Origin of the sequence: Streptomyces sp. NPDC047017 (assembly GCF_040644175.1) — a bacterium.
Taxonomy (GTDB): domain Bacteria; phylum Actinomycetota; class Actinomycetes; order Streptomycetales; family Streptomycetaceae; genus Streptomyces.
This window is the reverse complement of sequence record NZ_JBEYVW010000013.1, coordinates 210,935-264,320: the sequence shown is the minus strand read 5'-3', so window position 1 is coordinate 264,320 and position 53,386 is coordinate 210,935. Positions and strand designations below refer to the sequence as shown.

At 68.9% G+C, this 53,386-nt stretch carries 65 protein-coding genes and 3 tRNA genes (2 of these 68 cut by a window edge); 62 read left to right on the top strand and 6 right to left on the bottom strand.

Annotation, left to right across the window (positions count from 1 at the left end; all coding sequences use genetic code 11):
- On the bottom strand, nt 1-829 hold the 5' portion of the coding sequence (locus ABZ858_RS22920; RefSeq protein WP_361381482.1) for an amidohydrolase family protein. The gene continues 446 nt to the left of window position 1, outside the view; the window shows 829 of its 1,275 coding nt (coding positions 1-829); the start codon lies at nt 827-829; its stop codon lies beyond the left edge, outside the window.
- A gap of 256 nt (nt 830-1,085) precedes the next feature.
- On the opposite strand from ABZ858_RS22920, the gene ABZ858_RS22915 reads away from it, so the two are divergent.
- The 7 genes from ABZ858_RS22915 (at nt 1,086) to ABZ858_RS22885 (ending at nt 4,600) form a co-directional block, all read left to right on the top strand.
- Nucleotides 1,086-1,158 (top strand) — tRNA-Thr (locus tag ABZ858_RS22915).
- Nucleotides 1,159-1,204: 46 nt separating this feature from the next.
- Nucleotides 1,205-1,277 (top strand) — tRNA-Met (locus ABZ858_RS22910).
- 90 nt (nt 1,278-1,367) lie between these two features.
- Nucleotides 1,368-1,532, top strand: a complete 165-nt coding sequence (gene rpmG, locus ABZ858_RS22905) for a 50S ribosomal protein L33 (RefSeq protein ID WP_003948671.1) — start codon at nt 1,368-1,370, stop codon at nt 1,530-1,532.
- A 98-nt stretch (nt 1,533-1,630) separates the two neighbouring features.
- Nucleotides 1,631-2,095, top strand: coding sequence for a MaoC family dehydratase N-terminal domain-containing protein (locus tag ABZ858_RS22900; RefSeq protein WP_361381479.1), 465 nt, complete (start codon nt 1,631-1,633; stop codon nt 2,093-2,095).
- Nucleotides 2,092-2,520, top strand: a complete 429-nt coding sequence (locus tag ABZ858_RS22895; RefSeq protein WP_361381476.1) for a MaoC family dehydratase — start codon at nt 2,092-2,094, stop codon at nt 2,518-2,520. Before ABZ858_RS22900 ends, ABZ858_RS22895 begins: the two co-directional genes overlap by 4 nt.
- A gap of 93 nt (nt 2,521-2,613) precedes the next feature.
- A complete protein-coding gene (locus ABZ858_RS22890; protein WP_361381473.1) occupies nt 2,614-3,669 on the top strand; it encodes a UDP-N-acetylmuramate dehydrogenase in 1,056 nt (351 codons plus the stop codon).
- Between the two features lie 124 nt (nt 3,670-3,793).
- Nucleotides 3,794-4,600 (top strand): thioredoxin domain-containing protein, encoded by an 807-nt coding sequence (locus ABZ858_RS22885; RefSeq protein WP_361381470.1) that lies wholly within the window; start codon nt 3,794-3,796, stop codon nt 4,598-4,600.
- 76 nt (nt 4,601-4,676) lie between these two features.
- Here the strand turns inward: ABZ858_RS22885 and ABZ858_RS22880 are convergent, their stop codons facing one another.
- Nucleotides 4,677-5,708 (bottom strand): adenosine deaminase, encoded by a 1,032-nt coding sequence (locus tag ABZ858_RS22880; RefSeq protein WP_361381467.1) that lies wholly within the window; start codon nt 5,706-5,708, stop codon nt 4,677-4,679.
- 131 nt (nt 5,709-5,839) lie between these two features.
- Nucleotides 5,840-7,066 carry a pyridoxal phosphate-dependent aminotransferase gene (locus tag ABZ858_RS22875; RefSeq protein ID WP_361381464.1) on the bottom strand — a complete coding sequence of 409 codons (1,227 nt, stop codon included), beginning with the start codon at nt 7,064-7,066 and terminating at the stop codon, nt 5,840-5,842.
- A gap of 269 nt (nt 7,067-7,335) precedes the next feature.
- Between ABZ858_RS22875 and ABZ858_RS22870 the strand changes: the two genes are divergently transcribed.
- The 10 genes from ABZ858_RS22870 (at nt 7,336) to ABZ858_RS22825 (ending at nt 20,686) form a co-directional block, all read left to right on the top strand.
- Nucleotides 7,336-7,408 (top strand) — tRNA-Trp (locus ABZ858_RS22870).
- Nucleotides 7,409-7,515: 107 nt separating this feature from the next.
- Nucleotides 7,516-7,803, top strand: a complete 288-nt coding sequence (secE, locus tag ABZ858_RS22865; RefSeq protein ID WP_361381461.1) for a preprotein translocase subunit SecE — start codon at nt 7,516-7,518, stop codon at nt 7,801-7,803.
- A gap of 80 nt (nt 7,804-7,883) precedes the next feature.
- Entirely contained in the window at nt 7,884-8,771 is an 888-nt protein-coding gene (nusG, locus tag ABZ858_RS22860) for a transcription termination/antitermination protein NusG (protein ID WP_361381459.1), read from the top strand.
- A gap of 169 nt (nt 8,772-8,940) precedes the next feature.
- A complete protein-coding gene (gene rplK, locus ABZ858_RS22855) occupies nt 8,941-9,375 on the top strand; it encodes a 50S ribosomal protein L11 (protein WP_164581833.1) in 435 nt (144 codons plus the stop codon).
- An 88-nt stretch (nt 9,376-9,463) separates the two neighbouring features.
- Nucleotides 9,464-10,189, top strand: coding sequence for a 50S ribosomal protein L1 (gene rplA / locus ABZ858_RS22850; protein WP_361381455.1), 726 nt, complete (start codon nt 9,464-9,466; stop codon nt 10,187-10,189).
- 176 nt (nt 10,190-10,365) lie between these two features.
- Nucleotides 10,366-11,247 (top strand): DUF1396 domain-containing protein, encoded by an 882-nt coding sequence (locus tag ABZ858_RS22845; protein WP_361381452.1) that lies wholly within the window; start codon nt 10,366-10,368, stop codon nt 11,245-11,247.
- Between the two features lie 304 nt (nt 11,248-11,551).
- Entirely contained in the window at nt 11,552-12,082 is a 531-nt protein-coding gene (gene rplJ, locus ABZ858_RS22840) for a 50S ribosomal protein L10 (protein WP_361381449.1), read from the top strand.
- Nucleotides 12,083-12,198: 116 nt separating this feature from the next.
- Nucleotides 12,199-12,582, top strand: coding sequence for a 50S ribosomal protein L7/L12 (gene rplL / locus ABZ858_RS22835; protein ID WP_361381446.1), 384 nt, complete (start codon nt 12,199-12,201; stop codon nt 12,580-12,582).
- A gap of 616 nt (nt 12,583-13,198) precedes the next feature.
- Entirely contained in the window at nt 13,199-16,684 is a 3,486-nt protein-coding gene (gene rpoB, locus ABZ858_RS22830; RefSeq protein ID WP_361381442.1) for a DNA-directed RNA polymerase subunit beta, read from the top strand.
- 102 nt (nt 16,685-16,786) lie between these two features.
- Nucleotides 16,787-20,686, top strand: a complete 3,900-nt coding sequence (locus ABZ858_RS22825; protein WP_361381439.1) for a DNA-directed RNA polymerase subunit beta' — start codon at nt 16,787-16,789, stop codon at nt 20,684-20,686.
- 92 nt (nt 20,687-20,778) lie between these two features.
- Here ABZ858_RS22825 and ABZ858_RS22820 read toward each other — a convergent pair whose 3' ends face one another.
- Nucleotides 20,779-22,077 (bottom strand): glycosyltransferase family 39 protein, encoded by a 1,299-nt coding sequence (locus ABZ858_RS22820; RefSeq protein WP_361381436.1) that lies wholly within the window; start codon nt 22,075-22,077, stop codon nt 20,779-20,781.
- 91 nt (nt 22,078-22,168) lie between these two features.
- Between ABZ858_RS22820 and ABZ858_RS22815 the strand changes: the two genes are divergently transcribed.
- From ABZ858_RS22815 to tuf, 5 genes are all read left to right on the top strand, one after another.
- Nucleotides 22,169-23,188 carry a glycosyltransferase family 2 protein gene (locus tag ABZ858_RS22815; RefSeq protein WP_361381433.1) on the top strand — a complete coding sequence of 340 codons (1,020 nt, stop codon included), beginning with the start codon at nt 22,169-22,171 and terminating at the stop codon, nt 23,186-23,188.
- A gap of 724 nt (nt 23,189-23,912) precedes the next feature.
- Nucleotides 23,913-24,284, top strand: coding sequence for a 30S ribosomal protein S12 (gene rpsL, locus ABZ858_RS22810; RefSeq protein ID WP_003948652.1), 372 nt, complete (start codon nt 23,913-23,915; stop codon nt 24,282-24,284).
- A 2-nt stretch (nt 24,285-24,286) separates the two neighbouring features.
- Nucleotides 24,287-24,757: a 30S ribosomal protein S7 gene (gene rpsG, locus ABZ858_RS22805; protein ID WP_005481264.1), complete on the top strand. Its 471-nt coding sequence runs from the start codon at nt 24,287-24,289 to the stop codon at nt 24,755-24,757.
- Nucleotides 24,758-24,796: 39 nt separating this feature from the next.
- Nucleotides 24,797-26,926 carry an elongation factor G gene (gene fusA, locus ABZ858_RS22800; protein WP_361381430.1) on the top strand — a complete coding sequence of 710 codons (2,130 nt, stop codon included), beginning with the start codon at nt 24,797-24,799 and terminating at the stop codon, nt 26,924-26,926.
- 165 nt (nt 26,927-27,091) lie between these two features.
- A complete protein-coding gene (gene tuf / locus ABZ858_RS22795; protein ID WP_361381427.1) occupies nt 27,092-28,285 on the top strand; it encodes an elongation factor Tu in 1,194 nt (397 codons plus the stop codon).
- 84 nt (nt 28,286-28,369) lie between these two features.
- On the opposite strand, the gene ABZ858_RS22790 is transcribed toward tuf, so the two are convergent.
- On the bottom strand, nt 28,370-28,834 hold the full coding sequence (locus ABZ858_RS22790; protein WP_361381424.1) for an ATP-binding protein: 465 nt from the start codon (nt 28,832-28,834) through the stop codon (nt 28,370-28,372).
- A gap of 155 nt (nt 28,835-28,989) precedes the next feature.
- Between ABZ858_RS22790 and ABZ858_RS22785 the strand changes: the two genes are divergently transcribed.
- The 7 genes from ABZ858_RS22785 (at nt 28,990) to gdhA (ending at nt 32,364) form a co-directional block, all read left to right on the top strand.
- Complete coding sequence (locus ABZ858_RS22785) at nt 28,990-29,865, top strand: helix-turn-helix transcriptional regulator (protein ID WP_361381421.1); 876 nt, start codon at nt 28,990-28,992, stop codon at nt 29,863-29,865.
- Nucleotides 29,862-30,074 carry a DUF397 domain-containing protein gene (locus ABZ858_RS22780; RefSeq protein WP_361381418.1) on the top strand — a complete coding sequence of 71 codons (213 nt, stop codon included), beginning with the start codon at nt 29,862-29,864 and terminating at the stop codon, nt 30,072-30,074. The genes ABZ858_RS22785 and ABZ858_RS22780 overlap by 4 nt, the downstream gene beginning before the upstream one ends.
- Complete coding sequence (locus ABZ858_RS22775) at nt 30,071-30,271, top strand: DUF397 domain-containing protein (protein WP_361381415.1); 201 nt, start codon at nt 30,071-30,073, stop codon at nt 30,269-30,271. Before ABZ858_RS22780 ends, ABZ858_RS22775 begins: the two co-directional genes overlap by 4 nt.
- Nucleotides 30,268-30,468: a DUF397 domain-containing protein gene (locus ABZ858_RS22770; RefSeq protein WP_361381412.1), complete on the top strand. Its 201-nt coding sequence runs from the start codon at nt 30,268-30,270 to the stop codon at nt 30,466-30,468. The genes ABZ858_RS22775 and ABZ858_RS22770 overlap by 4 nt, the downstream gene beginning before the upstream one ends.
- Complete coding sequence (locus ABZ858_RS22765) at nt 30,465-30,665, top strand: DUF397 domain-containing protein (protein ID WP_361381409.1); 201 nt, start codon at nt 30,465-30,467, stop codon at nt 30,663-30,665. The genes ABZ858_RS22770 and ABZ858_RS22765 overlap by 4 nt, the downstream gene beginning before the upstream one ends.
- The gene (locus tag ABZ858_RS22760; RefSeq protein ID WP_361381406.1) at nt 30,662-30,859 is read left to right on the top strand and encodes a DUF397 domain-containing protein; all 198 of its coding nucleotides are present in this window, start codon (nt 30,662-30,664) and stop codon (nt 30,857-30,859) included. The genes ABZ858_RS22765 and ABZ858_RS22760 overlap by 4 nt, the downstream gene beginning before the upstream one ends.
- A gap of 146 nt (nt 30,860-31,005) precedes the next feature.
- Nucleotides 31,006-32,364 (top strand): NADP-specific glutamate dehydrogenase, encoded by a 1,359-nt coding sequence (gene gdhA, locus ABZ858_RS22755; RefSeq protein WP_361381403.1) that lies wholly within the window; start codon nt 31,006-31,008, stop codon nt 32,362-32,364.
- Between the two features lie 79 nt (nt 32,365-32,443).
- Here the strand turns inward: gdhA and ABZ858_RS22750 are convergent, their stop codons facing one another.
- Complete coding sequence (locus tag ABZ858_RS22750) at nt 32,444-33,973, bottom strand: MFS transporter (RefSeq protein WP_361381400.1); 1,530 nt, start codon at nt 33,971-33,973, stop codon at nt 32,444-32,446.
- 167 nt (nt 33,974-34,140) lie between these two features.
- Here ABZ858_RS22750 and ABZ858_RS22745 point away from each other — a divergent pair, with 167 nt between their 5' ends.
- From ABZ858_RS22745 to ABZ858_RS22585, 33 genes are all read left to right on the top strand, one after another.
- Nucleotides 34,141-34,665 (top strand): MarR family winged helix-turn-helix transcriptional regulator, encoded by a 525-nt coding sequence (locus ABZ858_RS22745; RefSeq protein WP_361381397.1) that lies wholly within the window; start codon nt 34,141-34,143, stop codon nt 34,663-34,665.
- 442 nt (nt 34,666-35,107) lie between these two features.
- A complete protein-coding gene (gene rpsJ / locus ABZ858_RS22740) occupies nt 35,108-35,416 on the top strand; it encodes a 30S ribosomal protein S10 (RefSeq protein ID WP_003948644.1) in 309 nt (102 codons plus the stop codon).
- A gap of 18 nt (nt 35,417-35,434) precedes the next feature.
- Nucleotides 35,435-36,079, top strand: a complete 645-nt coding sequence (gene rplC / locus ABZ858_RS22735; RefSeq protein WP_030571197.1) for a 50S ribosomal protein L3 — start codon at nt 35,435-35,437, stop codon at nt 36,077-36,079.
- 8 nt (nt 36,080-36,087) lie between these two features.
- Nucleotides 36,088-36,747: a 50S ribosomal protein L4 gene (rplD, locus tag ABZ858_RS22730; protein ID WP_361381394.1), complete on the top strand. Its 660-nt coding sequence runs from the start codon at nt 36,088-36,090 to the stop codon at nt 36,745-36,747.
- On the top strand, nt 36,747-37,166 hold the full coding sequence (gene rplW, locus ABZ858_RS22725) for a 50S ribosomal protein L23 (protein ID WP_361381391.1): 420 nt from the start codon (nt 36,747-36,749) through the stop codon (nt 37,164-37,166). The genes rplD and rplW overlap by 1 nt, the downstream gene beginning before the upstream one ends.
- A gap of 40 nt (nt 37,167-37,206) precedes the next feature.
- A complete protein-coding gene (gene rplB / locus ABZ858_RS22720; RefSeq protein WP_361381388.1) occupies nt 37,207-38,043 on the top strand; it encodes a 50S ribosomal protein L2 in 837 nt (278 codons plus the stop codon).
- A gap of 12 nt (nt 38,044-38,055) precedes the next feature.
- Nucleotides 38,056-38,337, top strand: coding sequence for a 30S ribosomal protein S19 (gene rpsS, locus ABZ858_RS22715; RefSeq protein ID WP_030619138.1), 282 nt, complete (start codon nt 38,056-38,058; stop codon nt 38,335-38,337).
- 44 nt (nt 38,338-38,381) lie between these two features.
- Nucleotides 38,382-38,729, top strand: a complete 348-nt coding sequence (gene rplV / locus ABZ858_RS22710; protein ID WP_361381385.1) for a 50S ribosomal protein L22 — start codon at nt 38,382-38,384, stop codon at nt 38,727-38,729.
- Nucleotides 38,729-39,559, top strand: a complete 831-nt coding sequence (gene rpsC, locus ABZ858_RS22705) for a 30S ribosomal protein S3 (protein ID WP_009190135.1) — start codon at nt 38,729-38,731, stop codon at nt 39,557-39,559. The genes rplV and rpsC overlap by 1 nt, the downstream gene beginning before the upstream one ends.
- A gap of 5 nt (nt 39,560-39,564) precedes the next feature.
- Nucleotides 39,565-39,984, top strand: coding sequence for a 50S ribosomal protein L16 (gene rplP, locus ABZ858_RS22700; protein WP_009190136.1), 420 nt, complete (start codon nt 39,565-39,567; stop codon nt 39,982-39,984).
- Complete coding sequence (gene rpmC, locus ABZ858_RS22695; protein ID WP_018564811.1) at nt 39,984-40,208, top strand: 50S ribosomal protein L29; 225 nt, start codon at nt 39,984-39,986, stop codon at nt 40,206-40,208. The genes rplP and rpmC overlap by 1 nt, the downstream gene beginning before the upstream one ends.
- The gene (rpsQ, locus tag ABZ858_RS22690) at nt 40,205-40,489 is read left to right on the top strand and encodes a 30S ribosomal protein S17 (protein ID WP_018543912.1); all 285 of its coding nucleotides are present in this window, start codon (nt 40,205-40,207) and stop codon (nt 40,487-40,489) included. Before rpmC ends, rpsQ begins: the two co-directional genes overlap by 4 nt.
- Nucleotides 40,490-40,586: 97 nt before the next feature.
- Complete coding sequence (rplN, locus tag ABZ858_RS22685; RefSeq protein WP_003998823.1) at nt 40,587-40,955, top strand: 50S ribosomal protein L14; 369 nt, start codon at nt 40,587-40,589, stop codon at nt 40,953-40,955.
- Nucleotides 40,956-40,957: 2 nt separating this feature from the next.
- Entirely contained in the window at nt 40,958-41,281 is a 324-nt protein-coding gene (gene rplX / locus ABZ858_RS22680; protein WP_310764877.1) for a 50S ribosomal protein L24, read from the top strand.
- Entirely contained in the window at nt 41,281-41,838 is a 558-nt protein-coding gene (gene rplE, locus ABZ858_RS22675; protein ID WP_361381380.1) for a 50S ribosomal protein L5, read from the top strand. The genes rplX and rplE overlap by 1 nt, the downstream gene beginning before the upstream one ends.
- Before the next feature lie 5 nt (nt 41,839-41,843).
- Nucleotides 41,844-42,029: a type Z 30S ribosomal protein S14 gene (locus ABZ858_RS22670; protein ID WP_003948630.1), complete on the top strand. Its 186-nt coding sequence runs from the start codon at nt 41,844-41,846 to the stop codon at nt 42,027-42,029.
- A 213-nt stretch (nt 42,030-42,242) separates the two neighbouring features.
- Nucleotides 42,243-42,641: a 30S ribosomal protein S8 gene (gene rpsH, locus ABZ858_RS22665; RefSeq protein ID WP_026252022.1), complete on the top strand. Its 399-nt coding sequence runs from the start codon at nt 42,243-42,245 to the stop codon at nt 42,639-42,641.
- A 24-nt stretch (nt 42,642-42,665) separates the two neighbouring features.
- A complete protein-coding gene (rplF, locus tag ABZ858_RS22660) occupies nt 42,666-43,205 on the top strand; it encodes a 50S ribosomal protein L6 (RefSeq protein WP_361381377.1) in 540 nt (179 codons plus the stop codon).
- Between the two features lie 3 nt (nt 43,206-43,208).
- Nucleotides 43,209-43,592 carry a 50S ribosomal protein L18 gene (gene rplR, locus ABZ858_RS22655; RefSeq protein ID WP_361381374.1) on the top strand — a complete coding sequence of 128 codons (384 nt, stop codon included), beginning with the start codon at nt 43,209-43,211 and terminating at the stop codon, nt 43,590-43,592.
- Between the two features lie 40 nt (nt 43,593-43,632).
- The gene (gene rpsE / locus ABZ858_RS22650; protein WP_007494753.1) at nt 43,633-44,238 is read left to right on the top strand and encodes a 30S ribosomal protein S5; all 606 of its coding nucleotides are present in this window, start codon (nt 43,633-43,635) and stop codon (nt 44,236-44,238) included.
- A gap of 2 nt (nt 44,239-44,240) precedes the next feature.
- Complete coding sequence (rpmD, locus tag ABZ858_RS22645) at nt 44,241-44,423, top strand: 50S ribosomal protein L30 (protein ID WP_361381371.1); 183 nt, start codon at nt 44,241-44,243, stop codon at nt 44,421-44,423.
- Between the two features lie 2 nt (nt 44,424-44,425).
- On the top strand, nt 44,426-44,881 hold the full coding sequence (gene rplO / locus ABZ858_RS22640; RefSeq protein ID WP_361381368.1) for a 50S ribosomal protein L15: 456 nt from the start codon (nt 44,426-44,428) through the stop codon (nt 44,879-44,881).
- A gap of 243 nt (nt 44,882-45,124) precedes the next feature.
- Complete coding sequence (gene secY / locus ABZ858_RS22635; protein ID WP_361381365.1) at nt 45,125-46,438, top strand: preprotein translocase subunit SecY; 1,314 nt, start codon at nt 45,125-45,127, stop codon at nt 46,436-46,438.
- On the top strand, nt 46,438-47,100 hold the full coding sequence (locus ABZ858_RS22630; protein WP_361381361.1) for an adenylate kinase: 663 nt from the start codon (nt 46,438-46,440) through the stop codon (nt 47,098-47,100). The genes secY and ABZ858_RS22630 overlap by 1 nt, the downstream gene beginning before the upstream one ends.
- Before the next feature lie 121 nt (nt 47,101-47,221).
- Nucleotides 47,222-48,058 carry a type I methionyl aminopeptidase gene (map, locus tag ABZ858_RS22625; RefSeq protein WP_361381358.1) on the top strand — a complete coding sequence of 279 codons (837 nt, stop codon included), beginning with the start codon at nt 47,222-47,224 and terminating at the stop codon, nt 48,056-48,058.
- A 152-nt stretch (nt 48,059-48,210) separates the two neighbouring features.
- Nucleotides 48,211-48,432: a translation initiation factor IF-1 gene (gene infA / locus ABZ858_RS22620; protein ID WP_003948620.1), complete on the top strand. Its 222-nt coding sequence runs from the start codon at nt 48,211-48,213 to the stop codon at nt 48,430-48,432.
- A 70-nt stretch (nt 48,433-48,502) separates the two neighbouring features.
- The gene (rpmJ, locus tag ABZ858_RS22615; protein WP_003974245.1) at nt 48,503-48,616 is read left to right on the top strand and encodes a 50S ribosomal protein L36; all 114 of its coding nucleotides are present in this window, start codon (nt 48,503-48,505) and stop codon (nt 48,614-48,616) included.
- Nucleotides 48,617-48,818: 202 nt separating this feature from the next.
- Nucleotides 48,819-49,199, top strand: coding sequence for a 30S ribosomal protein S13 (gene rpsM, locus ABZ858_RS22610; RefSeq protein WP_361381355.1), 381 nt, complete (start codon nt 48,819-48,821; stop codon nt 49,197-49,199).
- A gap of 66 nt (nt 49,200-49,265) precedes the next feature.
- Nucleotides 49,266-49,670 carry a 30S ribosomal protein S11 gene (rpsK, locus tag ABZ858_RS22605; RefSeq protein ID WP_003956432.1) on the top strand — a complete coding sequence of 135 codons (405 nt, stop codon included), beginning with the start codon at nt 49,266-49,268 and terminating at the stop codon, nt 49,668-49,670.
- Nucleotides 49,671-49,870: 200 nt separating this feature from the next.
- The gene (locus ABZ858_RS22600) at nt 49,871-50,893 is read left to right on the top strand and encodes a DNA-directed RNA polymerase subunit alpha (RefSeq protein WP_361381352.1); all 1,023 of its coding nucleotides are present in this window, start codon (nt 49,871-49,873) and stop codon (nt 50,891-50,893) included.
- Between the two features lie 182 nt (nt 50,894-51,075).
- Complete coding sequence (gene rplQ / locus ABZ858_RS22595) at nt 51,076-51,561, top strand: 50S ribosomal protein L17 (protein ID WP_361381349.1); 486 nt, start codon at nt 51,076-51,078, stop codon at nt 51,559-51,561.
- Between the two features lie 82 nt (nt 51,562-51,643).
- Nucleotides 51,644-52,498, top strand: coding sequence for a tRNA pseudouridine(38-40) synthase TruA (truA, locus tag ABZ858_RS22590; RefSeq protein ID WP_361381346.1), 855 nt, complete (start codon nt 51,644-51,646; stop codon nt 52,496-52,498).
- Between the two features lie 112 nt (nt 52,499-52,610).
- A protein-coding gene (locus tag ABZ858_RS22585) for a UDP-glucose/GDP-mannose dehydrogenase family protein (RefSeq protein WP_361381343.1) crosses the window boundary here: on the top strand, nt 52,611-53,386 show its 5' portion. Its footprint extends 517 nt past the window's final position; the window shows 776 of its 1,293 coding nt (coding positions 1-776); it begins with the start codon at nt 52,611-52,613; its stop codon lies off the right edge, out of view.

Genomic DNA, 53,386 nt, shown 5'->3' with positions numbered 1-53,386 from the left:
ACACCACCGTCACCCCGGCCGCGGCGAGCTGGTCGGCGGTGCGGGCGGCGGCCTCGGCGGGCAGCCGGGCGAGACCACCGCAGGGGCTCAGCGTCACCCCGGGGCGCAGCCCGCCCGCCATCGCCGCGATCCGCGCCAGCCGGGCGGGGTCGGTGGCGTCGGTGTGCAGGTCCACGGGGCAGCCGTGCTCGGAGGCGACTTCCAGGACGGCCTCCACGTAGCCGGTCGGGTCGGGGTCCACGTCCGGGCAGCCGCCCACCACGCAGGCGCCCATCTTCACCGCGTCCCGCAGCACCGCGAGGCCGTCCGCGCCGGCCGCCCCGGTCAGCACACGCGGCACCGCCACCGTCGTCAGCTCGGCCAGTCCGCGCAGCGCCCGCCGGGCCCGCAGCACGGCCGTCAGCGCGCCCAGCCCCTGCACGTCGCCCACGCGCACATGCGCGCGCAGCGCGGTCGCGCCGTGGCCGAGCTGGAGCAGCGCGGCCTCGGTCGCCCGGCGCTGGACGTCCTCCGGTTCGTACGACACCGGGCCGTCGGTGTCGCCGGTCAGCGCGGTGTCGGCGTGGGCGTGCGGCTCGGCCGGGGCCGGCAGGAGCAGATAGCCGCCGAGGTCCACGCTCACCGCACCGCCGCACGCGCCGGCCGCGCCGAGGCTCCCGGCCGTGCCGACCGCCTCGATGCGCCCGCCGGCCAGCCGTACGTCCACGGTCCGCCCGTCGGTCAGCCGGGCCCCGCACAGCAGCAGGGTGTCCGGGTCCGGCGGCCCGGACGGTCCGGACGGGCCGGGGGAGGAGGGCGGGTGGGGCGGCGGGGACTGACCGGGGGGCATCGCACTCCAGGTACGACAGGGGGCAGACAGGGGCAGGCAGGGGGCGGGGACACACACGCCGGGCGCGCGGACCGGACGGCGAAGCATGATCACGCAGAGTGCGTCGAGCCTAGGGTGGCCGCCCGCCGGGAGGCGGGAGGAGCGCAATAGTCGTACCGGTGTGGCCGCCCGGCCGGCGGCCGTGGGGGCCGGGCGCGAGGGGCCGCGGAACGGATTTGGGCGAACGGCTGCGGACCGTGTAATGTCTTCCTCGCTCGCCCCAATAGCTCAGTCGGCAGAGCGTCTCCATGGTAAGGAGAAGGTCTACGGTTCGATTCCGTATTGGGGCTCTGGTGTGAGAGGTTCCCGTCGCGAGGCGGGAGCTGATCTCATCAAAGCGGTGTAGCTCAGTCGGTAGAGCAAGCGGCTCATAATCGCTGTGTCACCGGTTCAAGTCCGGTCACCGCTACTGACAGTAGCCGATTGCGGGGTCGGTCCTTCGATCGGCTACTCTTTCTTGCGTTGAATTAGTCCATCCGTTCGTCTTAGGAGCACTCACGTGGCTGCCACCGACGTCCGCCCGAAGATCACGCTGGCCTGCGTGGAGTGCAAGGAGCGGAACTACATCACCAAGAAGAACCGGCGTAACAACCCGGATCGTCTGGAGATGAAGAAGCACTGCCCGCGTTGCAACGCGCACACCGCGCACCGCGAAACGCGATAAATCAGGCTCATTCATGAGGCCGCCCCTGTACCTGGGGGCGGCCTCATGGTGTTTCCGAATCGGTTCCGAACGAGAGCGACACCAGGAGGTTGCGGGCCATGGCGCTCGACCAGTCCTTCGTGGGGCGGACCTACCCGCCCACCGACCCCTACGAGGTGGGCCGGGAGAAGATCCGCGAGTTCGCGCAGGCGGTGGGTGACGACAGCCCCGCGTACACGGACCCGCAGGCCGCCCGGGCGCTCGGCCACCCCGATGTGATCGCCCCGCCGACCTTCGTCTTCGCGATCACCTTCAAGGCCGCCGGAGTGGTCGTCCAGGACCCGCAGCTCGGACTCGACTACAGCCGCGTGGTGCACGGCGACCAGAAGTTCGCCTACACCCGGCCCGTGCGCGCCGGTGACCGGCTGACGGTCACCTCCACCATCGAGGCGATCAAGTCCCTGGCCGGCAACGACATCCTGGACGTCCGCGGCGAGGTGCGCGACGAGGCCGGCGAGCACGTCGTGACCGCCTGGACCAAGCTGGTGGCCCGCGCCGCCGAGGAGGCGGGAGACAACCGATGACGGCCCAGATCGCCTACGACGACGTCGAGGTCGGCACCGAGCTGCCGGCCCGGACCTTCCCCGTGACCCGCGCCACCCTCGTCCAGTACGCGGGCGCCTCCGGGGACTTCAACCCGATCCACTGGAACGAGCGGTTCGCCAAGGAGGTCGGGCTGCCGGACGTGATCGCGCACGGCATGTTCACCATGGCCGAGGCGGTCCGCGTCGTCACCGACTGGACGGGCGACCCCGGCGCGGTCGTCGAGTACGGCGTGCGCTTCACCAAGCCCGTCGTCGTCCCCGACGACGACAAGGGCGCCCTGATCGAGGTCGTCGGCAAGGTCGCCGCCAAGCTCGACGACCGCACCGTGCGGGTCGACCTGACGGTCACCAGCGGCGGGCAGAAGGTGCTCGGCATGTCCCGGGCGGTCGTCCGCCTGGCCTGACGGCGCGCGCACGGCCCCGCGCGGGCCGCGCGCGTACCGACTTCCCAGCGGGGTCTCGCCGGGCTGTCAGCGGGGTCTCGTAGTCTTGGGCGCGTGCAGGAACTCCACGACGCGCCCCTCGCCCCGCTGACCACCTTCCGGCTGGGCGGCCCCGCGACCCGGCTGATCACCGCGGCCACCGACGCCGAGGTGATCGACGCCGTCCGCGAGGCCGACGCCGCAGGCACCCCGCTGCTCGTCATCGGCGGCGGCTCCAACCTGGTCATCGGCGACAAGGGCTTCGACGGCACCGCCCTGCGCATCGCCACGACCGGCTTCGAGCTGAGCGGTACGACGCTGGAGCTGGCCGCCGGCGAGGTGTGGACGGACGCCGTCGCCCGCACCGTCGAGGCCGGCCTCGCGGGCATCGAATGCCTGTCCGGCATCCCCGGCTCCGCGGGCGCCACCCCGATCCAGAACGTCGGGGCGTACGGCCAGGAGGTCTCCGCCACCGTCACCGAGGTCGTCGCCTACGACCGCCGGGCGGGCGAGACGGTCACCCTGACCAACGAGGAGTGCGCGTTCTCCTACCGGCACAGCCGCTTCAAGGGCGCGCCCGAGCGGTATGTCGTGCTGCGCGTCCGGTTCGCGCTGGAGGACGCCGGCGGACTGTCGGCGCCCGTCAAGTACGCCGAGACGGCGCGCGCGCTGGGCGTGGCGGTGGGGGACCGGGTGCCGCTGGCCACCGCCCGCGACACCGTGCTGGGGCTGCGCGCCGGGAAGGGCATGGTGCTGGACCCCGAGGACCACGACACGTGGTCGGCCGGGTCCTTCTTCACCAACCCGATCCTCACCGACGCCGAGTCCGCCGCGTTCCGCGCGCGCGTGCGCGGGCGGCTGGGCGAGGACGCCGAGCCGCCCGCGTACCCGGCGGGCGAGGGGCGCACCAAGACCTCCGCGGCCTGGCTGATCGACAAGGCGGGCTTCACCAAGGGCTACGGCTCCGGGCCGGCCCGGATCTCCACCAAGCACACGCTCGCCCTCACCAACCGCGGCGAGGCGACCACCGAGGACCTGCTGGCCCTGGCCCGCGAGGTGGTGGCCGGCGTCCGTGAGGCCTTCGGGGTGACCCTGGTGAACGAGCCGGTGACGGTGGGCGTGAGCCTGTAGCCGACGCCCCCTCGCGACCTCTCCCGGTACGGGCGCGGGCTCCGAGCGGGTGCGGGGGACCGGTCAGGACCCCTCACAGAGATCGCGTAGGGTCGATCGTCGTTCGACAGGGAGGGGAACACCCATGCGGGACGTACGGGACGTACGAGGCGTACGGGGCGTACGAGGCACAGGCGGCGCGCGGGACCGGCGAGGGGGCCGCACCGCCGCGCTCACGGCCGCCGCGGTCCTGGTGGGCGCGCTCGCCACCGGCTGCAGCTCCGGCGGCGACAGCGGTGACGGCGGTGACGGCGGTGACGGCGGCGGCAAGGCCGGCGGCGGGACACCGGCCGCCCAGGCGACCGCCGCGGTGCGGACCACCCAGACGCTGGCCCCCGACGGCACCACCGTCCGCGTCGGGTCACCGAGTGCGAAGACCGTCGTCCATGTCTACGAGGACCCGCGCTGCCCGGTCTGCAAGGACTTCGAGACCCAGGGCGGCGGCGAGGCCCTGGGCGAGCTGGTCCGCTCCGGCCAGGTGCGGGTGGAGTACACGCTGGCCTCCTTCCTCGACGCCCGGCTCGGCGGCCAGGGCTCCCGGAAGGCCGCCAACGCCCTGCGGGCCGCCCTGGACGCGGGCAGGTTCGCCGAGTACCACGCCCTCCTCTACGCCCACCAGCCCGAGGAGAGCACCGACGGCTACACCGACGCGTTCCTCTTGGAGCTGGCCTCCCGGGTGAAGGGGCTGCGCGGCAAGGAGTTCGACGCGGCGGTCAAGGGCATGAAGTACCGCGGCTTCGTGACCGCCTCCGAGCACGCCTTCGACACCTCCGGGGCGACCGGCACGCCCACCATGAAGGTGGACGGGAAGATCGTCGACCAGAAGCTGGCCCGCGGGATCTTCGACAAGCAGACGCTGCCGCTGGTGATCGCGGCGATGTCCCAGCCCTGACCCGCCCCGCGGACCCGCACGCGGCGTCCCGGCCCGCGCCGGGCCCGGACCCCGTGCCTGCGGCCCCGGGCCCGTCTCAGTCGGCCAGCCAGTCGTCCACTCCCGACAGCAGCTTGGCCCGGACGTCCTCCGGGGCCGCCGAGCCGCGGATCGACTGGCGGGCCAGTTCCGCCAGCTCGGCGTCGGTGAAGGCGTGGTGGCGGCGGGCGATCTCGTACTGGGCCGCGAGCCGGGAGCCGAACAGCAGCGGGTCGTCGGCGCCCAGGGCCATCGGGACACCCGCGTCGAACAGGGTCCGCAGCGGCACGTCCGCCGCCTTCTCGTACACCCCGAGGGCCACATTGGACGCCGGGCACACCTCGCAGGTCACCCCGCGCTCCGCCAGGCGCCGCAGCAGGCGCGGGTCGTCCGCCGCGCGCACCCCGTGGCCCACGCGGTGGGCGTGCAGGTCGTCCAGGCAGTCGCGGACCGAGGACGGCCCGGCCAGCTCGCCGCCGTGCGGCGCCGCGAACAGGCCGCCCTCGCGCGCGATCGCGAACGCCCGGTCGAAGTCCCGGGCCATGCCCCGGCGCTCGTCGTTGGACAGCCCGAAGCCGACCACGCCCCGGTCGCGGTAGCGCACCGCGAGCCGGGCCAGTGTGCGGGCGTCCAGCGGGTGCTTCATCCGGTTGGCCGCGACCAGCACCCGCATCCCCAGGCCGGTGTCGCGCGAGGCCGAGTCCACCGCGTCCAGGATGATCTCCAGCGCCGGGATCAGGCCGCCCAGGCGCGGCGCGTACGAGGTCGGGTCCACCTGGATCTCCAGCCAGCCCGAGCCGTCCTTGACGTCCTCCTCGGCGGCCTCCCGCACCAGCCGCCGGATGTCCTCGGGCTCGCGCAGGCAGGAGCGCGCCGCGTCGTACAGCCGCTGGAAGCGGAACCAGCCCCGCTCGTCGGTCGCCCGCAGCCTCGGCGGCTCCCCGCTGAACAGGGCGTCGGTCAGCGCCTCGGGCAGCCGTACGCCGTACTTGTCGGCCAGTTCCAGCAGGGTGGCCGGCCGCATCGACCCGGTGAAGTGCAGGTGCAGATGGGCCTTCGGCAGCTGAGAGACATCACGTACACGCTCCATCCGCCGATCCTGCCGTATGCGCGCGCCGTCCCGGAAGCCGTTTCCCCGTTAGTGGCCTTGCTCGCACAAACAAATGGGGCGGCCGCCCCCGGACCGAACCGGAGGCGGCCGCCCCACAGGGCAGGCGGACGTCAGTCCCGCGCCTCCGCCAGCAGCTTCTGGAGCCGGCTCACGCCCTCGATCAGGTCCTCGTCACCGAGGGCGTAGGACAGCCGCAGATAGCCCGGCGTGCCGAACGCCTCACCGGGGACGACCGCGACCTCGGCCTCCTCCAGGATCAGCGCGGCCAGCTCGACGCTGTCCTGCGGGCGCTTGCCGCGGATCTCCTTGCCGATGAGCGCCTTCACCGACGGGTAGGCGTAGAACGCGCCCTCGGGCTCCGGGCAGAGCACCCCGTCGATCTCGTTGAGCATCCGCACGATCGTCCGGCGGCGCCGGTCGAACGCCTCGCGCATCTCCGCGACGGCCTCCAGGCCGCCGGAGACGGCGGCCAGGGCGGCGGCCTGGGCGACGTTGGAGACGTTGGAGGTGGCGTGCGACTGGAGGTTGGTCGCGGCCTTGACCACGTCCTTCGGGCCGATCACCCAGCCCACCCGCCAGCCGGTCATGGCGTACGTCTTGGCCACGCCGTTGACGACGACGCACTTGTCGCGCAGCTCGGGCAGGAGCGCCGGCAGGGACACGGAGACCGCGTCGCCGTAGACCAGGTGCTCGTAGATCTCGTCGGTCAGCACCCACAGGCCGTGCTCCACGGCCCAGCGGCCGATCGCCTCGGTCTCGGCCTCGGAGTACACCGCGCCGGTCGGGTTGGACGGGGAGACGAACAGGACGACCTTGGTGTGCTCGGTGCGGGCGGCCTCCAGCTGCTCGACCGTGACCCGGTAGCCGGTGGTCTCGTCGGCGACGACCTCGACCGGGACACCGCCGGCCAGCCGGATCGACTCCGGGTACGTGGTCCAGTACGGCGCCGGGACGATGACCTCGTCGCCCGGGTCGAGGATCGCGGCGAAGGCCTCGTAGATGGCCTGCTTGCCGCCGTTGGTGACCAGGATCTGCGAGACGTCCGGCTCCCAGCCGGAGTCACGCAGCGTCTTCGCGGCGATCGCGGCCTTCAGCTCGGGCAGGCCGCCGGCCGGCGTGTAGCGGTGGAACTTCGGGTTCCTGCACGCCTCGACCGCGGCCTCGACGATGTAGTCCGGAGTCGGGAAGTCGGGCTCACCGGCGCCGAAGCCGATCACCGGACGCCCGGCGGCCTTCAGGGCCTTGGCCTTGGCGTCCACGGCGAGGGTGGCGGACTCGGAGATCGCGCCGATGCGGGCGGAGACCCGGCGCTCGGTGGGAGGGATTGCAGCGCTCATGCCGTCCATCGTTCCAGACCGCGAACGACCGGGGCACACGGGTTTCACGGACTGAACAGGACCGGCTCAAGCCCTGAACAACCGTCCGAATCCGCTCCCCGGCCAGGAGATCTTCCGGCCCGCGGCGCCCGGGAGGCCGTTCAAGACCATTTTCTGTTCGACGCCCGGCCCCGGACCACGTACACTCTCACCTCGTTGGCCTTCAGCAGCCGCCGCACCCGGTGCGCACCGGGCATCCGGTCGGATGCGGTACGTTGGGGGACACACAAAGGGTCGTAGCTCAATTGGTAGAGCACTGGTCTCCAAAACCAGCGGTTGGGGGTTCAAGTCCCTCCGGCCCTGCTACACACACCTTCGCCAGGATGTGTGCGCATGTACGTACAGCAATGCACCGCCGTGCGGCTCGACCGGGCGCGGCACGGCCATGACCCGGAATCAGGTGAGGACGCATGACGGACGCCGTGGGCTCCATCGACACGCCTGAATCCCAGGACGAGGTGGCGGAGTCCCAGAAGAAGCCGCGCAAGGGCGGCAAGCGGGCCAAGAAGGGCCCGCTCAAGCGCCTTGCCCTCTTCTACCGGCAGATCGTCGCCGAACTCCGCAAGGTCGTCTGGCCGACACGCAACCAGCTGTCCACGTACACCACCGTGGTGATTGTCTTCGTCGTCATCATGATCGCCCTGGTGACCGTGATTGACTATGGGCTCAACCACGCGGCCAAGTACGTTTTCGGCTGAGCCAAGAGCGAAGGGCGCCGTGGTTACCGGCGCCCGTTTTCGCATGTTCCACCCCAAGTATCCAGGAAGAAGCAGCCACCGTGTCTGACCCGAACCTGAACGACGCCATCGAGCCGACCGAGTCCGTGGATGACGAGCTCGACATCGTCGAGGGTGCGGACGAGGCGGACGAGGCCGAGGCTGCCGACGCCGCCGCGGGCGAGCCCGCCGAGCAGGACGCAGTCCACGTCGAGGACGAGTCCGACGAGGACACCGCTGAGTCCGCCGAGTCCGCCCAGGACACCGACGAGGACACCGAGGCCGCCGACGAGCAGGCCGAGGACGCCGTCGAGGCCGAGCCCGAGCCCGTCCTCGACCCGGTCGCCGCGCTCCGCGATGAGCTGCGCACGCTGCCCGGCGAGTGGTACGTGATCCACACCTACGCCGGCTACGAGAAGCGCGTGAAGGCCAACCTGGAGCAGCGCGCCGTCTCGCTGAACGTCGAGGACTTCATCTACCAGGCCGAGGTGCCCGAGGAAGAGATCGTCCAGATCAAGAACGGCGAGCGCAAGACCGTCCGGCAGAACAAGCTGCCCGGTTACGTCCTCGTCCGCATGGATCTGACGAACGAGTCCTGGGGCGTCGTCCGCAACACCCCGGGCGTCACCGGCTTCGTGGGCAACGCCTACGACCCCTACCCGCTGTCCCTGGACGAGATCGTGAAGATGCTCGCGCCGGAGGCGGAGGAGAAGGCCGCCCGCGAGGCCGCCGAGGCCGAGGGCAAGCCGGCCCCGCAGCGCAAGGTCGAGGTCCAGGTGCTGGACTTCGAGGTCGGCGACTCGGTCACCGTCACCGACGGCCCGTTCGCCACGCTGCAGGCCACGATCAACGAGATCAACGCCGACTCGAAGAAGGTCAAGGGCCTCGTCGAGATCTTCGGCCGCGAGACCCCGGTCGAGCTGAGCTTCGACCAGATCCAGAAGAACTAGTTTTTTCTGGGCGTACTGCTTCCGCGCAGGTCAGGCAGGCTGGTTGCAGCCGGTCTGACCTGCTCGGTTTTCAGCCGCGCATCCATACCCGTTATCGTTGTGCGGTATGCCTGCGTCCGGGTGGTCCCCGAGCGCGGGCAGGACCCGAACCGAAAGGACCCGGAGAGCTATGCCTCCCAAGAAGAAGAAGGTCACGGGGCTCATCAAGCTCCAGATCAACGCCGGTGCGGCGAACCCGGCTCCGCCGGTCGGCCCGGCGCTGGGCCAGCACGGCGTCAACATCATGGAGTTCTGCAAGGCGTACAACGCCGCGACCGAGTCGCAGCGTGGCTGGGTCATCCCGGTGGAGATCACGGTCTACGAGGACCGTTCCTTCACCTTCGTGACCAAGACGCCGCCGGCCGCGAAGATGATCCTCAAGGCCGCGGGCGTGGAGAAGGGCTCCGGCGAGCCGCACAAGACCAAGGTCGCGAAGATCACCGACGCGCAGGTCCGCGAGATCGCCCAGACCAAGCTGCCCGACCTCAACGCCAACGACCTGGACGCCGCCGCGAAGATCATCGCCGGCACCGCCCGTTCCATGGGCATCACGGTCGAGGGCTGATCCCCAGCTTCGTCACACCCCCGTAAGACCGTGGCAGGGCCTGCTCGGCCCGTACCACGACTCCTTTTCAGAACCCCCAGGAGCAGTTGTGAGCAAGCGCAGCAAGGCTCTCCGCGCTGCGGACGCCAAGATCGACCGGGAGAAGCAGTACGCCCCGCTCGAGGCCGTCCGTCTCGCCAAGGAGACCTCCACGTCCAAGTTCGACGGCACCGTCGAGGTCGCCTTCCGTCTGGGTGTCGACCCGCGCAAGGCCGACCAGATGGTCCGTGGCACCGTGAACCTTCCGCACGGCACCGGCAAGACCGCCCGGGTCCTGGTCTTCGCGACCGGTGACCGTGCCGAGGCCGCGCGTGCCGCGGGCGCCGACATCGTCGGCGCCGACGAGCTGATCGACGAGGTGGCGAAGGGCCGGCTGGACTTCGACGCCGTCGTCGCCACCCCGGACCTCATGGGCAAGGTCGGCCGCCTCGGCCGCGTCCTCGGCCCGCGTGGTCTGATGCCGAACCCGAAGACCGGCACCGTGACCCCCGACACGGCCAAGGCCGTGACGGAGATCAAGGGCGGCAAGATCGAGTTCCGCGTCGACAAGCACTCGAACCTGCACTTCATCATCGGCAAGACGTCGTTCGACGACAGCAAGCTGGTGGAGAACTACGGCGCCGCGCTGGAGGAGATCCTCCGTCTGAAGCCGTCCGCCGCCAAGGGTCGCTACATCAAGAAGGCCGCCATCAGCACCACGATGGGCCCCGGCATCCCGCTCGACCCGAACCGCACCCGCAACCTCCTCGTCGAGGAGGACCCGGCCGCGGTCTGAGCCCACGGCTCACATCGGCAGGCGACGAGCCCCGCACCCCTTCCGGGTGCGGGGCTCGTCCCGTTGCCGCCGTCCCCGCTCGGGCAGGGACCGGAAACCCCCGGACTTCTCGATCATCGTTCGGATAGATTCGAGTCCTTGCTGTGTGAAACCAGTCTGTTCCTTGGGGGGAACCAATGGAGATCTCTGTGCGCACGCCCGTACGCGGTTGCCTGCGGCGCCGGGCGGCGGGCGCCGGCCTGGCCGCCCTGCTGCTCGCCGCCGGAGCGGTGAGCTGCGGCAAGGGCGCCGAGTCGCCCGGGATGACCCCGGCCGCGGCCGTGGCGGCGGCGGCCAGGAACACGGCCACCATCGACAGCCTGCACTACCGCATGACCGGCCAGATCCCGGGCCAGGGCCGGCTCGAGGGCGAGGCCCGGATGCGGATGAAGCCCGCGTTGGCCATGAGCATGAAGATGACGGTGGCCGTCCAGGGCGAGAACCAGACCGTGGAGCTCCGGCTGGTCGACAAGGCGATGTACCTCGACGGAGGCGCCGAGGCCGCCCAGGAGATGCACGGCAAGCGCTGGATGAAGATCGACATGTCCGCGGCCGGAGCGGGCGGCGCGGGGCTGGACCAGCTCGGCGGGGCCGCCCAGGCCGAGAAGAACCCGGCGACCGAGTCCGAGCTCCTCACGGGCGCCAAGGACGTGCGGAAAATCGGCTCCGAGACCGTGGACGGTGTCAAGACCACCCACTACCGGGGCACCGCCACCCTCGACGACCTGCGCGCGGAGCTGGAGAAGCAGAACGCGGGCAAGGGCGCGGACGTCCAGAAGAAGCAGCAGCAGAGCCTCGACGGATACGAGAAGCTGGGCGTCTCGAAGCTCACCATGGACCAGTGGGTCGACGCGCAGCAGCACACCAAGCAGTTCCGGCTGCGCGGCGCGGCCGCCAAGGGGCCGCTCGACCTGACCATGACCTTCCTCGACTTCAACAAGCCCGTGGACGTCACCGCGCCCCCGGCCGCGGAGACCACGGACATGGCCGAGCTGCTGAAGGGCGCCGGCGCGGCCTGAGCCCGGCCGAGCCGCCGCCGGGCGGATTTGCCCGGCGGTGCCCCGGTCCCGTAGTCTTCCGGTCGAAGCCAAAGACCGCTGGTCGTTGCCGTGCGCTCGCAGAGGGCGCGGTGGCCGAAGGATCCGCTGACAATGCGGACGACCCGCGCAGGTGTCAGTGGAAGTACTCCCGGAGTGCGCGCGCCATGGCGCGTGTCCCGCCCGGTCGAGTCCGCCCCGAGCGCCTGCGCCGGGGCGTTTCGTTTTCCCCAGTCCTCCTTCGGGTCCGCGCGGTCAGAATCACCCGGAAGGAGGCCGAGGCTCTATGGCGAGGCCCGACAAGGCTGCCGCAGTGGCGGAGTTGACGGAGCAGTTCCGCAACTCCAGCGCTGCCATGCTGACCGAGTACCGCGGTCTCACCGTGGCGCAGCTCAAGACGCTGCGTCGTTCGCTCGGTGAGAACGCCCAGTACGCCGTGGTGAAGAACACGCTGACCAAGATTGCGGCCAACGAGGCCGGGATCACGACGCTGGACGACCTGTTCAATGGTCCGACGGCTGTCGCCTTCGTCACCGGTGACCCGGTGGAGTCGGCGAAGGGTCTCCGTGACTTCGCCAAGGACAACCCGAATCTCGTCATCAAGGGCGGTGTCCTTGACGGCAAGGCGCTGTCCGCCGACGAGATCAAGAAGCTTGCGGACCTCGAGTCCCGCGAGGTTCTGCTCTCCAAGCTGGCGGGTGCCTTCAAGGGCAAGCAGTCCCAGGCTGCTCAGCTCTTCCAGGCGCTTCCCTCGAAGCTCGTCCGCACCGTGGACGCGCTTCGCGCCAAGCGGGACGAGCAGGGCGGTGCCGAGTAACTCGGCTCGCTTTCTGACCCTGGCCGCCTAGGCGGCACGGGTCGCAGCGGGCCGACGTACGCCCGCCACACCCAGTACATCCGGCACCTGCCGAATCAGTGGAAGGATCGCCCATCATGGCGAAGCTCACCCAGGAAGACCTGCTCGCCCAGTTCGAGGAGATGACCCTCATCGAGCTCTCCGAGTTCGTGAAGGCCTTCGAGGAGAAGTTCGACGTCACCGCCGCCGCGGCCGTCGCCGTCGCGGGCCCGGCCCAGGGTGGCCCGGCCGCCCCGGTCGAGGAGGAGCAGGACGAGTTCGACGTCATCCTCACCGGTGCCGGCGACAAGAAGATCCAGGTCATCAAGGTCGTGCGCGAGCTGACCTCCCTCGGCCTGAAGGAGGCCAAGGACCTGGTCGACGGTGCGCCGAAGCCCGTCCTGGAGAAGGTCAACAAGGAGGCCGCGAACAAGGCCAAGGAGTCCCTCGAGGGCGCCGGCGCCTCCGTCGAGGTCAAGTGACCTCACGGGTCCGCCAAGGACTCTCCGCGCGCTGAACACGGCCCGACCGGGCTGTAACGCGAACGCACCGAGGAGCGATCATCCATCCGGGTGGTCGCTCTTCGGCGTTCCCGGGGGGTGGCTGTGGCGGCCTTGCACCCGTGATGGGGAGGGGTATGGTGATCATCGTTCGGCCTCGACAGGCCCCGGCGGCAGGCCGCGAGTGACGATGGCGGCACCCGGGTTCGGGCAGGGGGGCCTTGACGAACCGCACGCAGCGCGCAATTCTCAGGACGCGTCGTCACAACGATCCGAATCCGAGGCATGGATCGACGGCGAAGAGGGCAGTATCAACGTGCGTTGAGGGCGGCAGGCCGCAGGCGGTGACGACAACGAGGGTCTCAGAGGGTCGCGGAAACCCGCACTGGACATCAGTGAGCCAAGTGGCTACACTGACCCTTTGCGCTGCCTGTTAGCTGTCCCCTGCCCGTCACCAGGGGCATGCCCTCACTCGAGCATCGACGACCGGACCGCACCTGACCTGGCCTGACGGCCACTTCAGGCACCGTCTGTCCCGGTGCGTGGGAGAGGGGCCGGTACGCGCGTAGTGAGTCCGAGCCCTCGGAAGGACCCCCTCTTGGCCGCCTCGCGCAATGCCTCGACCGCGAATACGAACAATGCTGCCAGCACCGCCCCGCTGCGCATCTCCTTTGCAAAGATCAAGGAGCCCCTCGAGGTTCCGAACCTTCTCGCGCTGCAAACCGAGAGCTTCGACTGGCTGCTCGGCAACGACGCGTGGAAGGCTCGCGTCGAGGCGGCTCTGGAGTCCGGTCAGGACGTCCCCACCAAGTCCGGTCTGGAGGAGATCTTCGAGGAGATCTCCCCGATCGAGGACTTCTCCGGGTCGATGTCGCTGACGTTCCGCGACCACCGCTTCGAGCCCCCGAAGAACAGCATCGACGAGTGCAAGGAGCGCGACTTCACGTTCGCCGCCCCGCTCTTCGTCACGGCCGAGTTCACCAACAACGAGACCGGCGAGATCAAGTCCCAGACCGTCTTCATGGGCGACTTCCCGCTCATGACGAACAAGGGCACCTTCGTCATCAACGGCACCGAGCGTGTCGTGGTCTCGCAGCTGGTCCGTTCGCCCGGCGTCTACTTCGACTCAAGCATCGACAAGACGTCCGACAAGGACATCTTCTCCGCCAAGATCATCCCGTCCCGGGGTGCCTGGCTGGAGATGGAGATCGACAAGCGCGACATGGTCGGTGTCCGCATCGACCGCAAGCGCAAGCAGTCGGTCACCGTACTGCTGAAGGCGCTCGGCTGGACCAACGAGCAGATCCTCGAAGAGTTCGGCCAGTACGAGTCGATGCGCGCCACCCTGGAGAAGGACCACACCCAGGGCCAGGACGACGCGCTGCTCGACATCTACCGCAAGCTGCGTCCGGGCGAGCCCCCCACGCGTGAGGCCGCGCAGACGCTTCTGGAGAACCTCTACTTCAACCCGAAGCGCTACGACCTCGCGAAGGTCGGCCGCTACAAGGTCAACAAGAAGCTCGGCGCGGACGAGCCGCTGGACGCCGGCGTGCTCACCACCGACGACGTCATCGCCACCATCAAGTACCTGGTGAAGCTGCACGCCGGTGAGACCGAGACGACCGGCGAGTCCGGCCGCTCGATCATCGTCGAGACCGACGACATCGACCACTTCGGCAACCGCCGCATCCGCAGCGTCGGCGAGCTGATCCAGAACCAGGTCCGTACGGGTCTCGCCCGTATGGAGCGCGTCGTGCGCGAGCGCATGACCACCCAGGACGTCGAGGCGATCACGCCGCAGACCCTGATCAACATCCGGCCGGTCGTCGCCTCCATCAAGGAGTTCTTCGGCACCAGCCAGCTGTCCCAGTTCATGGACCAGAACAACCCGCTGTCGGGCCTGACGCACAAGCGTCGTCTCAACGCCCTCGGCCCGGGTGGTCTCTCCCGTGAGCGGGCCGGCTTCGAGGTCCGTGACGTGCACCCCTCGCACTACGGCCGCATGTGCCCGATCGAGACGCCGGAAGGCCCGAACATCGGCCTGATCGGCTCGCTGGCCTCCTACGGGCGGGTCAACGCGTTCGGTTTCATCGAGACGCCGTACCGCAAGGTCGTCGAGGGCCAGGTCACCGACGAGGTCGACTACCTGACCGCCGACGAGGAGGACCGCTTCGTCATCGCCCAGGCCAACGCGCCGCTGAGCGACGAGATGCGCTTCGTCGAGAACCGCGTGCTGGTCCGCCGCCGCGGCGGCGAGGTCGACTACGTCGCCGGTGACGACGTGGACTACATGGACGTCTCGCCGCGCCAGATGGTGTCGGTCGCGACCGCCATGATCCCCTTCCTGGAGCACGACGACGCCAACCGCGCCCTCATGGGCGCGAACATGATGCGCCAGGCCGTCCCGCTCATCAAGAGCGAGGCCCCGCTCGTCGGCACCGGCATGGAGTACCGCTCCGCCGTCGACGCCGGCGACGTCGTCAAGGCCGAGAAGGCCGGTGTGGTCCAGGAGGTCTCCGCGGACTACATCACCACCGCCAACGACGACGGCACGTACATCACGTACCGCCTGGCCAAGTTCGCCCGCTCCAACCAGGGCACCTCGGTCAACCAGAAGGTCATCGTCAACGAGGGCGACCACGTCATCGCGGGCCAGGTGCTCGCCGACGGTCCCGCCACCGAGAACGGCGAGATGGCCCTCGGCAAGAACCTGCTCGTGGCGTTCATGCCGTGGGAGGGTCACAACTACGAGGACGCGATCATCCTGTCGCAGCGCCTCGTGCAGGACGACGTCCTCTCCTCGATCCACATCGAGGAGCACGAGGTCGACGCCCGTGACACCAAGCTCGGCCCCGAGGAGATCACCCGGGACATCCCGAACGTCTCCGAGGAGGTCCTCGCCGACCTCGACGAGCGCGGCATCATCCGCATCGGTGCCGATGTCGTCGCCGGCGACATCCTGGTCGGCAAGGTCACGCCCAAGGGCGAGACCGAGCTGACCCCGGAGGAGCGCCTGCTGCGCGCCATCTTCGGCGAGAAGGCCCGTGAGGTCCGTGACACCTCGCTGAAGGTCCCGCACGGCGAGATCGGCAAGGTCATCGGCGTCCGCCTCTTCGACCGCGAGGAGGGCGACGAGCTTCCCCCCGGTGTGAACCAGCTGGTGCGCGTCTACGTCGCGCAGAAGCGCAAGATCACCGACGGTGACAAGCTCGCCGGCCGCCACGGCAACAAGGGCGTCATCTCCAAGATCCTGCCGATCGAGGACATGCCGTTCCTGGAGGACGGCACCCCGGTCGACATCATCCTGAACCCGCTGGGTGTCCCGTCCCGGATGAACCCGGGACAGGTCCTGGAGATCCACCTCGGCTGGCTCGCCAGCCGCGGCTGGGACGTCTCCGGCCTCGCGGAGGAGTGGGCCCAGCGCCTCCAGGTCATCGGCGCCGACCAGGTCGACCCCGGCACCAACGTCGCCACCCCGGTCTTCGACGGTGCCCGCGAGGACGAGCTGGCGGGTCTGCTCCAGCACACCATCCCGAACCGGGACGGCGAGCGCATGGTGCTCCCGACCGGCAAGGCGCGGCTGTTCGACGGCCGCAGCGGTGAGCCGTTCCCGGACCCGATCTCGGTCGGCTACATGTACATCCTGAAGCTGCACCACCTGGTCGACGACAAGCTGCACGCGCGGTCGACCGGCCCGTACTCGATGATCACCCAGCAGCCGCTGGGTGGTAAGGCTCAGTTCGGTGGCCAGCGGTTCGGCGAGATGGAGGTGTGGGCACTTGAGGCGTACGGCGCCGCCTACGCCCTCCAGGAGCTGCTGACCATCAAGTCCGACGACGTCACCGGCCGCGTGAAGGTCTACGAGGCCATCGTCAAGGGCGAGAACATCCCCGAGCCCGGCATCCCCGAGTCCTTCAAGGTGCTCATCAAGGAGATGCAGTCCCTCTGCCTCAACGTGGAGGTGCTGTCCAGCGACGGCATGTCCATCGAGATGCGCGACACCGACGAGGATGTCTTCCGCGCTGCGGAGGAGCTCGGCATCGACCTGTCCCGGCGCGAGCCGAGCAGCGTCGAAGAGGTCTGACGGGAGTCCGGCAGGGGCCTCACCGATGAGTGAGGCCCCCGCCGACCCCCAGGCCCCCGTTTCAGACCACAGACTTACGACCCTGAGAGGGATTGACGCATAGTGCTCGACGTCAACTTCTTCGACGAGCTCCGGATCGGCCTGGCCACCGCTGACGACATCCGTCAGTGGAGCCACGGCGAGGTCAAGAAGCCCGAGACCATCAACTACCGCACCCTCAAGCCGGAAAAGGACGGGCTCTTCTGCGAGAAGATCTTCGGCCCCACCCGGGACTGGGAGTGCTACTGCGGCAAGTACAAGCGCGTCCGCTTCAAGGGCATCATCTGCGAGCGCTGTGGCGTCGAGGTCACCCGCGCCAAGGTGCGCCGTGAGCGGATGGGCCACATCGAGCTGGCCGCCCCCGTCACGCACATCTGGTACTTCAAGGGCGTGCCGAGCCGGCTGGGCTACCTGCTGGACCTCGCCCCGAAGGACCTGGAGAAGGTCATCTACTTCGCGGCGTACATGATCACGTACGTCGACGAGGAGCGCCGCACCCGCGACCTGCCCTCGCTGGAGGCGCATGTCTCCGTCGAGCGCCAGCAGGTCGAGCAGCGCCGCGACGCCGACCTGGAGGCCCGGGCCAAGAAGCTCGAGACCGACCTGGCCGAGCTGGAGGCCGAGGGTGCCAAGGCCGACGTGCGCCGCAAGGTGCGCGAGGGCGCCGAGCGGGAGATGAAGCAGCTGCGCGACCGCGCGCAGCGCGAGATCGACCGCCTCGACGAGGTCTGGACCCGGTTCAAGAACCTCAAGGTCCAGGACCTGGAGGGCGACGAGCTGCTCTACCGCGAGCTGCGCGACCGCTTCGGCACCTACTTCGACGGCTCGATGGGTGCCGCGGCGCTGCAGAAGCGCCTGGAGTCCTTCGACCTCGACGAGGAGGCCGAGAAGCTCCGCGAGATCATCCGCACCGGCAAGGGCCAGAAGAAGACCCGCGCCCTCAAGCGGCTGAAGGTCGTCTCCGCGTTCCTGCAGACCTCCAACAGCCCCAAGGGCATGGTCCTGGACTGCGTCCCGGTCATCCCGCCGGACCTGCGTCCGATGGTGCAGCTGGACGGTGGCCGCTTCGCGACCTCCGACCTGAACGACCTGTACCGCCGGGTCATCAACCGCAACAACCGCCTGAAGCGGCTTCTCGACCTCGGCGCGCCCGAGATCATCGTGAACAACGAGAAGCGCATGCTCCAGGAGGCCGTCGACGCGCTCTTCGACAACGGCCGCCGCGGCCGCCCGGTCACGGGCCCCGGCAACCGTCCGCTGAAGTCGCTGTCCGACATGCTCAAGGGCAAGCAGGGCCGCTTCCGCCAGAACCTGCTGGGCAAGCGAGTCGACTACTCGGCGCGTTCCGTCATCGTCGTCGGCCCGCAGCTCAAGCTGCACCAGTGCGGTCTGCCCAAGGCGATGGCCCTGGAGCTGTTCAAGCCGTTCGTGATGAAGCGCCTGGTCGACCTGAACCACGCGCAGAACATCAAGTCGGCCAAGCGCATGGTCGAGCGCGGCCGCACCGTCGTGTACGACGTCCTCGAAGAGGTCATCGCCGAGCACCCGGTGCTGCTGAACCGTGCGCCCACCCTGCACCGCCTCGGCATCCAGGCCTTCGAGCCGCAGCTGGTCGAGGGCAAGGCCATCCAGATCCACCCGCTCGTGTGCACCGCGTTCAACGCGGACTTCGACGGTGACCAGATGGCCGTGCACCTGCCGCTGTCCGCGGAGGCGCAGGCCGAGGCCCGCATCCTGATGCTGTCCTCGAACAACATCCTCAAGCCCGCCGACGGCCGTCCGGTGACGATGCCGACCCAGGACATGGTCCTCGGTCTGTTCTTCCTCACCACCGACGGCGAGATGCGGGACGTCAAGGGCGAGGGCCGTTCGTTCGCGTCGGTCGCCGAGGCGATCATGGCGTTCGACGCCGGTGAGCTGTCGTTGCAGTCGAGGGTGGACATCCGCTTCCCGGTGGGCACCATCCCGCCGCGCGGCTGGACCCCGCCGGCGCGCGAGGAGGGCGAGCCGGAGTGGCAGCAGGGTGACACCTTCCGGCTGCGGACGACCCTGGGCCGCGCGCTCTTCAACGAGCTGCTGCCCGAGGACTACCCGTTCGTCGACTACGAGGTCGGCAAGAAGCAGCTCTCCGAGATCGTCAACGACCTCGCCGAGCGCTACCCGAAGGTCATCGTGGCGGCGACGCTCGACAACCTGAAGGCGTCCGGCTTCTTCTGGGCCACCCGCTCCGGCGTCACCGTCGCCATCTCCGACGTGGTCGTCCCCGAGGCGAAGAAGGAGATCGTCGCCGGGTACGAGGCCAAGGACGAGAAGGTCCAGAAGCAGTACGAGCGCGGTCTGATCACCAAGGAAGAGCGCACGCAGGAGCTCATCCAGATCTGGACCCAGGCGACCAACGAGGTCGCCGAGGCGATGAACGAGAACTTCCCGAAGACCAACCCGATCTTCATGATGGTGAACTCGGGCGCACGAGGCAACATGATGCAGATGCGTCAGATCGCCGGTATGCGTGGTCTGGTGTCGAACGCGAAGAACGAGACGATCCCGCGTCCGATCAAGGCGTCGTTCCGTGAGGGCCTGTCCGTGCTGGAGTACTTCATCTCCACGCACGGTGCCCGTAAGGGTCTGGCGGACACCGCCCTGCGTACCGCCGACTCGGGTTACCTCACCCGTCGTCTGGTGGACGTCTCGCAGGACGTCATCATCCGCGAGGAGGACTGCGGCACCGAGCGCGGCCTCAAGCTGCGGATCGCCGAGCGCGACGCCGAGGGCGTGCTGCGCAAGGCGGAGGACGTCGAGACGTCCGTGTACGCGCGCTGCCTCGCCGAGGACATCGTCGTCGACGGCCAGGTGCTGGCCCCGGCCGGCACGGACCTCGGTGACGTGCTCATGGACGAGCTGGTCGCCCGCGGTGTCGAGGAGGTCAAGACCCGCTCGGTCCTGACCTGCGAGTCCGCGGTCGGCACCTGCGCGATGTGCTACGGCCGCTCGCTGGCCACCGGCAAGCTGGTCGACATCGGTGAGGCGGTCGGCATCATCGCCGCCCAGTCCATCGGTGAGCCCGGTACCCAGCTGACGATGCGTACCTTCCACACCGGTGGTGTTGCCGGTGACGACATCACCCAGGGTCTGCCGCGTGTCGTCGAGCTCTTCGAGGCCCGTACCCCGAAGGGTGTCGCCCCGATCTCCGAGGCCAGCGGCCGGGTGCGGATCGAGGAGACCGAGAAGACCAAGAAGATCGTCATCACGCCGGACGACGGCAGCGACGAGACGGCGTACCCGATCTCGAAGCGCGCCCGTCTGCTGGTCGGCGAGGGCGACCACGTCGAGGTGGGCCAGAAGCTCACCGTGGGTGCCACCAACCCGCACGACGTGCTGCGCATCCTGGGTCAGCGTGCCGTCCAGGTCCACCTGGTCGGCGAGGTCCAGAAGGTCTACAACTCGCAGGGCGTGTCGATCCACGACAAGCACATCGAGATCATCATCCGGCAGATGCTCCGCCGCGTGACGATCATCGAGTCCGGCGACGCCGAGCTGCTGCCCGGCGAGCTGGTCGAGCGCTCGAAGTTCGAGCACGAGAACCGTCGTGTGGTCCAGGAGGGCGGTCACCCGGCCTCCGGCCGTCCGCAGCTGATGGGTATCACCAAGGCCTCGCTGGCGACGGAATCCTGGCTGTCGGCCGCCTCCTTCCAGGAGACGACCCGAGTCCTGACGGACGCGGCGATCAACGCCAAGTCCGACAGCCTCATCGGCCTCAAGGAGAACGTCATCATCGGTAAGCTCATCCCGGCCGGTACGGGCCTGTCCCGCTACCGCAACATCCGGGTGGAGCCGACCGAGGAGGCCAAGGCCGCGATGTACTCGGCCGTCGGCTACGACGACATCGACTACTCGCCGTTCGGCACCGGCTCCGGCCAGGCCGTCCCGCTGGAGGACTACGACTACGGTCCGTACAACCAGTAAGCGAGCAGCAGCATGAAGGGCGGTCACCCCGGTGGGGGTGGCCGCCCTTCGGCGTGTGTGCGGGGCCGGGGACCGGCCGGCCTCCGCGGGGGTTACGGGACGCCCAGCTCGAAGATGACGTAGTGGGCGTACCAGCCGGAGGCGATCGCCGCGGTGCAGAAGAACACCGCGAGCGCCGGTGTCCTCAGACGGGCGAGCGCGGCGGCCGGCGCGAGCAGCAGCGGGAAGGCGGGCAGCAGGTAGCGCATGGTGTTGCCGAACATCTGCTGGGTGCCGAGCACGGTGACGATCGTGGCCAGGGTGTAGGCGGCCAGCACCAGCGGGGGGCGCTCGCGCAGCATGAGGGCGACCAGGAACGGCAGGGCCAGCACCAGCAGCAGCGAGAGCAGGTCGGGGACGTCGAAGGCGAAGAGGTAGTCGTGGCGGCCGACGGCCAGGTTCTCCAGGACCCGCAGGGTGTAGGCGCCGTAGTCGAAGTAGTGCGCCCAGCCCTCGCGCTGGAGGGTGAAGTAGGCGGTGGGCTCGCCGGTGGCCCAGCCGACCCAGGCGATGTAGCCGAGCAGGCCCACGGGCGCGACGAGCATCGCGTACACCGGGCCCGCCACCCCGTGCTCGCGCCGTGTGCCGGGGCGGGCCAGCGTCACCAGCGCGGCCAGCCCCACCGCGCCGATCAGCACCGCCGAGGTGGGGCGGTTCAGGCCGGCCACACAGGCGAGCAGGCCGGCCGCCACCCAGCGGCGGGTCATCACGCAGTAGCAGCACCAGGCCGCGAGCGCGACGAACACGGACTCCGAGTACACCGCCCATTCGACGCCCGCGCCGGGGGCCACCGCCCACAGCCCGGCGGCGATGGTGCCCGCCCGGACGCCGGCCACCAGCCGGACCACGGCGAAGATCCCGGCGGCGGCGACGAACGAGGACACCACCGAGACCAGGATCCCGGCGCCGTACGGGCCGAGCCCGGTCACGGCCGACACGCACCGGATCAGGGCCGGGTACAGCGGGAAGAAGGCGACCGAGTTCTGCTGGACGGTGAACACGCCGTTGCCGCCGAGCCGCTCCAGCTTCGGGTCGTAGCCGTGCTGCGCCACCTGGAGGTACCACCAGCCGTCCCAGGTGGCCAGGACGTCCCACCAGTGGGCGCCGCCGCCGAAGCGTGGGGCCTTTCGGTGGTAGTCCCCGGCGTACTCCAGCAGCCGGGCGAAGACGAGGAGGCCCATGAGCTTGCCGGCGCCGTACAGGAGCAGCGGGGGCAGGTAGGGGCGCGCCGCCGCGGGCAGGGCGGGGTGGTCGTACCAGCGGGGTCTGCCGTCCCGCGGGCCGGCGGGGGGCCGGTCCGGGGTGGCGCCTGCCGCGGAATCGGTCACCGCGTTACCGGAACCCGTGCTCATGCCCGTCGATTTCCCCTCGGAATGCCTGTGCGCCGTCTGTCATAAGATCGCACCACGGTCGCACATCGACGCGGGCCGAGGGGAGGCCCGGGTGGCACACGAGACGGACAGGGCGGACGAGACGGCGGTGCTGTCGGTCGTCATCCCCATGTACAACGAGGAAGAGGCCCTTCCGGCGCTGGTCAACCGGCTGCGCCCGGTCCTGGACGGGCTCGGCGAGGGCTACGAGGTGGTCGCCGTCGACGACGGCAGCGGCGACCGCACGGCCGAACTGCTCGCCGCCTTCCGGCTCGGCTGGCCCGAGCTGCGCGTCATCGCGCTGCGCCGCAACTCCGGGCACCAGGCGGCGCTCACCGCGGGCCTGGACCGGGCGGCCGGGGCGTACGTGGTGAGTCTGGACGCCGACTGCCAGGACCCGCCGGAGAAGATCCCGGAGATGCTCGCGCTCGCCCGTGAGCGGGGGCTCGACGTCGTCTACGGCGTGCGGGCGGACCGCCGCAGCGACAGCCCGTTCAAGCGGGGGACCGCGGGGGTCTACTACCGGTTGCTACGGCGCCTCGCGGGGCCTTCGGTGCCCGCGCACGCCGGTGACTTCCGGCTGCTCAGCCGGGCCGCGGTGGAGGCGCTGAAGGCGCTGCCCGACCAGCAGCGGGTGTACCGGCTGCTGGTGCCGTGGCTGGGGTTCCCCAGCGGGCAGGTCGGCTACGAGCGCGAGCTGCGCTCGGCGGGGCGCACGAAGTATCCGCTGGGGCGGATGATCCTGCTCGCCGCGGACAGCATCACGAGCTTCTCGGCGGCGCCGCTGCGGCTGGCGACCTGGCTGGGCGGGGGCGGGTTCGTGGTCTGCCTGGGGCTGCTGGTGTACACCTTCGCGGGGTACGCGCTGGGGCACACGGTGCCCGGGTGGACCTCGCTGCTCACCGCGGTGGTGTTCATCGGGGCGGTGCAGCTGGTGTGCGTGGGGTTGCTGGGGGAGTACGTGGCGCGGATATACACGGCGGTGCAGAACCGGCCGGCGTATTTCGTGGGGCACGACACGGAGGAGGAGGGCGCGGTGCCGGGGCCCCGGAGGCCCGAAGCGGCTCGCCCGCCCGCCCGCCCGACTCGGTAGCGGAAAGGGGCGCCGTCCCCGGGGCTCCGCCCCGGACCCCGGAAAGACTTCGCCCACCCGCCCGCCCGACTCGGTTACGCAAGCGGGCACCCTGGGGCTCCGCCCCGGACCCCGGAAAGACTTTGCCCACCCGCCCGCCCGACTCGGTTACGCAAGCGGGCACCCCGGGGCTCCGCCCCGGCCCCGGCGGGGGCTCCGCCCCCTGCACCCCCGGCTTGCGGCTCCCGCCGCTCGCCCCCGGTTTGCGGCTCCCGCCGTTCGCCCCCGGTCCGGCTTCCGCCGTTCGTCCTCCGGTCCGGCTTCCGCCGTTCACCCGCCCGGTCCGGCTTCCGCCGCTCGTCCTCCGGTCCGGCTCCCGCCGTTCGTCCTCCGCCCCGGCTCCCGCCGTTCGCCCGCCCGGCTCGGCTCCGCCGTTCGTTCCCCGCCACCCCCCGACCGGCGGCACCCGGAGGGTGGTGAAAGGGGGTGTGGGTGGTGAGCGGAGGGGGGAGGCCCATTTGTTTTGACCGCAGCGAATGCGATAGGTACGCTCAGACCTTGTGCCTGGGGTGTGCCCTGGCTCTCGTGCGTGCCTACGACCGCCCGGGAGCCGCCGGCGGCCGCCGCGATCCGTGCCTCTCCCTGCCTCGCGCCGGGGGTTCGCGGGATTCGACACACCCGACCGCGTGGGTCGGAGGTGTTCCAGGTTAGCTTCACCATTCGGCACACAGAAACCGGAGAAGTAGTGCCTACGATCCAGCAGCTGGTCCGCAAGGGCCGGCAGGACAAGGTCGAGAAGAACAAGACGCCCGCACTCGAGGGTTCGCCCCAGCGTCGTGGCGTCTGCACGCGTGTGTTCACGACCACCCCGAAGAAGCCGAACTCGGCCCTGCGTAAGGTCGCGCGTGTGCGTCTGACCAGCGGTATCGAGGTCACTGCTTACATTCCGGGTGAGGGACACAACCTGCAGGAGCACTCCATCGTGCTCGTGCGCGGCGGCCGTGTGAAGGACCTGCCGGGTGTTCGCTACAAGATCATCCGAGGTTCCCTGGACACCCAGGGTGTCAAGAACCGCAAGCAGGCCCGCAGCCGCTACGGCGCCAAGAAGGAGAAGTAAGAATGCCTCGTAAGGGCCCCGCCCCGAAGCGCCCGGTCATCATCGACCCGGTCTACGGTTCTCCTCTGGTGACCTCCCTCATCAACAAGGTGCTGCTGAACGGCAAGCGCTCCACCGCCGAGCGCATCGTCTACGGCGCCATGGAGGGTCTTCGCGAGAAGACCAGCAACGACCCGGTCATCACGCTGAAGCGCGCGCTGGAGAACATCAAGCCGACCCTTGAGGTCAAGTCCCGCCGTGTCGGTGGTGCGACGTACCAGGTCCCGATCGAGGTCAAGCCCGGTCGCGCCAACACGCTCGCGCTGCGCTGGCTGGTCGGTTACTCCCGCGCCCGTCGCGAGAAGACCATGACCGAGCGTCTGCTCAACGAGCTCCTCGACGCCTCCAACGGCCTGGGTGCCGCTGTGAAGAAGCGCGAGGACACGCACAAGATGGCCGAGTCCAACAAGGCCTTCGCGCACTACCGCTGGTAGTCGCTACCCACATCGAGACCGAGAGAAGACTGAAGCCTTATGGCTACCACTTCACTTGACCTGGCCAAGGTCCGCAACATCGGGATCATGGCCCACATCGACGCGGGCAAGACGACCACCACCGAGCGGATCCTGTTCTACACGGGCGTGTCGTACAAGATCGGTGAGGTCCACGACGGCGCCGCCACCATGGACTGGATGGAGCAGGAGCAGGAGCGTGGCATCACGATCACGTCTGCTGCGACCACCTGTCACTGGCCGCTCGAGGACAACGACTACACCATCAACATCATCGACACCCCGGGTCACGTCGACTTCACCGTCGAGGTGGAGCGCTCCCTGCGGGTGCTCGACGGTGCCGTGACGGTGTTCGACGGTGTCGCCGGTGTCGAGCCGCAGTCCGAGACGGTGTGGCGTCAGGCCGACCGCTACGGCGTGCCCCGCATCTGCTTCGTGAACAAGCTGGACCGCACCGGTGCCGAGTTCCACCGCTGCGTCGACATGATCAGCGACCGCCTGGGTGCGCAGCCGCTGGTCATGCAGCTGCCGATCGGTGCCGAGGCCGACTTCAAGGGCGTCGTGGACCTGGTCCGCATGAAGGCGCTCGTGTGGTCCGCCGAGGCCGCCAAGGGCGAGATGTACGACGTCGTCGACATCCCGGCCACGCACACCGAGGCCGCCGAGGAGTGGCGCGGCAAGCTGGTCGAGGCCGTCGCGGAGAACGACGAAGAGCTGATGGAGCTGTACCTGGAGGGCGAGGAGCCCACCGAGGAGCAGCTGTACGCCGCGATCCGTCGCATCACCATCGCGTCCGGCAAGTCCAGCGAGACCACCGTCACCCCGGTGTTCTGCGGCACCGCGTTCAAGAACAAGGGCGTGCAGCCCCTGCTCGACGCGGTCGTGCGCTACCTGCCGACCCCCCTGGACGTCGAGGCCATCGAGGGCCACGACGTCAAGGACCCCGAGGTCGTCATCAAGCGCAAGCCGGCCGACGACGAGCCGCTCGCCGCCCTCGCGTTCAAGATCATGAGCGACCCGCACCTGGGCAAGCTCACCTTCGTCCGCGTGTACTCCGGCCGCCTGGAGTCCGGCACCGCCGTGCTGAACTCCGTCAAGGGCCGCAAGGAGCGCATCGGCAAGATCTACCGCATGCACGCCAACAAGCGTGAGGAGATCGAGTCGGTGGGCGCCGGTGACATCGTCGCCGTCATGGGCCTGAAGCAGACCACCACCGGTGAGACGCTGGCCGACGACAAGAAGCCGGTCATCCTGGAGTCCATGGACTTCCCGGCGCCGGTGATCCAGGTCGCCATCGAGCCCAAGTCCAAGGGTGACCAGGAGAAGCTGGGTGTCGCCATCCAGCGGCTCGCGGAGGAGGACCCCTCCTTCCAGGTCTCCACGAACGAGGAGACGGGCCAGACCATCATCGGCGGCATGGGCGAGCTGCACCTCGAGGTGCTGGTCGACCGGATGCGCCGTGAGTTCAAGGTCGAGGCCAACGTCGGCAAGCCGCAGGTCGCCTACCGCGAGACGATCCGCAAGGCCGTCGAGCGCGTGGACTACACCCACAAGAAGCAGACCGGTGGTACCGGTCAGTTCGCCAAGGTGCAGATCGCGATCGAGCCCATCGAGGGCGGCGGCGACGCGTCGTACGAGTTCGTGAACAAGGTCACCGGTGGCCGCATCCCGAAGGAGTACATCCCTTCGGTCGACGCCGGCGCGCAGGAGGCCATGCAGTTCGGCATCCTGGCCGGCTACGAGATGACCGGCGTCCGCGTCATCCTCCTCGACGGTGGCTACCACGAGGTCGACTCCTCCGAGCTGGCCTTCAAGATCGCCGGTTCGCAGGCCTTCAAGGAGGCCGCGCGCAAGGCCAGCCCCGTGCTCCTGGAGCCGATGATGGCCGTCGAGGTCACCACGCCCGAGGACTACATGGGTGAGGTCATCGGCGACATCAACTCCCGCCGTGGCCAGATCCAGGCCATGGAGGAGCGGGCGGGTGCCCGTGTCGTGAAGGGCCTCGTGCCCCTCTCGGAGATGTTCGGCTACGTCGGAGACCTCCGCAGCAAGACGTCGGGTCGCGCGAGCTACTCGATGCAGTTCGACTCCTACGCCGAGGTTCCGCGGAACGTCGCCGAGGAGATCATCGCGAAGGCCAAGGGCGAGTAACTCTTCCGAGTTCCAGCCCGTAGGCTTGACTCCGGAGCCTCACGGGGCATTCCACCCCTTCCGCAAGGAAGCGGGAGGAATGCCCCGGGGATCCGGGCCATCCAGCAAAGATCACCTGGCGCCGATGAAGTAAGGCGTACAGAACCACTCCACAGGAGGACCCCAGTGGCGAAGGCGAAGTTCGAGCGGACTAAGCCGCACGTCAACATCGGCACCATCGGTCACATCGACCACGGTAAGACGACCCTCACGGCCGCCATTACCAAGGTGCTGCACGACAAGTACCCGGACCTGAACGAGGCCTCGGCCTTCGACCAGATCGACAAGGCTCCCGAAGAGCGCCAGCGCGGTATCACCATCTCCATCGCGCACGTCGAGTACCAGACGGAGGCGCGTCACTACGCCCACGTCGACTGCCCGGGTCACGCGGACTACATCAAGAACATGATCACCGGTGCCGCGCAGATGGACGGCGCGATCCTCGTGGTCGCCGCCACCGACGGCCCGATGCCGCAGACCAAGGAGCACGTCCTCCTGGCCCGCCAGGTCGGCGTTCCGTACATCGTGGTCGCCCTGAACAAGGCCGACATGGTGGACGACGAGGAGATCCTGGAGCTCGTCGAGCTCGAGGTCCGTGAGCTCCTCTCCGAGTACGAGTTCCCGGGCGACGACGTCCCGGTCGTCAAGGTCTCCGCGCTCAAGGCGCTCGAGGGCGACGAGAAGTGGGGCCAGTCGGTCCTGGAGCTGATGGACGCCGTCGACAGCGCGATCCCGGAGCCGGAGCGCGACGTCGACAAGCCGTTCCTCATGCCGATCGAGGACGTCTTCACCATCACCGGTCGCGGTACGGTCGTCACCGGCCGTATCGAGCGTGGTGTCCTCAAGGTCAACGAGACCGTCGACATCATCGGCATCAAGACCGAGAAGACCACCACCACGGTCACCGGTATCGAGATGTTCCGCAAGCTGCTCGACGAGGGCCAGGCCGGTGAGAACGTCGGTCTGCTCCTCCGTGGCATCAAGCGCGAGGACGTCGAGCGCGGCCAGGTCATCATCAAGCCGGGTTCGGTCACCCCGCACACCGAGTTCGAGGCGCAGGCGTACATCCTGTCCAAGGACGAGGGCGGCCGCCACACGCCGTTCTTCAACAACTACCGCCCGCAGTTCTACTTCCGTACGACGGACGTGACCGGCGTGGTGACCCTCCCCGAGGGCACCGAGATGGTCATGCCGGGTGACAACACCGAGATGACGGTGGAGCTCATCCAGCCCGTCGCCATGGAAGAGGGCCTGAAGTTCGCCATCCGTGAGGGTGGTCGCACCGTGGGCGCCGGCCAGGTCACCAAGATCAACAAGTGATCCCGGCCCGGTAGCCGCAGCGTGAGCTGAGGTACCGGTGGGGCCCGCACGACTCCGGTCGTGCGGGCCCTTTCGCATGCGCGCTCACTTACGCGGGGGAGTGTGCGCCGGGGGCGCGGGGGGCGGGGCGCAGCGCAGCTCCGCCCAGACCGTCTTGCGCGGGAACCGGTCCTCGGCCACGCCCCAGCGGTCCGCGAGCGCGTCCACGAGCAGCAGGCCGCGCCCCGACTCGGCGTCCTCGGCGGGCTGCCGCGGCACCGGCAGCCGGTCGCCCCGGGTGTCGGTGACCTCGATGCGCAGGGTGCCGCCGATGACGTACAGCGTCAGCCGGAAGTCCCGGCCCGGGACGCGGCCGTGGGTGGCCGCGTTGGCCGCCAGCTCCGCCACGAGGTGGCTCGCGGTCTCGGTGGGCAGCCCCCAGCGGCGCAGCTCGGCCTCCGTGAGCAGCCGGGCCAGCCGGGCACCGCGCCGGGTGGCGGACAGCAGCACGGTGAAGTGGGGGAACTGGTGGTCGAGTTGGTCCGTGGATGCGGCGATTTTCTGATTCACGTCACTCAGCGTGGCTGACTGCGCCTACCGTGGTGGGTCACTCAGAGGTCGCGTGCCGTGACTGTCGGTGGCTTGTCCCGTGCTGTCCAGGCTGTCGGGACCGTTGCCACGGGTAGGGCGTCACGGTACGACGCGGGACTACGGAGGGGCGCGGTATGTCGGTGGACGGCGAGACGGCACAGGACGAGGTCGAGACGGATGAATCGGGATGGGAGGTCGATCCGGACGACGAGTGGGGCGTGGCCGTCATCACCACGGTGGGGCGGCAGTTGAGGCTGCGGCGCGAGGCGGCGGGCCTGCGGGCCGGCGAGTTCGGCAAGGCCATCGGGTACGGAGAGGACCTCGTCTACAAGGTCGAGGGCGGCAGGCGGATCCCTCGGCAGGACTACCTGGTCCGGGCGGACGATTTCCTGGGGGCGGACGGCCTCATCGCGGCGACCTGGGAGGACGTCAAGAAGGTCCGGTACCCGAAGAAGGTTCGTGAACTGGGGAAGCTGGAGGGCAAGGCGGTCGAGATCGGTGTGTATGAGGGCAACAGCGTCCACGGCTTGTTGCAGACGCCAGAGCACGCGCGGACGCTGTTCCGGGCGGCGCAGCCGCCATACTCCCCGGACGACGTGGAACGCATGGTGGCCGCTCGTATGGCTCGAAGGTCGGTCTTCGAGCGTACGCCCAGCCCCACGCTCAGCTTCGTCCTGGAAGAGGGGGTCCTGCGGCGTCCCATCGGGGGCACAATGGCATGGCGTCAGCAGCTCGAACACCTGCTGGAGATGGGGCGGTTGCACAACGTCGTACTTCAGGTGATGCCGATGAACTGCGAGACCCACTCCGGCCTGGATGGGCGGATCGAACTGCTGAAGTTCCCCGACGGCACGGCTGTTGGCCGCTCCGACGGTGCGTTCAACGGCAGGCCGACCTCCGAACTCAAACATCTGCGTATTCTTGAACTGCGGTATGGCACCATCCGGGCTGAGGCTCTCTCACCAGGGAAGTCGCTGACCTTCATCGAGCAATTGCTGGGAGAAACATGAACCGCAAGACCACCGCCGGGGACGCTTCCGAGCTGGCGTGGTTCAAGAGCAGCTACAGCAGCGGCAATGACGGCAACTCCTGTGTGGAGCTTGCCGTCACCCCCGGCACCGTGCACGTCCGGGACTCCAAGCACACCGCTGGTCCCCGGCTCGCCCTCGCGCCGCAGGCATGGGCGAATTTCGTCCCGTACGCCTTGGAGGAATCATGAGCCCCTGGGGCACCGCCGAACTCGCCTGGTTCAAGAGCAGCTACAGCGGTGGCACCGATGGCGAGTCCTGCGTCGAACTGGCCGTCACCCCCGGCACGGTGCACGTTCGCGACTCCAAGACCACCGAGGGTCCCCGGCTCGCGTTCGCTCCGGGCACCTGGGCGAATTTCGTCCCGTACGCCTCGGATGAATCATGAGCCGCCGGGACGCCTCTGACCTGGCGTGGTTCAAGAGCAGCTACAGCGGCGGCAATGACGGCAACTCCTGTGTGGAGCTTGCCGTCACCCCCGGCACCGTGCACGTCCGGGACTCCAAGCACACCGCCGGTCCCCGGCTCGCCCTCGCGCCGCAGGCATGGGCGAACTTCGTCCCGTACGCCTTGGAGGAATCATGAGCCCCTGGGACACCGCCGAACTCGCCTGGTTCAAGAGCAGCTACAGCGGTGGCACCAATGGCGAGTCCTGCGTCGAACTGGCCGTCACCCCCGCCACCATCCACGTCCGGGACTCCAAGCACATCGCTGGTCCCCGGCTCGCCCTCGCGCCGCAGGCATGGGCGAACTTCGTCCCGTACGCCTCGGATGAATCATGAGCCGCAGGGACGCCTCTGACCTGGCGTGGTTCAAGAGCAGCTACAGCAGTGGCACCAACGGCGAGTCCTGCGTCGAGCTTGCCGTCACCCCCGCCACCATCCACGTCCGGGACTCCAAGCACACCGCCGGTCCCCGGCTCGCGCTCGCGCCGCGGGCATGGGCCGGCTTCGTGCCTTACGTTTGTGGAAAATGAATCTCGGATAGTGAACTAGCGCCGCTCGATCACTGGTCAGCGTGTCTACGCAGGAGTAACACTGGAGCGTCCCCGCGCGCGGCAACGGCGCCGAGCGCCCCACACCGGTCCCGTACCGGTGACACGCCGCGCCAGAAAGGGCCTCCGTGACGACCCGAGACGACACCAGGACACAGCTCGACGCCCTGCGTACCGAGATCGAGCGGCGCAATCCCGCCCAGCCCGAGTTCCACCAGGCCGTGCACGAGGTGCTGGACACGCTGGCACCCGTGCTGGTGGCCCGGCCGGAGTACGCCGAGCCGGGCCTCGTCGAGCGGCTGTGCGAGCCGGAGCGGCAGGTCATCTTCCGGGTGCCGTGGCAGGACGACCAGGGTCGCGTGCACGTCAACCGCGGCTTCCGGGTGGAGTTCAACAGCGCGCTCGGCCCGTACAAGGGCGGCCTCCGCTTCCACCCGACCGTGAACCTCGGCGTCATCAAGTTCCTCGGCTTCGAGCAGATCTTCAAGAACGCGCTGACCGGCCTCGGTATCGGCGGCGGCAAGGGCGGCAGCGACTTCGACCCGCACGGCCGCAGCGACGCGGAGGTCATGCGGTTCTGCCAGTCGTTCATGACGGAGCTGTACCGGCACATCGGTGAGCACACGGACGTCCCCGCGGGCGACATCGGCGTCGGAGGCCGGGAGATCGGCTACCTGTTCGGCCAGTACCGGCGGATCACCAACCGCTGGGAGGCCGGTGTGCTCACCGGCAAGGGGCGCGGCTGGGGCGGTTCGGCGATCCGGCCCGAGGCCACCGGGTACGGGAGCGTGCTGTTCGCGGAGGCGATGCTGCGCGAGCGCGGGGAGGACCTGGAGGGGCAGACGGCGGTCGTCTCCGGCTCGGGCAATGTGGCGATCTACACCGTCGAGAAGCTGCTCGCCCTCGGCGCGAACCCGCTGACCTGCTCGGACTCCAGCGGGTACGTCGTGGACGACAAGGGTGTGGACCTGGACCTGCTCAAGCAGGTCAAGGAGGTCGAGCGCGGCCGGATCAGCGAGTACGCCGAACGGCGCGGCGCCTCGGCCCGGTTCGTGCCCGGCGGGCGGGTCTGGGAGGTCCCGGCGGATGTCGCCCTGCCGTCCGCGACCCAGAACGAGCTGGACGAGAACGACGCGGCCACCCTCGTCCGCAACGGCGTGAAGGCGGTCGCCGAGGGCGCGAACATGCCGGCCACGCCCGAGGCCGTCCACCTGCTCCAGCGCGCGGGCGTGGCCTTCGGCCCCGGCAAGGCGGCGAACGCGGGCGGGGTCGCGGTCAGCGCCCTGGAGATGGCCCAGAACCACGCCCGTACGGCCTGGTCGCCGGCGCGGGTGGAGGAGGAGCTGGCGCGGATCATGACCGACATCCACGCCACCTGTCACGAGACCGCCGAGCGCTACGGCGCCCCCGGCGACTACGTGACCGGGGCCAACATCGCCGGGTTCGAGCGGGTCGCCGACTCGATGCTGGCCCAGGGCGTCATCTGACGTCCGGCCGTTCACAGACCCGCGCCCCGCTCCGGTACGTCCGGAGCGGGGCGCGGGTCTGTGTGCGGGCCGGTGCGGCTCAGTGCGCGGCGGCGGCCGCCGGGGCGCCGCCCTGGCCGCGGCCGGTGGGGCGGGCGACGACCAGGACGCCGGAGGCCACCGCGGCCAGCAGCATCGCGGCCACGCCCCACCAGATGGCGTGCGTGTAGCCGTGCACGATGCCCTCGCGCAGCACCTGCGCCTTGCGGGACGGGTCGGTCAGGTGCCGGCCGACGTACGTGCCCGTCGCCGAGGTGGCGATGGTGTTCAGCAGCGCCGTGCCGAGCGAACCGCCCACCTGCTGCGAGGTGTTGACCATCGCGGAGGTCACACCGGCGTCCTGCGGCCGCACCCCGTGGGTGGCGGTGGAGAAGACCGGCATGAAGGTCAGGCCCATGCCCAGGCCGAGCAGCAGCTCGGCGGGCAGCACATGGGTGGCGTACGCGGAGTCCACGCCGAGCTGGGTGAGCACCAGCAGGCCCGAGGCGGCGAGCAGCATGCCGGGCACCATCAGCAGGCGCGGCGGCGTGTGGGGCAGCAGCCGGGCGGAGATCTGGGTGGAGCCCAGGATGATCATCGCGGACATGGGCAGGAACGCCAGGCCGCTCCTGACCGGGGTGTAGCCCAGGATGCCCTGGAAGTAGTAGGTCATGAACAGGAACAGGCCGAACATGCCGATGGTGGCGAGCCCCATGGTCAGGAAGCAGCCCGCCCGGTTGCGGTCGGCGAGGATGCGCAGCGGCAGCAGCGGGTGCCTGGCCTTGCTCTGCCAGAACACGAACGCGGCCAGCAGCACCACGCCGCCGGCCAGCAGGCTCACCACCAGGCTGTCGCCCCAGCCGCGCGGCTCGGCCTCGGAGAAGCCGTAGACGACGGCGACCAGGCCGCCGCAGCCCAGGATCACACCGGGGATGTCGAGCCGGGCCTCGCGGTGGCCCGGGCGGTCGTGCAGCAGCATGAGGGCGCCGATCACGGCGACGGCCGCGATCGGGATGTTCACGTACAGGCACCAGCGCCAGTTCGCGTACGAGGTCAGCACACCGCCGAGGAGCAGGCCGATCGCGGCACCGGCGCCGGCGATGGCGCCGTAGATGCCGAACGCCTTGCCGCGCTCCTTGGGGTCGGTGAACGTGGTCGTCATCAGGGAGAGCGCGGAGGGCGCGAGGACGGCGCCGAACACGCCCTGGAGGGCGCGGGCGCCGAAGAGCATGCCGGGGCTCTCGGCCGCGCCGCCGATCGCGGAGGCGACCGCGAAGCCGATCAGGCCGATGATGAAGGTGCGCTTGCGGCCGACGAGGTCGGCGACGCGGCCGCCGAGCAGCAGCAGGCCGCCGAAGGCGAGGGTGTAGGCGGTGATGACCCACTGGCGGTTGCCGTCGGACATGCCGAGGGCCTTCTGCGCCGAGGGCAGCGCGATGTTCACGATGGTCGCGTCGAGGACCACCATCAACTGCGCCAGGGCGATGACGACCAGACCCCACCAGCGGCGGGGGTCGGGTGCCTCGGCAGCGCCGTTCGCGGTGGGGGCCGGAGCCGTGCGTATGGCCTCGGCCGGGGGCGAGTCGTTCATGACGAGAACGTCACTTCCTTGCTCGTGATGGTGGCGTGCGTGGTCCGCGGTGCGTGCGGGCGGTGGTACCGGGTGTCCCGTTCTCGGGTGACCCGAACGGACCAATGATCGGTCATTGAAGCCGATCGTCAGGATGTCTGATGGTCAGTGAAGTGTACGCTGCCCCCATGAAGGACGAGTGTCCCCCTGATGTCCTTTCCCGTCGGCTGGGATATCTCCTGAAGCACGCCTACGTGGCGATGGCCGCGGAGATGGACGCGGCGCTGGCCCCCTTCCGCCTGTGTCCGCGGGAGCTGGGCGTCATGGCGGTGATCGCCGCCGCGTGCGAGCAGCCCTCCCAGCTGGAGATCGCCGCCCGGCTCGGCGTGGACCGCACGACGATGGTCGGCGTCATCGACTCGCTGGAGAGCAAGGGGTACGTGGAGCGCCACCGCAGCGACCGCGACCGGCGCCGGAACGTGGTGACGCTGACCGCGGCCGGGCAGCTGTGCCTGGGGGAGGCGGAAGTGGCCCGCGAGCGCGTGGAGCGCGACTTCCTCGCCCCGCTGGACGAGACCTCCGCCACCGCCCTGACCGAGGCCCTGGTCACCCTGCACCGGGCCCGCGCCGACACGGACCTGAGCGACAGCGGCCGGGTGGTCGCCGGCCACCGCGCGGCGACCGCGGGAGCCCCGTACGGCGGCTGCGCGTGACGCCGCGCCCGGCGCCACCGGTTTGACCTACGTCACTCGCGGGGTAATCTCTTCGGCTCGATTGGCCAGCCCGCCGTGCGGTATGGCAGACTGTCCGAGTTGCTCGGTCGAGTGTTGATGCTGCGCGCCTCCCGCCGGGAGGACCGGAAGCGAGTCCCACAGTACTCGTCGCCCTAACTGCCGCACGGCAGCGCTGGGGCGGACGTACGGGAATCTTCCGGGAAGTGTGAGCGCGGCACCGGCCAGGCACCCGGTGGGTCTTCGATCCCCGGTCCGCGGTTCCGGAAGGGCCGTGCGCATTCCCGCAGGGATGTTCGAACAAGGGGCATCTGTGTCAGCGGGAGGGCGACACGCCCGACCGCGTGGGTCGGCGGAGACCGAGAGAAACCAAGGGAACCACCGGGTTCCAGAGCGTAAGAAGAGACAGGACTACGAAGTAGCCATGGCGGGACAGAAGATCCGCATCCGGCTCAAGGCCTACGACCACGAGGTCATCGACTCCTCGGCGAAGAAGATCGTCGAGACGGTGACCCGCACTGGTGCGTCGGTCGCGGGCCCGGTGCCGCTGCCCACTGAGAAGAACGTGTACTGCGTCATCAAGTCGCCGCACAAGTACAAGGACTCGCGCGAGCACTTCGAGATGCGCACGCACAAGCGCCTGATCGACATCCTCGACCCGACTCCCAAGACCGTTGACTCTCTGATGCGACTCGACCTCCCGGCCGGTGTCGACATCGAGATCAAGCTCTGAGGGCCGGTGATCTGAGAGATGGCTAAGCAGATCAAGGGCATCCTGGGCGAGAAGCTCGGCATGACGCAGGTGTGGGACGAGAACAACCGTGTTGTTCCGGTCACCGTCGTCAAGGCCGGCCCCAACGTCGTCACCCAGGTCCGTACGAACGATGTCGACGGCTACGAGTCGGTCCAGATCGCCTTCGGCGAGATCGACCCGCGCAAGGTGAACAAGCCCCTCAAGGGCCACTTCGCCAAGGCCGACGTCACCCCCCGCCGACACCTCGTCGAGATCCGCACCGCGGACGCCTCCGAGTACACCCTCGGCCAGGAAGTCACCGCCGAGGTCTTCGAGGCGGGCGTGAAGGTCGACGTCACCGGCAAGAGCAAGGGCAAGGGCTTCGCCGGTGTCATGAAGCGCCACAACTTCCGTGGCCTCGGCGCCGGACACGGCACCCAGCGCAAGCACCGCTCGCCCGGTTCCATCGGTGGCTGCGCCACCCCGGGCCGCGTGTTCAAGGGCCTCCGCATGGCGGGTCGCATGGGCAACGAGCGGGTCACCACCCAGAACCTGACCGTCCACGCCGTTGACGCGGAGAAGGGTCTGCTGCTCATCAAGGGCGCGGTTCCCGGTCCGAACGGCGGCCTCGTCCTGGTCCGCACCGCGGCCAAGGGGGCCTGAGGTAACCGATGAGCACTGTTGACATCCTTTCGCCGGCGGGCGACAAGGCCGGTTCCGTCGAGCTCCCCGCGGAGATCTTCGACGTCGAGAAGGTCAGCGTCCCGCTGATCCACCAGGTCGTCGTCGCGCAGCTGGCCGCGGCCCGTCAGGGCACGCACAAGGTCAAGACCCGTGGCGAGGTCCGCGGCGGTGGCAAGAAGCCGTACCGCCAGAAGGGCACCGGTCGCGCCCGCCAGGGCTCGACCCGCGCGCCGCAGTTCGCCGGTGGTGGCGTCGTGCACGGTCCCGTGCCGCGCGACTACTCGCAGCGGACCCCGAAGAAGATGAAGGCCGCGGCCCTGCGCCACGCCCTCACCGACCGGGCCCGCCACAACCGCATCCACGTCGTCACCGGCGTGGTCGAGGGTGAGACCGCCTCCACCAAGGCCGCCCGGACGCTGTTCGGCAAGATCTCGGAGCGCAAGAACCTGCTCCTGGTCGTCGACCGCGCCGACGAGGCCGCGTGGCTGTCCGCCCGCAACCTGCCCCAGGTCCACATCCTGGAGCCGGGCCAGCTGAACACGTACGACGTTCTCGTCTCGGACGACGTGGTCTTCACCAAGGCCGCTTTCGAGTCCTTCGTCGCCGGCCCGAACAAGGCCAACGACACCGAAGGGAGCGAGGCCTGATGGCTACGCGTCACCCCTCCATTGCCTCGAAGGCCGCCAAGGCCGCCAAGGCCGCGCGCGTCGCCAAGGCGCGCCGTCACGCCGCCGAGGGCAAGAACACCGTCGAGACCCCGCTGAGCAAGTCGTACACGGACCCCCGTGACGTCCTGGTCAAGCCGGTCGTCTCGGAGAAGAGCTACGCGCTCCTCGACGAGAACAAGTACACGTTCATCGTCGACCCGAACGCCAACAAGACCCAGATCAAGCAGGCCGTCCAGGCGGTCTTCGAGGTCAAGGTCACCGGGGTCAACACGATCAACCGCCAGGGCAAGCGCAAGCGGACCAAGAGCGGCTTCGGTCAGCGTGCCGCCACCAAGCGCGCGATCGTGACCCTCGCCGAGGGCGACCGTATCGACATCTTCGGCGGTCCGACCGCCTGACGGCGGTCCGGATCGTCCGATATCGGACGAGGACTGAGAAATGGGTATCCGCAAGTACAAGCCGACGACTCCGGGCCGTCGTGGCTCCAGCGTCGCCGACTTCGTCGAGGTCACGCGGTCCACGCCGGAGAAGTCGCTGGTCCGTCCCCTGCACAGCAAGGGCGGCCGTAACAATTCCGGTCGTGTGACCGTTCGCCACCAGGGTGGCGGACACAAGCGCGCCTACCGCGTGATCGACTTCCGTCGTCACGACAAGGACGGCGTGCCGGCGAAGGTCGCGCACATCGAGTACGACCCCAACCGCACCGCGCGCATCGCGCTGCTGCACTACGCCGACGGCGAGAAGCGCTACATCCTCGCCCCGCGCAACCTGCAGCAGGGCGACCGCGTGGAGAACGGCCCCGGGGCCGACATCAAGCCGGGCAACAACCTGGCCATCCGCAACATCCCGGTCGGTACCACGATCCACGCGATCGAGCTCCGTCCCGGTGGCGGTGCCAAGTTCGCCCGCTCCGCCGGCGCCTCCGTGCAGCTGCTCGCGAAGGAGGGCTCGATGGCCCACCTCCGTATGCCGTCCGGTGAGATCCGCCTGGTCGACCAGCGCTGCCGCGCCACGGTCGGCGAGGTCGGCAACGCCGAGCAGTCCAACATCAACTGGGGCAAGGCCGGCCGCAAGCGCTGGCTGGGCGTCCGTCCGACCGTTCGCGGTGTGGCGATGAACCCGGTTGACCACCCCCACGGTGGTGGTGAGGGCAAGACCTCCGGTGGTCGCCACCCGGTCAGCCCCTGGGGTCAGAAGGAAGGTCGTACTCGTGCTCCCAAGAAGGCGAGCAACAAGTACATCGTCCGCCGCCGCAAGACGAACAAGAAGCGTTAAGGACGGGTTGAGATGCCTCGTAGCTTGAAGAAGGGGCCTTTCGTCGACGACCACCTGATCAAGAAGGTGGACGTACAGAACGAAGCCGGCAGCAAGAACGTCATCAAGACCTGGTCCCGTCGCTCGATGATCGTCCCGGCGATGCTGGGCCACACGATCGCGGTGCACAACGGCAAGACCCACATCCCGGTGTTTGTCACCGAGTCCATGGTCGGCCACAAGCTCGGCGAGTTCTCGCCGACGCGCACCTTCCGGGGTCACGTGAAGGACGACCGGAAGTCGAAGCGCCGCTAGTCAGCGGGGTGTGAAAGATCATGACAAACACTGAAGGGACAACCATGGAAGCCAGGGCCCAGGCGCGGTACATCCGCGTCACGCCCATGAAGGCCCGCCGTGTGGTGGACCTCATCCGTGGCATGGGCGCCACGGAGGCTCAGGCGGTCCTGCGTTTCGCCCCGCAGGCCGCGAGCGTGCCGGTCGGCAAGGTGCTGGACAGCGCCATCGCCAACGCCGCGCACAACTACGACCACACCGATGTCGACAGCCTCGTCATTTCCGAGGCCTACGTCGACGAGGGCCCGACCCTGAAGCGGTTCCGGCCGCGCGCCCAGGGCCGTGCCTACCGGATCCGCAAGCGGACCAGCCACATCACCGTGGTCGTCAGCAGCAAGGAAGGAACCCGGTAATGGGCCAGAAGGTAAACCCGCACGGGTTCCGGCTCGGTGTCACGACCGACTTCAAGTCGCGTTGGTACGCCGACAAGCTGTACAAGGACTACGTCAAGGAAGACGTCGCCATCCGTCGGATGATGACGTCCGGCATGGAGCGCGCCGGCATCTCGAAGGTGGAGATCGAGCGCACCCGTGACCGCGTGCGGGTGGACATCCACACCGCCCGCCCGGGCATCGTCATCGGCCGCCGCGGCGCCGAGGCCGACCGCATCCGCGGTGACCTGGAGAAGCTGACCGGCAAGCAGGTCCAGCTGAACATCCTTGAGGTCAAGAACCCGGAGACCGACGCTCAGCTGGTGGCCCAGGCCGTCGCCGAGCAGCTCTCCTCCCGCGTCTCCTTCCGCCGTGCCATGCGCAAGAGCATGCAGTCGGCGATGAAGGCCGGCGCCAAGGGCATCAAGATCCAGTGCGGTGGCCGCCTCGGTGGCGCCGAGATGTCCCGCTCGGAGTTCTACCGCGAGGGCCGCGTGCCCCTGCACACGCTCCGCGCGAACGTGGACTACGGCTTCTTCGAGGCCAAGACGACCTTCGGCCGCATCGGCGTGAAGGTCTGGATCTACAAGGGCGACGTCAAGAACATCGCCGAGGTCCGCGCCGAGAACGCTGCGGCCCGTGCGGGTAACCGCCCGGCCCGTGGCGGTGCCGACCGCCCGGCCCGTGGTGGCCGTGGTGGCGAGCGGCGCGGTCGCAAGCCGCAGCAGCAGTCGGCCCCCGCCGCCGAGGCCCCCAAGGCCGAGGCTCCGGCCGCTGCCGCTCCGGCTGAGAGCACCGGAACGGAGGCCTGACCGAAATGCTGATCCCCCGTAGGGTCAAGCACCGCAAGCAGCACCACCCGAAGCGCAACGGTATGTCCAAGGGTGGGACGCAGGTTGCGTTCGGCGAATACGGCATCCAGGCGCTGACCCCGGCCTACGTGACGAACCGCCAGATCGAGGCGGCCCGTATCGCGATGACCCGCCACATCAAGCGTGGCGGCAAGGTCTGGATCAACATCTACCCGGACCGTCCCCTCACCAAGAAGCCGGCCGAGACCCGCATGGGTTCCGGTAAGGGTTCTCCGGAGTGGTGGATCGCGAACGTCAAGCCCGGACGCGTCATGTTCGAGCTGTCGTACCCCAACGAGAAGATCGCCCGTGAGGCGCTGACCCGTGCGGCCCACAAGCTGCCGATGAAGTGCCGGATCGTCAAGCGCGAGGCAGGTGAAGCGTGATGTCGGCCGGTACCAAGGCGTCCGAGCTGCGCGAGCTGGGCAACGAGGAGCTTCTGGGCAAGCTCCGCGAGGCCAAGGAAGAGCTGTTCAACCTCCGTTTCCAGGCGGCGACGGGCCAGCTCGAGAACCACGGCCGTCTGAAGGCGGTCCGTAAGGACATCGCGCGGATCTACACCCTGATGCGCGAGCGTGAGCTGGGCATCGAAACGGTGGAGAACGCATGAGCGAGAAGAACGTGACTGAGAACGCAGAGGCGCGCGGCTTCCGCAAGACCCGTGAGGGTCTCGTCGTCAGCGACAAGATGGACAAGACCGTCGTCGTCGCCGTCGAGGACCGCGTCAAGCACGCGCTGTACGGCAAGGTCATCCGCCGTACGAACAAGCTCAAGGCGCACGACGAGCAGAACGCCGCGGGTGTCGGCGACCGTGTCCTCCTGATGGAGACCCGGCCGCTGTCCGCGACGAAGCGCTGGCGCGTCGTCGAGATCCTCGAGAAGGCCAAGTAATTCCTGCGGGGCACCCCTCGCAGGACAGTTCCGCCAGGCTCCGGGGGCCGCTCGCCGAGCGGCCCCCGGGGAACCGGCAGACAAACAGGAGATAGACGTGATCCAGCAGGAGTCGCGGCTGCGTGTCGCCGACAACACTGGTGCGAAGGAAATCCTTTGCATCCGTGTGCTCGGTGGCTCCGGTCGCCGCTACGCGGGCATCGGTGACGTCATCGTCGCCACCGTCAAGGACGCGATCCCCGGTGGCAACGTGAAGAAGGGTGACGTCGTCAAGGCGGTCATCGTTCGCACCGTCAAGGAGCGCCGCCGTCCGGACGGCTCGTACATCCGCTTCGACGAGAACGCCGCCGTCATTCTGAAGAACGACGGCGACCCTCGCGGCACCCGTATCTTCGGCCCCGTGGGCCGTGAGCTGCGCGAGAAGAAGTTCATGAAGATCATCTCCCTCGCGCCGGAGGTGCTGTGAGCATGAAGATCAAGAAGGGCGACCTGGTCCAGGTCATCACCGGTAAGGACAAGGGCAAGCAGGGCAAGGTCATCGCGGCCTACCCCCGCGAGGACCGCGTCCTGGTCGAGGGTGTCAACCGGGTCAAGAAGCACACCAAGGCCGGCCCCACCGCCAGCGGTTCCCAGGCCGGCGGCATCGTGACCACCGAGGCCCCGATCCACGTCTCCAACGTCCAGCTGGTCGTGGAGAAGGACGGCAACAAGGTCGTCACGCGCGTCGGTTACCGCTTCGACGACGAGGGCAACAAGATCCGCGTTGCCAAGCGGACGGGTGAGGACATCTGATGGCTACCACCACTGCCCCGCGTCTGAAGCAGAAGTACCGCGGCGAGATCGCCGCCAAGCTGCGTGACGAGTTCAAGTACGAGAACGTCATGCAGATCCCCGGTCTCGTCAAGATCGTGGTCAACATGGGTGTGGGCGACGCCGCCCGCGACTCCAAGCTGATCGAGGGCGCCATCCGCGACCTCACCACGATCACCGGCCAGAAGCCCGCGGTCACCAAGGCCCGCAAGTCCATCGCGCAGTTCAAGCTGCGTGAGGGCCAGCCGATCGGTGCCCACGTCACGCTCCGTGGCGACCGCATGTGGGAGTTCCTGGACCGCACCCTGTCGCTCGCGCTCCCGCGCATCCGCGACTTCCGCGGCCTGTCCCCCAAGCAGTTCGACGGCCGTGGCAACTACACCTTCGGTCTCACGGAGCAGGTCATGTTCCACGAGATCGACCAGGACAAGATCGACCGTGTCCGGGGTATGGACATCACCGTGGTCACCACGGCGACCAACGACGAAGAGGGCCGCGCCCTTCTCCGTCACCTCGGCTTCCCGTTCAAGGAGGCGTGAGCGAGATGGCGAAGAAGGCTCTCATCGCGAAGGCTGCTCGCAAGCCCAAGTTCGGTGTGCGTGGCTACACCCGCTGCCAGCGCTGCGGTCGTCCGCACTCCGTGTACCGCAAGTTCGGCCTGTGCCGCGTGTGCCTTCGTGAGATGGCTCACCGTGGCGAGCTGCCGGGCGTGACCAAGAGCTCCTGGTAACAACCCACTTGGGTTGAAACAGGGCTCTCGGTAAGCAACCGGGGTCGGCAGGATGCCCACCCCCCATGGCTTAGGCTTGTGGGGTTGGGCGCCTGCCGCGCCCTAGACGACTTACTACGCCGTAGGTCCACCGCGCCGCACCCGTCCCGTCTCGGATCGGGGAGAGGGATGGCGCACCAGGAAACCCCGGCGAGAGAGGCCGAAGGCCAATTCATGACCATGACTGATCCGATCGCAGACATGCTTACGCGTCTGCGGAACGCGAACTCGGCATACCACGACTCCGTGACGATGCCGGCATCGAAGATCAAGTCGCACATCGCGGAGATCCTCCAGCAGGAGGGCTTCATCACCGGCTGGAAGACCGAGGACGCCGAGGTCGGCAAGAACCTCGTCCTCGAGCTGAAGTACGGCCCGAACCGTGAGCGCTCCATCGCGGGCATCAAGCGGATCTCGAAGCCCGGTCTCCGGGTCTACGCGAAGTCCACCAACCTGCCGAAGGTGCTCGGCGGCCTCGGCGTGGCGATCATCTCCACGTCGCACGGTCTCCTCACCGACAAGCAGGCCGGCAAGAAGGGCGTGGGTGGGGAAGTCCTCGCCTACGTCTGGTAACGGAAGGGAACGGAGGAAACAGCTATGTCGCGTATTGGCAAGCTCCCCATCACGGTTCCCGCCGGCGTGGACGTCACCATCGACGGCCGTACGGTCTCGGTCAAGGGCCCCAAGGGCTCGCTGACCCACACCGTCGTCGCGCCGATCGACATCGTCAAGGGTGAGGACGGCGTGCTGAACGTCACCCGTCCGAACGACGAGCGTCAGAACAAGGCCCTGCACGGCCTGTCCCGCACGCTGGTGGCGAACATGATCACCGGCGTGACCCAGGGTTACGTGAAGAAGCTCGAGATCAGCGGTGTCGGTTACCGCGTGACGGCCAAGGGCTCGAACCTCGAGTTCGCGCTCGGCTACAGCCACCCGATCACCGTCGAGGCACCCGAGGGCATCACCTTCAAGGTGGAGGCCCCCACCCGCTTCTCGGTCGAGGGCATCGACAAGCAGAAGGTCGGCGAGGTTGCGGCCAACATCCGCAAGCTGCGCAAGCCCGACCCGTACAAGGCCAAGGGTGTCAAGTACGAGGGCGAAGTCATCCGCCGCAAGGTCGGAAAGGCGGGTAAGTAAGCCATGGCATACGGGCAGAAGATCCTCAAGGGCGACGCCTACAAGCGCGCCGCGATCAAGCGCCGTCACATCCGGATCCGCAAGCGGATCGCCGGTACGGCGGAGCGCCCCCGTCTGGTCGTGACCCGCTCCAACCGCCACATCGTGGCGCAGGTGATCGACGACCTCAAGGGCCACACCGTGGCATCGGCGTCCACGCTGGACACGTCGATCCGCGGCGGCGAGGGCGACAAGTCCGCGCAGGCCAAGCAGGTCGGCGCCCTGGTCGCCGAGCGCGCCAAGGCCGCCGGTGTCGAGGCTGTCGTGTTCGACCGTGGTGGCAACCAGTACGCCGGGCGCATCGCCGCCCTGGCGGACGCCGCCCGCGAAGCCGGCCTGAAGTTCTGAGCCGGTTCCGAGCTAGCGGAAACAGAGAGAGGTAATTCCAATGGCTGGACCCCAGCGCCGCGGTGGCGGTGCCGGTGGCGGCGAGCGGCGGGACCGGAAGGGCCGTGACGGCGGCGCAGCTGCCGCCGAGAAGACCGCGTACGTTGAGCGCGTCGTCGCGATCAACCGCGTCGCCAAGGTTGTGAAGGGTGGTCGTCGCTTCAGCTTCACCGCGCTGGTCGTGGTGGGCGACGGTGACGGCACCGTGGGTGTCGGATACGGCAAGGCCAAGGAGGTGCCGGCCGCCATCGCCAAGGGTGTTGAGGAGGCCAAGAAGCACTTCTTCAAGGTCCCCCGCATCCAGGGCACCATCCCGCACCCGATCCAGGGTGAGAAGGCTGCCGGCGTCGTGCTGCTCAAGCCCGCGTCGCCCGGTACCGGTGTTATCGCCGGTGGCCCGGTGCGTGCCGTGCTCGAGTGCGCCGGTATCCACGACATCCTGTCGAAGTCGCTCGGCTCCGACAACGCGATCAACATCGTGCACGCCACGGTGGCGGCCCTCAAGGGCCTGCAGCGTCCCGAGGAGGTCGCGGCCCGCCGCGGTCTGCCGCTGGAGGACGTCGCTCCCGCTGCCCTCCTGCGTGCGCGTGCCGGGGCGGGTGCGTAATCATGGCGCAGCTCAAGATCACGCAGAAGAAGTCCTACATCGGCAGCAAGCAGAACCACCGTGACACCCTGCGTTCCCTGGGCCTCAAGCGCCTGGGTGACGTGGTCGTCAAGGAGGACCGCCCCGAGTTCCGCGGCATGGTGCACACCGTCCGCCACCTCGTGACGGTCGAGGAGGTCGACTGATCATGGCGGAGAACAACCCGCTCAAGATCCACAACCTCCGTCCCGCCCCGGGCGCCAAGACCGCCAAGACCCGTGTGGGTCGTGGTGAGGCGTCGAAGGGTAAGACGGCCGGTCGTGGTACCAAGGGCACGAAGGCCCGCTACCAGGTTCCGGAGCGCTTCGAGGGTGGCCAGATGCCCCTCCACATGCGCCTCCCGAAGCTGAAGGGCTTCAAGAACCCGTTCAAGACCGAGTACCAGGTCGTCAACCTCGACAAGCTGGCCGCGCTCTACCCGCAGGGTGGCGAGGTCACGGTCGAGGACCTGGTGGCCAAGGGTGCCGTTCGCAAGAACAGCCTCGTCAAGGTCCTGGGCCAGGGCGAGGTCTCCGTGGCGCTGCAGGTGACGGTGGACGCCGTCTCCGGCTCCGCCAAGGAGAAGATCACCGCCGCCGGCGGTAGCGTCACCGAGCTGGTCTGAAACATCCGGCCGTCTCGATGACCTGAACGATCCCGACCGGGGATACCCACAAATGGGGTATCCCCGGTTGGTCGTTCCTAGGGGGGCGGTGTCGCCGGTAAGGTGGCCAGCACTGTCCACGTCCACCGGATGCTCATCACGGGCACCCGGAGCGGCAGTCATCCGTTGTCCGTTCAGTCGTTCTCTGTTGGAACCTCGAATCCGTCACCCTGACGCACGTGCGCGGGGGTCGCAGGAGGCACCGTGCTCACCGGCTTCGCCCGGGCGTTCAGGACGCCCGACCTGCGCAAGAAGCTGCTCTTCACACTCGGCATCATCGTGGTCTACCGCGTCGGTACCCACATCCCGATCCCGGGCGTCAACTACAAGGCCGTCCAGCAGTGCGTGTCCGAGGCGTCCGGCAACCAGGGACTCTTCGGCCTGGTCAACATGTTCAGCGGCGGCGCGCTGCTGCAGATCACGGTCTTCGCCCTCGGGATCATGCCGTACATCACGGCGAGCATCATCCTGCAGCTGCTGACCGTGGTGATCCCGCGGCTTGAGGCCCTCAAGAAGGAGGGCCAGGCCGGCACGACCAAGATCACCCAGTACACCCGTTACCTGACGGTGGCGCTCGCCATCCTGCAGGGCACCGGACTGGTCGCCACCGCCCGCAGCGGTGCCCTGTTCGGCAACTGCACGGTCGCGTCGAGCATCGTCCCGGACCAGGCGATCTTCAACACCATCGTGATGGTGATCTGCATGACCGCCGGCACCTGTGTCGTGATGTGGCTCGGTGAGCTGATCACCGACCGCGGCATCGGCAACGGCATGTCGATCCTGATGTTCATCTCGATCGCCGCCACGTTCCCCTCCGCGCTGTGGGCCATCAAGAAGGCGGGCACCCTGGCCGGCGGCTGGATCGAGTTCGGCACCGTCATCCTGGTCGGCCTGATCATGGTCGGCCTGGTGGTCTTCGTCGAGCAGGCCCAGCGCCGCATCCCGGTGCAGTACGCGAAGCGCATGATCGGCCGCCGGTCCTACGGCGGTACGTCGACGTACATCCCGCTCAAGGTGAACCAGGCGGGTGTGATTCCCGTCATCTTCGCCTCGTCGCTGCTCTACATCCCGGCCCTGGTCGCGCAGTTCTCCGGAGGCAATTCGGGGTGGAAGGCCTGGGTCCAGCAGAACCTGACCAAGGGCGATCACCCGCTTTACATCACTCTGTACTTCTTGCTCATCGTGTTCTTCGCGTTCTTCTACGTGGCGATCTCCTTCAACCCCGAGGAAGTCGCCGACAACATGAAGAAGTATGGTGGCTTCATCCCGGGCATCCGGGCTGGCCGACCGACCGCTGAGTACCTGTCGTACGTGCTCAACCGGATCACCTGGCCGGGTTCGCTGTATCTGGGTCTGATCGCTCTCGTGCCGACAGTGGCGTTGGTGGGCTTCGGGGCAAGCCAGAACTTCCCCTTCGGCGGGACCAGCATCCTCATCATCGTGGGTGTGGGCCTGGAGACGGTGAAGCAGATCGAGAGCCAGCTCCAGCAGCGCAATTACGAAGGGTTCCTCCGCTGATGCGAATCGTCCTCGTCGGGCCGCCGGGCGCAGGCAAGGGTACGCAGGCCGTCCGTCTTGCCGAGAAGCTGTCGATCCCGCACATCTCCACGGGTGACCTGTTCCGCGCGAACATCAGCGGACAGACGGAGCTGGGCAAGCTCGCGAAGTCCTACATGGACGCCGGCAATCTGGTCCCGGACGAGGTCACCATCGCGATGGCCAAGGACCGCATGGGGCAGCCGGACGCGCAGGGCGGTTTCCTGCTGGACGGCTTCCCGCGCAACGTGTCCCAGGCCCAGGCGCTGGACGAGCTGCTGGACGGCGAGGACATCAAGCTGGACGCGGTGCTGGACCTGGAGGTCCCCGAGGACGAGGTCGTCAAGCGGATCGCCGGCCGGCGCATCTGCCGCAACGACTCCAGCCACGTCTTCCACGTGACGTACAGCAAGCCGAAGCAGGAGGGCGTCTGCGACGTCTGCGGCGGCGAGCTGTACCAGCGCGACGACGACCACGAGGACACCGTGCGCAAGCGGCTGGAGGTCTACCACACGCAGACCGAGCCGATCATCGACTACTACCGGGCGCAGGGCCTGGTCGTGACGATCTCCTCGCTCGGTCCGGTCGACGAGATCACGCGGCGGGCGCTGGAGGCGCTCAAGCGCGAGGACGCGACGCAGTAGTCCTCTCCGTCGGTGACAGCCGCGGTTCCCTCGGGAAGGGGCCGCGGCTGCGCTGTGGGCGCGCCCGCGCCCGTAAGGTGGAAGCAGTCGGTCCCCCCGGTCCAGAAAGGCCCCCGTTCCCATGGTGCAGATCAAGACCCCCGAGCAGATCGCCACAATGCGTGCGGCGGGGCTGGTCGTCGCCGCGATCCACGCGGCCACCCGGGAGGCGGCCGTGCCCGGGGCCACCACCAAGGACCTGGACGAGGTGGCCCGCAAGGTGCTCGCCGAGCACAACGCCAAGCCGAACTTCCTCGGCTACGGCGGCTTCCCGGCCACCATCTGCACCTCGGTCAACGAGGTCGTCGTGCACGGCATCCCCTCCGACGAGGTCGTCCTCAAGGACGGTGACGTCATCTCCATCGACTGCGGCGCGATCGTCGACGGCTGGCACGGGGACGCGGCGTACACGGCGTTCGTCGGCTCCGGCCACGCCCCGGAGCTGGTCGAGCTGTCGCGGGTGACGGAGGAGTCGATGTGGGCCGGCATCGCGGCCATGAAGCCGGGCAACCGGCTGGTCGACATCTCCCGCGCGGTCGAGACGTACATCCGCCGCCAGCCCAAGCCGGGCGGCGGCAAGTACGGGATCATCGAGGACTACGGCGGCCACGGCATCGGCACCGAGATGCACATGGACCCGCACCTGCTGAACTACGTCGACCGCCGCCGCGGCAAGGGCCCCAAGCTGGTCCCCGGCTTCTGCCTGGCCATCGAGCCCATGGTCTCCCTGGGCACCCCGCGCACCCGGGTCCTCGAAGACGACTGGACCGTCATCACCACCGACGGCACGTGGTCCTCGCACTGGGAGCACTCGGTCGCGCTGACCGAGCAGGGCCCCCTGGTCCTGACCGCCCCGGACGGCGGCAAGGCGAAGCTGGCGGAGCTGGGCATCGCGGCCGCTCCCGATCCGTTGGCATAACGATCTCCGCCGCAGGGCAGGATTTTCCGATTCGTGTTTCCGGGTGCGCTGACGTAGACTGACTCGTCGGCTCTCGTGCATCCGCATGTCCGCATGTGCCCGTAAGGGAAGCGTGGAGAGTCGATCAAGGTAGTCGATTCGAAGGGCGAAGCGTGGCCAAGAAGCAAGGTGCCATCGAGATCGAGGGCACTGTCGTCGAGTCTCTGCCGAACGCCATGTTCAAGGTCGAGCTCCAGAACGGCCACCAGGTCCTGGCACACATCAGCGGCAAGATGCGTATGCACTACATCCGCATCCTCCCTGACGACCGGGTCGTGGTGGAGCTGTCTCCGTACGACCTGACGCGTGGCCGGATCGTCTACCGGTACAAGTAGATCTTGCCCACGTCCCGCGGCGCTCATGCCGTGGGTCCGCCGGCAACTGACCCGGAGAACCTCACATCCCATGAAGGTCAAGCCGAGCGTCAAGAAGATCTGCGACAAGTGCAGGGTGATCCGCCGTCACGGCCGGGTCATGGTCATCTGCGACAACCCGCGCCACAAGCAGCGCCAGGGCTGACGCACGACCGACCGCACCCTCTGCACCTCTATCGCAGAGTTTCGCGCGACGCGAGCTGAATATGTTCATACGCAGGTCCCGAGCGGCGGCATCGCCCGCTCGACACCCCCGGCTCGGAGGCCGGGGACCCAGTCCGTACCTCGTACGGCGGCTGGGAACAGGTCCTGTGGAAGACCTCCGAAGATCAAACTGGAGCCATTGAATGGCACGCGTTTCCGGTGTTGACATCCCGCGCGAAAAGCGCGTGGAGGTCGCCCTCACCTACGTGTTCGGCATCGGCCGGACCCTGTCCCAGGCGACGCTGGCTGCCACCGGCATCGACCCCGACACCCGCGTCCGCGACCTCTCCGAGGAGCAGCTCGTCGCGATCCGCGAGTACGTGGACAACAACATCAAGACCGAGGGTGACCTCCGTCGCGAGATCCAGGCCGACATCCGCCGCAAGGTCGAGATCGGCTGCTACCAGGGCCTGCGGCACCGCCGCGGTCTGCCCGTCCGCGGTCAGCGCACCAGCACGAACGCCCGTACCCGCAAGGGCCCGCGTCGCGCCATCGCCGGCAAGAAGAAGCCGGGCAAGAAGTAGTCCGCAGCGGACTCGCCGTCCAGCGGTCTTCGCTGTAGGACCGACCACCTCCCGTAGGAGAACGACATGCCCCCCAAGGGACGTCAGGGCGCTGCCAAGAAGGTGCGCCGCAAGGAAAAGAAGAACGTCGCTCACGGCCACGCGCACATCAAGAGCACGTTCAACAACACCATCGTTTCGATCACCGACCCGAGCGGCAACGTGATCTCCTGGGCCTCCGCCGGCCACGTCGGCTTCAAGGGCTCCCGGAAGTCCACGCCGTTCGCCGCGCAGATGGCCGCCGAGTCGGCTGCCCGCCGCGCCCAGGAGCACGGCATGCGCAAGGTCGACGTGTTCGTCAAGGGCCCGGGTTCCGGTCGTGAGACCGCCATCCGTTCGCTCCAGGCGACCGGTCTCGAGGTCGGCTCCATCCAGGACGTCACCCCGACCCCGCACAACGGCTGCCGCCCGCCGAAGCGTCGTCGCGTCTGACCCGGTCGGCTGCGGTGCCGTCTCCGCGTGAGCGGAGGTAACCCGCGCCGTCGCGTCTGACCTCGCTTCACCAGGCTTCTCGGGCGGTACGGCTCTTTCGGGTCGTGCCGCCCGTACCCTTGCAGTACCGCACCCCTTCGGGCGCGGTCCCGTCGGACGTCAAATAGCGGGCGTCCACGAAAGAAGGATCTGATCCACAGATGCTGATCGCTCAGCGCCCCTCGTTGACCGAAGAGGTCGTCGACGAGTTCCGCTCCCGGTTCGTGATCGAGCCGCTGGAGCCGGGCTTCGGCTACACCCTCGGCAACTCCCTGCGCCGTACGCTCCTCTCCTCGATCCCGGGTGCGGCGGTCACGTCCATCCGCATCGACGGTGTCCTGCACGAGTTCACCACCGTGCCGGGCGTCAAGGAGGACGTCACCGACCTGATCCTCAACATCAAGCAGCTGGTCGTCTCCTCGGAGCACGACGAGCCGGTCGTGATGTACCTGCGCAAGCAGGGCCCGGGTCTGGTCACCGCCGCCGACATCGCGCCCCCGGCCGGTGTCGAGGTGCACAACCCCGACCTCGTCCTCGCCACGCTCAACGGCAAGGGCAAGCTGGAGATGGAGCTGACCGTCGAGCGCGGTCGCGGCTACGTCTCCGCCGTGCAGAACAAGCAGGCGGGCCAGGAGATCGGCCGGGTCCCGGTCGACTCCATCTACTCGCCGGTGCTCAAGGTCACGTACAAGGTCGAGGCGACCCGTGTCGAGCAGCGCACCGACTTCGACAAGCTGATCGTCGACGTCGAGACCAAGCAGGCGATGCGTCCGCGTGACGCCATGGCCTCCGCCGGCAAGACCCTGGTCGAGCTGTTCGGTCTCGCCCGCGAGCTGAACATCGACGCCGAGGGCATCGACATGGGCCCCTCGCCCACGGACGCCGCCCTCGCCGCGGACCTGGCGCTGCCGATCGAGGAGCTGGAGCTCACCGTCCGGTCGTACAACTGCCTCAAGCGTGAGGGCATCCACTCCGTGGGTGAGCTGGTCGCGCGCTCCGAGGCGGACCTGCTGGACATCCGCAACTTCGGTGCGAAGTCCATCGACGAGGTCAAGGCGAAGCTGGCCGGTATGGGCCTGGCGCTGAAGGACTCGCCTCCCGGGTTCGACCCGACCGCCGCCGCGGACGCGTTCGGCGCGGACGACGACGCGGACGCGGGCTTCGTGGAGACCGAGCAGTACTGAGAAGCCCGGGCCTTCCGGTCCGTACTCGGGTGCGGGTGCGCTGTGCTTGAGCGCGCGGTTGCCCGCACCCTTTCCGGACGAGCCCCTTCGGGGCCTCGTCCGGATCTCCGACAGGCGACCGCCTGCTCGGATACTGACTCCGGTACCTGATACGGCCGGGGCAGACCTCTAGGAGAAACATCATGCCGAGGCCCACCAAGGGTGCCCGTCTGGGCGGCAGCGCCGCGCACGAGAAGCTCCTCCTCGCGAACCTCGCGAAGGCGCTGTTCGAGCACGGCCGCATCACCACCACCGAGGCGAAGGCGCGCCGGCTGCGGCCGTACGCCGAGCGTCTGGTCACCAAGGCGAAGAAGGGCGACCTTCACAACCGCCGTCAGGTGCTCCAGGTGATCACGGACAAGAGCGTCGTCCACACGCTCTTCACCGAGATCGGCCCGCGCTACGAGAACCGTCCCGGTGGCTACACCCGCATCACCAAGATCGGTAACCGCCGTGGCGACAACGCGCCCATGGCCGTCATCGAGCTGGTCGAGGCGCTGACGGTGCAGCAGAACGCCGTGGGCGAGGCCGAGGCCGCCACCAAGCGTGCGGTCAAGGAGTCCGACGAGGCCCAGGTCGAGCAGACCGAGGCCACCGAGGCTCCGGCCGAGGAGTCCAAGGACGCGTAAGCGTTCCGCGCCCTCCGGGGCGTTCGCGGGTCCGTTCCTTCCAGGAGCGGGCCCGCTTTTTCGTACCTGAGAGGATCTCTGTGTGAGCGACGACGTACAGCCCGGCCAGGTCCGGGTCCGCCTCGACCTGTCCTACGACGGCAGCGGCTTCCACGGCTGGGCCAAGCAGGCCGGCGGCAGGCGGACCGTGCAGGGGGAGATCGAGGACGCGCTGCGCACGGTGACGCGGGCGCAGGAGACGTACGAGCTGACCGTGGCCGGGCGGACCGACGCCGGGGTGCACGCGCGCGGCCAGGTGGCGCACGTGGACCTGCCGGAGGAGGTCTGGCGCGAGCACCACGAGAAGCTGCTGAAGCGGCTCGCCGGGCGGCTGCCCCGCGATGTGCGGGTGTGGGCGCTGCGGCCCGCGCCCAGCGGCTTCAACGCCCGTTTCTCGGCCGTCTGGCGCCTCTACGCCTACCGGGTCACCGACAACCCCGGCGGGGTGGACCCGCTGCTGCGCGGCCATGTGCTGTGGCACGACTGGCCGCTCGACGTGGCCGCCATGAACGAGGCCGCCCGGCGGCTGCTGGGGGAGCACGACTTCGCCGCGTACTGCAAGAAGCGCGAGGGCGCGACCACCATCCGCACCCTCCAGGAGCTGAGCCTGGAGCGGGGCGCGGACGGGATCGTCACCGCGACCGTGCGCGCGGACGCCTTCTGCCACAACATGGTGCGTTCGCTGATCGGGGCGCTGCTGTTCGTCGGGGACGGGCACCGGCCGCCCGACTGGCCGGGCGAGGTGCTGGCGGCGGGCGTCCGGGACTCCGCGGTGCACGTGGTGCGGCCGCACGGGCTGACCCTGGAGGAGGTCGGCTACCCGGCCGATGAGCTGCTGGCCGCGCGCAGCCGGGAGGCGCGCAACAAGCGGTCGCTGCCGGCGGCCGGCTGCTGCTGAGCGGGGCCGCTCACCCTGGGTGACGGTACGGTTCCGGCCGGGCGGGAACTCGCTGGACCGACCTGCCGCCGTACGCCGGCGGCAGGGGGCGTACGCGAGAGAGGCGGACCCCATGCGGCTCACCGTCATCGGCACCGGCTACCTGGGTGCCACGCACGCCGCCTGCCTGGCGGAGCTGGGACACGAGGTGGTCGGGGTCGACACCGACGCCGGCAAGGTGGCGGCGCTGCGGGCCGGCCGGGTGCCGTTCCACGAGCCGCGGCTGGCCGGGATGGTCGCCCGGCACACGGCGAGCGGGCGGCTGCGGGTCACCTCGTCGTACGAGGAGGCCGGTGCCTTCGGGCAGGTGCACTTCGTGTGCGTGGGGACCCCGCAGTGCCGGGACGGGGACGGCGCGGACCTGACGTACGTGGAGAGCGCTTTCGGGGCGATCGCGCGGCACGCCCGCAAGGGCGCCCTGCTGGTGGGCAAGTCGACGGTGCCGGTGGGCACGGCGGCGCGGCTCGCGGACGCCCACCGCCGTGCCGAGATCGCGTGGAACCCGGAGTTCCTGCGGGAGGGCTTCGCCGTCGAGGACACCCTGCGTCCCGACCGGCTGGTCCTCGGGGTGCGCACGGGCCGCGCGGAGCGGCTGCTGCGCGCTGTGTACGCGCCGGTGCTCGCCGCCGGGACACCGCTGGTCGTCACCGACTTCGCCACCGCCGAGCTGGTCAAGACGGCCGCGAACTCCTTCCTGGCCACCAAGATCTCCTTCATCAACGCGATGGCCGAGGTGTGCGAGGCCACCGGCGGTGACGTGCGGCACCTGTCCGAGGCGCTGGGGCACGACACCCGGATCGGGCGGGCGTTCCTGCGGGCCGGGGTCGGCTTCGGCGGCGGCTGCCTGCC

Coding starts and splice junctions, on each gene's coding strand:
- ABZ858_RS22900 (WP_361381479.1), top strand. CDS start 1,631: ATGGCGCTCGACCAGTCCTTCGTGGGGCGGACCTACCCGCCCACCGAC.
- ABZ858_RS22895 (WP_361381476.1), top strand. CDS start 2,092: ATGACGGCCCAGATCGCCTACGACGACGTCGAGGTCGGCACCGAGCTG.
- ABZ858_RS22885 (WP_361381470.1), top strand. CDS start 3,794: ATGCGGGACGTACGGGACGTACGAGGCGTACGGGGCGTACGAGGCACA.
- ABZ858_RS22880 (WP_361381467.1), bottom strand. CDS start 5,708: ATGGAGCGTGTACGTGATGTCTCTCAGCTGCCGAAGGCCCATCTGCAC.
- ABZ858_RS22875 (WP_361381464.1), bottom strand. CDS start 7,066: ATGAGCGCTGCAATCCCTCCCACCGAGCGCCGGGTCTCCGCCCGCATC.
- secE (WP_361381461.1), top strand. CDS start 7,516: ATGACGGACGCCGTGGGCTCCATCGACACGCCTGAATCCCAGGACGAG.
- rplK (WP_164581833.1), top strand. CDS start 8,941: ATGCCTCCCAAGAAGAAGAAGGTCACGGGGCTCATCAAGCTCCAGATC.
- ABZ858_RS22845 (WP_361381452.1), top strand. CDS start 10,366: ATGGAGATCTCTGTGCGCACGCCCGTACGCGGTTGCCTGCGGCGCCGG.
- rplJ (WP_361381449.1), top strand. CDS start 11,552: ATGGCGAGGCCCGACAAGGCTGCCGCAGTGGCGGAGTTGACGGAGCAG.
- rplL (WP_361381446.1), top strand. CDS start 12,199: ATGGCGAAGCTCACCCAGGAAGACCTGCTCGCCCAGTTCGAGGAGATG.
- ABZ858_RS22820 (WP_361381436.1), bottom strand. CDS start 22,077: ATGAGCACGGGTTCCGGTAACGCGGTGACCGATTCCGCGGCAGGCGCC.
- rpsG (WP_005481264.1), top strand. CDS start 24,287: ATGCCTCGTAAGGGCCCCGCCCCGAAGCGCCCGGTCATCATCGACCCG.
- fusA (WP_361381430.1), top strand. CDS start 24,797: ATGGCTACCACTTCACTTGACCTGGCCAAGGTCCGCAACATCGGGATC.
- ABZ858_RS22785 (WP_361381421.1), top strand. CDS start 28,990: ATGTCGGTGGACGGCGAGACGGCACAGGACGAGGTCGAGACGGATGAA.
- ABZ858_RS22780 (WP_361381418.1), top strand. CDS start 29,862: ATGAACCGCAAGACCACCGCCGGGGACGCTTCCGAGCTGGCGTGGTTC.
- ABZ858_RS22775 (WP_361381415.1), top strand. CDS start 30,071: ATGAGCCCCTGGGGCACCGCCGAACTCGCCTGGTTCAAGAGCAGCTAC.
- ABZ858_RS22770 (WP_361381412.1), top strand. CDS start 30,268: ATGAGCCGCCGGGACGCCTCTGACCTGGCGTGGTTCAAGAGCAGCTAC.
- ABZ858_RS22765 (WP_361381409.1), top strand. CDS start 30,465: ATGAGCCCCTGGGACACCGCCGAACTCGCCTGGTTCAAGAGCAGCTAC.
- ABZ858_RS22760 (WP_361381406.1), top strand. CDS start 30,662: ATGAGCCGCAGGGACGCCTCTGACCTGGCGTGGTTCAAGAGCAGCTAC.
- ABZ858_RS22750 (WP_361381400.1), bottom strand. CDS start 33,973: ATGAACGACTCGCCCCCGGCCGAGGCCATACGCACGGCTCCGGCCCCC.
- ABZ858_RS22745 (WP_361381397.1), top strand. CDS start 34,141: ATGAAGGACGAGTGTCCCCCTGATGTCCTTTCCCGTCGGCTGGGATAT.
- rpsJ (WP_003948644.1), top strand. CDS start 35,108: ATGGCGGGACAGAAGATCCGCATCCGGCTCAAGGCCTACGACCACGAG.
- rplC (WP_030571197.1), top strand. CDS start 35,435: ATGGCTAAGCAGATCAAGGGCATCCTGGGCGAGAAGCTCGGCATGACG.
- rplD (WP_361381394.1), top strand. CDS start 36,088: ATGAGCACTGTTGACATCCTTTCGCCGGCGGGCGACAAGGCCGGTTCC.
- rplW (WP_361381391.1), top strand. CDS start 36,747: ATGGCTACGCGTCACCCCTCCATTGCCTCGAAGGCCGCCAAGGCCGCC.
- rplB (WP_361381388.1), top strand. CDS start 37,207: ATGGGTATCCGCAAGTACAAGCCGACGACTCCGGGCCGTCGTGGCTCC.
- rpsS (WP_030619138.1), top strand. CDS start 38,056: ATGCCTCGTAGCTTGAAGAAGGGGCCTTTCGTCGACGACCACCTGATC.
- rplV (WP_361381385.1), top strand. CDS start 38,382: ATGGAAGCCAGGGCCCAGGCGCGGTACATCCGCGTCACGCCCATGAAG.
- rpsC (WP_009190135.1), top strand. CDS start 38,729: ATGGGCCAGAAGGTAAACCCGCACGGGTTCCGGCTCGGTGTCACGACC.
- rplP (WP_009190136.1), top strand. CDS start 39,565: ATGCTGATCCCCCGTAGGGTCAAGCACCGCAAGCAGCACCACCCGAAG.
- rpmC (WP_018564811.1), top strand. CDS start 39,984: ATGTCGGCCGGTACCAAGGCGTCCGAGCTGCGCGAGCTGGGCAACGAG.
- rpsQ (WP_018543912.1), top strand. CDS start 40,205: ATGAGCGAGAAGAACGTGACTGAGAACGCAGAGGCGCGCGGCTTCCGC.
- rplX (WP_310764877.1), top strand. CDS start 40,958: ATGAAGATCAAGAAGGGCGACCTGGTCCAGGTCATCACCGGTAAGGAC.
- rplE (WP_361381380.1), top strand. CDS start 41,281: ATGGCTACCACCACTGCCCCGCGTCTGAAGCAGAAGTACCGCGGCGAG.
- ABZ858_RS22670 (WP_003948630.1), top strand. CDS start 41,844: ATGGCGAAGAAGGCTCTCATCGCGAAGGCTGCTCGCAAGCCCAAGTTC.
- rpsH (WP_026252022.1), top strand. CDS start 42,243: ATGACCATGACTGATCCGATCGCAGACATGCTTACGCGTCTGCGGAAC.
- rplF (WP_361381377.1), top strand. CDS start 42,666: ATGTCGCGTATTGGCAAGCTCCCCATCACGGTTCCCGCCGGCGTGGAC.
- rplR (WP_361381374.1), top strand. CDS start 43,209: ATGGCATACGGGCAGAAGATCCTCAAGGGCGACGCCTACAAGCGCGCC.
- rpsE (WP_007494753.1), top strand. CDS start 43,633: ATGGCTGGACCCCAGCGCCGCGGTGGCGGTGCCGGTGGCGGCGAGCGG.
- rpmD (WP_361381371.1), top strand. CDS start 44,241: ATGGCGCAGCTCAAGATCACGCAGAAGAAGTCCTACATCGGCAGCAAG.
- rplO (WP_361381368.1), top strand. CDS start 44,426: ATGGCGGAGAACAACCCGCTCAAGATCCACAACCTCCGTCCCGCCCCG.
- ABZ858_RS22630 (WP_361381361.1), top strand. CDS start 46,438: ATGCGAATCGTCCTCGTCGGGCCGCCGGGCGCAGGCAAGGGTACGCAG.
- map (WP_361381358.1), top strand. CDS start 47,222: ATGGTGCAGATCAAGACCCCCGAGCAGATCGCCACAATGCGTGCGGCG.
- rpmJ (WP_003974245.1), top strand. CDS start 48,503: ATGAAGGTCAAGCCGAGCGTCAAGAAGATCTGCGACAAGTGCAGGGTG.
- rpsM (WP_361381355.1), top strand. CDS start 48,819: ATGGCACGCGTTTCCGGTGTTGACATCCCGCGCGAAAAGCGCGTGGAG.
- rpsK (WP_003956432.1), top strand. CDS start 49,266: ATGCCCCCCAAGGGACGTCAGGGCGCTGCCAAGAAGGTGCGCCGCAAG.
- ABZ858_RS22600 (WP_361381352.1), top strand. CDS start 49,871: ATGCTGATCGCTCAGCGCCCCTCGTTGACCGAAGAGGTCGTCGACGAG.
- rplQ (WP_361381349.1), top strand. CDS start 51,076: ATGCCGAGGCCCACCAAGGGTGCCCGTCTGGGCGGCAGCGCCGCGCAC.